The organism is Hydrogenophaga sp., from assembly GCF_011390835.1.
Classification (GTDB): Bacteria; Pseudomonadota; Gammaproteobacteria; order Burkholderiales; family Burkholderiaceae_C; genus Hydrogenophaga.
The window spans coordinates 79,179-124,624 of record NZ_JAABRQ010000006.1 but is presented as its reverse complement, the minus strand read 5'-3'; the positions used below and the strand labels follow the sequence as shown (position 1 = coordinate 124,624).

Below are 45,446 nucleotides of genomic sequence, written 5' to 3'. Positions count from 1 at the left end.
ACCGTCAACTGCATCAAGCTCGGCAAAGAGGCCGAAGGCCTGGACTTTCCACCCTACCCCGGCGAACTCGGCAAGCGTATTTTCGAGGGCGTGAGCAAACAGGCCTGGGCCGACTGGCTCAAGCACCAGACCATGTTGCTCAACGAAAACCGGCTCAATCTGGCCGACGCGCGCGCGCGCCAGTACCTCGCCCGCCAGATGGAAAAGCACTTCTTCGGCGAAGGCGCCGACGCGGCTGCGGGCTACGTGCCCCCTCCCGCCCAGGGTTGAGTCCTGGCGCCCGCCGCAACGACGGCGCGCGATGATCTTGCCCTCCCCGTGATCTCGCCAGCAGATTCACGCGCGCTGGTGATCGGCGCGGGGCTGGCGGGCGCTGCAGCGAGCGTGGCGCTCGCCCGGCGCGGCTGGCGCATCACCCTGATCGATGCCGCGAGCGGTCCGGCCCAGGCTGCGTCCGCTCTGCCAGTGGGCATGCTCAGCCCCCACGTCACCCGCGCGCCCACCCCTCTTTCGCGCCTGAGCGCGCTCGGCGTGGCCGACACGCGGCGCGAGCTGGCGCGTCTCATACCGCCCGGTGCCGGCTGGGGGCCCTGCGAGGTGGACAACCTTGATCACGACCGCGGTCGCTGGCCGGCCGCGCTGGTGCGGCCCGGGGCGCTGGTGAATGCCTGGCTGCATGAGGCCCAGGCGCTGGGACGACTTGACACGGTGTGGAACGCGACAGTGGCTCGATTGCAGCGTGCCGACAGCGACACGTCGGGCTGGCGGGTGCTCGATGAGCAAGGGCAGCTGCTGGGCTCAGCACCAGTGGTGGTGATGGCTTCGGCCCACGGCAGCAGGGAGTTGCTCTTGTCTTTGGCACCACAAGCCGACCCGGCTGGGTGGCCGCTGCGTCCTGTCAAAGGGCAGATGAGTCTGGGCGCGCTGGTGGGTAGCGAATGGGCACCTCGTCCTCAGCGCCAGTCGGGCGTGTTTGTTCCGCGCTATGAGGACAGCGGTTTGCCGCCGCACTGGCCGTCAACCCTCTGGGCCATGGGCTCCACCTACGTGCGAGGGGCCGACGACACTGTCGTCACCGAACAAGGCCACCTGGACAACGCACGCAGTCTGGCGGCCATGCTGCCCAAGGCCGCCGAGCAGTTTCAAGCCGCCATGGTCGCTGACCAATTGTTGGGTTGGGCTGGCGTGCGATGCGCTTCGCTGGACCGCCTGCCGCTGGTGGGCTCTGTGCCCGACCAAGTCGCGCTGCAGGCCTGGATGCAAGCGGCCGGCTCGCGCCGGGGTCGGCTGTCGGTGTCCGAAGCGCCGCGCCTGCCTGGGCTCTACCTGTTCACGGCGCTGGGATCACGCGGCCTGAGCCTGGCGCACTGGTGTGCCGAGCGGCTGGCCCGCCAGATCGATGGCGCGGCGGATGACACTGAGCCCGATCTGGTGCGCGCGCTGGACCCAGCGCGGTTTGCCTGGAAGCTGTCCAAACGACAGGCGAGCTAAGAATGGTGTTCAAAGCGCCCGCCAAGCGCATTCGGATCCCAAACGGGAGGGCTGGCGTGCCGCGGTTTTGCGGGTGATGCGCTTCGTTGTGAATTCGGGTGAGCCGTCCAGGCTCACCCTGGAATTCGCCCCTCGCCCCTCGCCCCTCGCCCCTCATCCCGCAAAAGCCAAGCCGAGCACCGCGCGCCGTGAACACCATGTCTAAAGCAGATCCATCCACTGCGAAAGTTCTCGCGGCTGCAGCGGGCGGGCCAGCAGCGCCGAGATGCCGGCGCGCTGGGTGTTGCGCCGGATGCGCCGGCGATTCCACCAGTCACCCAGGGGGCCAGCCGTCTCGCTGAGGGCAATCGTGATGGCCTGGGGAAAACGATCGCGAAACAGGCGCGCCAGCGACCAGGCATCCACCTGGTGGTCGTCCAGGTTGAACACGCCACAGCAATAGCGGTTGCGCCCGATCAGGGCCAGTGCGGCGTCGGTGTCCTGCGTGTCGTCGACCTCGACCACATCGGACAGGGCCAGCCGCGACCGCAGGTACATCGCTTCCTGCACATCCAGACCCACCAGCAAGGCCCGCTTGCGCAGGTCGGGCGAATCGAAGTCCAGGCCCTCCAGCGGGGACGGCGAAGTAATGTCGAGATCCAGCAGCCCCGAATCCACCTGCCGGGCCGCGTACACCGCGTCCAGATCGGTGAGCACGTCGGACCACTGGATCGGCCGCTGCATCACCCGCCAGGCTTGTTCAGGCGCATCGGGGCCGACCCAGATCAGGCGCTGCCCCTGTGGCAATTCACGGGCATGCACCAGCACCGCCTCGGCACTCTCGCCGTCCACCAGCGCCACATGCGCGGCCGCCACCGGCACATCCGCGCCTGGCGCAAGCATCGGCGCCCAGGGGGCATAGGCAAGGTCGCGATCTTCGGACAGGCGGAAAACGGTGTTCAGCGCATGGCGTTCCACGTCGGAGAAACCGACCACGCTGACAAAGATCCGCTGTTTGTGCATGGGCGGCATGTTAAGCCCCGCAGGCCAAGGCGCCAATTGGCGGCGACTGTCGAGGTCCACCGCAAGTCGCGGTGGCGTGTGCTGCGTCACGGAGCTCTTTATTCATCCTGGCTATATGTGAATGAAAAACATGTCGTTTACAGAATAAGTCTGGCTTCGTAGAGTCCGGGCATGCCTGATTTCGCCATCATCATCGCCGGTTTCGCCGTGGGCCTCATCGTGGGCCTCACCGGTGTGGGCGGTGGGTCGCTCATGACCCCCATTCTGATTTTCTTCTTTGGGGTCAAGCCCTACCTGGCGGTGGGCACCGACCTGTTGTTCGCCGCTTTCACCAAGCTCGGCGGCACGGTGAACCTGGCGCGCCAGCACCTTGTCCCTTGGCGGGTGGTGGGCCTGCTGAGTGTGGGCAGCCTGCCGGCGGCGATCGCCACCTTGATGGTGCTGCGCTGGATAGGGCCGGCGAGCGACGCGGTGCAATCGGTCATGACGCACACGCTGGGCTTGGCGCTGCTGCTCACCGCCGCAGCCATGTTCTACAAAGCCGCACGAGGCTCGCAATTGCCCCGCACCCTCAACGGATCCGAACTCGCAGCCGCCAGCCAGCCGCGCCACTGGAGCCTGCCGGTGCTGTTTGGCCTGGTCATCGGCACCCTGGTCACGCTGACTTCAGTCGGCGCGGGTGCCATCGGTGTGTCGGCCTTGATGCTGTTGTTTCCTCTGCTGCCCTTGCCGCGCATCGTGGCCGCCGACATCGCCTACGCCGTGCCGCTGACCCTGGTCGCCGGCCTGGGCCACGCCAGCCTGGGTTCGGTCGACTGGTCGCTGCTGGGCAAGCTGCTCATCGGTTCCCTACCCGGCATCTGGTTGGGCACCCGCCTCATGCACCACACCCCCGAGCGTCTGGTGCGCTCCCTGCTCTCGCTGCTGCTGGCCTATGCCGGCACCAAGCTGATCACCCTCTGATTGATGGCCCACCATGTACCAGTACACCGATTTCGACCGCCAGTTGGTCCACCAGCGCGCGGCGCAATACCGAGACCAGCTGGAGCGCCGCCTGGACGGCCGCCTGCTGGAAGACGAGTTCAAGCCGCTGCGTCTGCAGAACGGCTGGTATGTGCAGCGCTTCGCCCCCATGCTGCGGGTGGCCGTGCCATACGGCGAGGTCTCGAGCCAGCAGCTGCGCGTGCTGGCTCGCATCGCCCGCGAGTTCGACCACAAGGAGGACCACGACACGACCCATGCGGTGGCGGGCCTGGCCGAGATCGGCACCCTGCCCGACCGCTGCGCCCACTTCACCACGCGGCAAAACCTTCAGTTCAACTGGATTCCCCTGCAACGATCGGCCGATGTGATGGACCTGCTCGCGACGGTGGACATGCACGGTATTCAAACCAGCGGCAATTGCATCCGCAACATCACCAGTGACGCGCTCGCCGGCATCGCGGTCGACGAGGTGGCCGACCCACGCCCGTTCGCCGAAATCCTGCGCCAGTGGAGCACGCTGCACCCTGAGTTCGCCTTCTTGCCGCGCAAGTTCAAGATCGCCATCACCGGCGCCCGGGAAGACCGGGCCGCAACGGCCTGGCACGATCTGGGCCTGCGGCTGCTGCGCAATGTCGACGGCGACCTGGGCTTTCAGGTCCGTGTGGGCGGTGGCATGGGCCGCACACCCATCATTGGCAGCGTGATTCGCGAGTTCCTGCCCTGGCACCAGGTGCTGAACTACCTGGAGGCCGTGGTCCGCGCCTACAACCGGTTTGGCCGGCGCGACAACAAGTACAAAGCCCGCATCAAGATCCTCGTGAAAGCCGAGGGACAGGCGTTCACCGATCAGGTCGAGGTTGAGTACCGCGCCATCGTCGAGCAGGACGGCGCGCCCCACACCATCACTCAGGCTGAGCTCGACCGCGTGAGCGCCTCGTTCGTGCCGCCCGCACTCAACTGCGACCGCAAGAGCGCCGACGCCAAGATCGCCCACATCCTCAAAGCCGCCGCCGAGGACGACCTGGAGTTCGGCCGCTGGCTGACGCAAAACGTCAAGCCACACCAGAACCCCGACCTGCGTGCCGTCACGCTCTCGTTCAAGCGCCTGGGCTCGGCGCCGGGCGACGCCACGGCTGACCAGCTCGACCGCGCGGCCGACCTGGCCGAACAGTTCTCGGCCGGCGAAGCCCGCGTGACCCACGAACAGAACCTGCTACTGCCCTGGGTGCGCTGCGACCAGCTGCCCGAGCTCTGGCGCGAAGCGCGCCGCCTGAGCCTGGCCAAGCCCAACATCGGGCTGCTCACCGACATGATCGCCTGCCCGGGTGGCGATTTTTGCGACCTGGCCAACGCGCGGTCGCTGCCAATCGCACAGGCCTTGATCGCTCGCTACCAGGATCTGGACGAGCTGCACGACCTGGGCGAGATCGACCTGCACATCAGCGGCTGCATCAACTCCTGCGGCCACCACCACAGTGGTCACATCGGCATCCTCGGTGTCGACAAGGATGGCCAGGAGTGGTACCAGGTCACGCTGGGCGGGTCTGACGGCACGCGCCTGTCGGGCGAAGCCGTGCCGGGCAAAGTCATCGGTCCCTCATTTGCAGCCGCTGAGGTGGCCGACGTGGTCGAAGCGCTGCTCGACACCTACCGCCTCCAGCGCACCGAACACGAAACCTTCACCACCACGCTGCAGCGCGTGGGACTGGATCCCTTCAAACAGGCCGCTAACTCGGTGCGCGTGGTCACCGCCCGCACGCCCGCTGTCGTGTGATCGCCATGACTCAATCCCTCCAACTTCTCTCTGTTGGCGCCCCGTCCGCCGAGGCACCAGGCACCCTGGTGCTGTCCAACGACGCTGACCCGCGTCTGGCCGATCTGACCTGCGTGCACACCGTGGAGCTGCACTTTCCGGTGTTCAGCGACGGTCGTGCCTTCAGCCAGGCCTTTTTGCTGCGCCGCCGCCTCGGCTTTGCCGGTGAGATCCGCGCCACCGGTGACGTACTGATCGACCAGTTGCCGCAAATGCGGCGCAGTGGATTCAGCCAGGCCGTGTTGCGCGCCGACCAGGATGCAGCACATGGAAGGCGCTTGCTGAGCACCAATGCTGGCCACTACCAGGGCGACGCCACCCAGGTTCTTCCACGCTTTGCTCAAGCGACTGCGTAAGGCATACGCATGTCCGCCCTCTTGCTCTACAACCAGCCTTCGCCGCAGTTCGATGCGCGTCAAGCCCAGGCGATCGCGCTGCTCAAGCGCGTGGCCGAGGCCCATGGTCCGCTCACCCAGGCCTCCAGCCTGGGTGCCGAAGACATGGTGGTGACCCACCTGGTCCACCTGGCGGGCATCGAGTCGGGTGTGTTTGTGCTCGACACCGGCAAGCTGCACACCGAAACCCTGGCCCTGATCGGGAAGATCGAGCAGCGCTACAGCCGCAGCGTGGAGGTGTACCGGCCTCGCAACGAGTCGGTGATCAAGTTTGTGCGCCAGCATGGCGAAGAAGCGATGTACCAGAACGTGGCGCTTCGCAAACAGTGCTGCGACATCCGCAAGATGGAGCCGCTGGCGCGCGCGTTGGCGGGCAAAGGCGGCTGGATCACGGGTTTGCGCCGAGAGCAGTCCAGCGACCGTGCCGCAGTGCCCGACGTCGTGCAGGAAGCCGAGCGGATCAAGGTCAACCCGCTGGCGGACTGGACCTGGGGCGACGTCTGGCATTTCATCGCCCGCCACCAGCTCGACCACAACGCCTTGCACGACCGCTTTTTCCCCAGCATCGGCTGCGTGCCCTGCACCCGCGCGATCGCCGTCGGTGAAGACTTCCGCGCTGGCCGCTGGTGGTGGGAGAGCAGCGACCTCAAAGAGTGTGGACTGCATGTCCAGCCCGCCACGACCTCCCTGCCGCCATCCGAGACCTCCCCCGCATGAACGCCCGCACCGACACCGCACTGCTGCAAACCGCCGACCACCACTTGAGCAGCGGTCACCTGGATGCGCTGGAAGAAGAAACCATCTTCATCCTGCGCGAAGTGGCTGCCGCTTTTGAGCGCCCCGCCCTGCTGTTCTCCGGCGGTAAGGATTCGCTGGTGATGCTGCGCTGCGCCGAAAAAGCGTTCGGCGCGGGCCGCATCCCCTATCCGCTGCTGATGATCGACACCGGCCACAACTTCGCCGAGGTGACGGACTTCCGCGACCAGCGCGCCGCCGAGCTGCAGGCCCAGCTCATCGTGCGCCACGTCGAAGACTCCATGCAACGCGGCACTGTGCGACTGGCCCATACGGGCGAGAGCCGCAATGTGCACCAGTCGGTGACCCTGCTCGAAGCGATCGAGGAATTCGGCTTTGACGCCCTGATCGGCGGCGCGCGTCGCGACGAGGAAAAGGCACGAGCCAAAGAGCGTATGTTTTCGCACCGAGACAACTTCGGCCAATGGCAGCCCAAGGCGCAGCGCCCGGAACTGTGGACGCTGTTCAACACGCGCCTGGCGAGCGGCGAACACTTCCGCGTGTTTCCCATCAGCAACTGGACCGAGCTCGACGTGTGGCAATACATTGCGCGCGAAAACATCGCCCTGCCCTCGATCTACTACTCTCACCCGCGTGAAGTGGTCGACCGCCGCGGCCTGCTGGTGCCCGTCACCGAACTCACCCCGGCCCAAGACGGCGAAACGGTGCAGGTGCGCCAGGTGCGCTTTCGCACTGTGGGAGATATCACCTGCACCTGCCCGGTCGAAAGCCTGGCCACCACCGCAAGCGACATTGTCATCGAGACTCTGGCCACCGATGTGAGCGAGCGCGGCGCCACGCGCATGGACGACAAGACGTCGGACGCTTCGATGGAAAAGCGGAAGAAGGATGGCTATTTCTGAGGAAATAGCCCACCCCCGCGCCGCCCTCTACGCCCCCCGCCAAGGAGGCGGCGCTGGCGAACCAGCACAGCCGGATCTGCGGCGCCCTGGCTTCAGACAACTCACTCGGACCATCTTTCATGAGCACACTCCCATCCGTTCAGGCTGAGCCTGTCGATGCCCTCGGTCCTGTCGCCACCCGCCCGGCCCTGAAGTTCATCACCTGCGGTTCGGTGGACGACGGCAAGAGCACCCTGATCGGTCGCTTGCTGGTCGACAGCAAGGCGGTGCTGCAAGACCACCTCGCGGGCGTGCAGCGCCAGGGAGAAACCGATCTCGCCTTGTTGACCGACGGTTTGTCGGCCGAGCGCGAGCAAGGTATCACCATCGATGTGGCGTACCGCTACTTCAACACCCAAACCCGCAAGTTCATCATCGGTGACGCGCCCGGCCATGAGCAATACACCCGCAACATGGTCACCGCTGCATCCAGCGCCGACGCGGCCGTGGTGCTGGTCGATGCCACCAAGCTCGACTGGCGCGATGCCGGCCTGCAACTGCTGAGCCAGACAAGGCGCCACAGCCTGTTGCTGCAGCTGCTCCGTGTGCCCTCCATCGTGTTTGCGGTGAACAAGCTCGACGCGGTCGACGACCCGACGGTGGCCTTCACCCACATCCGGGCTGCCATCACTGCCTTCGCGCTGGCGGCCGGCCTGCAGGTCACGGCCACCGTGCCGGTGTCAGCTCTCAAGGGATCGAACGTGGTGGATCCGGCGCATGAAGCCAATTGGTGCGGCTACGGCGGCCCTACCCTGTTGGCCATCCTGGAACACCTGCCTGTGACCCCGGCCGATGTGGAGCTACCCCTGACATTTCCAGTGCAATGGGTAGAAAAACCTGGTGCCCAGACGCTCCCCAAGGGAGCGCAAGCCGACTTGGGGCGGCCCGGCGGCGGCTTGGGTGCCCCCTCGCTCCCCGCTGCGCAGGGTCCGCTGCCGCCCGAGAGGGCTGATGCGTCTTGGGGCGGGCTGGCGGCGCATCGTTCCTTTTCATCCGGCACCAGCCAAAGCCGGCGCGTGTTCTGGGGCCGGGTAGCCACCGGCAGCGCGAGCCCTGGGCAAATGGTTCAGGTCATGCCGAGTGGGCAGAGCGCCATCGTAGCCCAGGTGCTCGACCACGTGCGCCAACCGGGCGATCGCCAGGCCGGGTTGAGTGCGGGCATCGTGCTGGACCGCGAAGTGGATGTGTCGCGCGGCGACTGGCTGCTCGCCCAAGATGCGGTCGGTGGCGAGCTGGTGCCCACCCGAGAAATTCGCGCCACCGTGGCCTGGCTCGACGACGAGCCGCTGCTGCCCTCGCGGGTGTACTGGGCCCTGCACGGGCACCGTTGGGTCAAGGCGCGGGTGAGCCGCATCGAATACCAAATCGACATCCAGACGCTGAGCCAGCAAACCACCGCTGAACTGGCACCCAACGCCATCGGCCACGTGGTGCTTTCGTTGCAGCAACCGCTGATCACGTTGCCTTTCGTGAGATCGCGAGCACTGGGTTCGATGGTGCTGGTGGATGCCGCCAGTCACCGCACCTCGGGAGCGGTTCTGGTGCGCTGATCGGGCGCCATCACCCTTAACTTATGTCAAGGCAAGGGGCTTGACCCGGCCTTAACCTCACGAAAACCCTAAAATCTGGTCTTTTGCCTCTCCCACTGCTCACCATGACCCACGTCGTCACCGAATCCTGCATCCGCTGCAAATACACCGATTGTGTGGATGTCTGCCCCGTGGACTGTTTTCGCGAAGGCCCCAATTTCCTCACCATCGATCCGGACGAGTGCATCGACTGTGCCGTGTGCATCCCCGAGTGCCCGGTGAGTGCGATCTACGCCGAAGAAGACCTGCCGAAAGACCAGCTGCACATGACGGCACTCAACGAAGAGTTGTCGCGCCTGCCCACCTGGAAGAGCATCACGAAGCGCAAAGAGCCCTTACCCGACGCCGACGACTGGAAAGACCGCACGGGCAAGTTGTCTGAAATGATCCGCTGAATTCGCCATGGAACCGAAATTGAATCAAGAGGTGATGGACACGGCCTGCGCGCACGATGGTCCGATCGAGACCGATGCCGTGATCGTTGGCGCAGGCCCGGTGGGCCTGTTTCAGGTGTTTGAGCTCGGCCTGCTGGAAATCAAGGCTCACGTCATCGACTCGCTGGCCTACCCCGGTGGCCAGCCGGTGGAGCTGTACCCGGACAAGCCGATTTACGACATCCCGGCTATCCCGGTGTGCACCGGCCAGGAACTGACCGACAGCCTGCTCAAGCAGATCGAGCCCTTTGGCGCGACTTTCCATCTTGGGCAGGAAGTGGTGAAGGTCGACAAGCAGGGCGACGGTCGCTTCTACGTCGAAACGTCCAAGGGCACGCGCTTTCTCACCAAGACCATCTTCATCGCCGCGGGCGTCGGCGCCTTCCAGCCGCGCTTGCTCAAGGTCGATGGTCTGGATCAGTTCGACGCCTCGCAGCTTTTTTACCGCGTCAAGAACCCGGCCGACTTTGCTGGCAAGAATCTGGTGATCGTGGGCGGCGGCGACTCGGCACTGGACTGGACGCTGAACTTCGTCGCCGAAGGCCCCAACAAGGCCGAGAGCGTGATCCTCATCCACCGCCGCGACGGCTTCAAGGCAGCGCCGGCCAGCGTGGCCAAGATGCGCGAGCTGTGCGAACAGTACGAGATGCAGTTCATTGTGGGCCAGATCACCGGCTACGAGGAAAAAGGCGGCAAGCTGGTCGGCGTGAAGGTCACCGGCTCCGACGGCGTAACGCGCGTGGTGCCGCTGGACGTATTGCTGGTGTTCTTCGGCCTCTCGCCCAAACTCGGGCCCATTGCCGAGTGGGGCCTTGAAATCGAACGCAAGCAGCTGGTGGTGGACACCGAGAAGTTCTCCACCAGTGTGCCCGGCATCTTCGCCGTGGGCGACATCAACACCTACCCCGGCAAGAAAAAGCTCATCCTCTCGGGTTTTCACGAGTGCGCACTGGCGGCCTTTGGCGCCATGCCCATCATCTTCCCCGACAAGAAGGTGTTTCTTCAGTACACCACCACCAGCCCGAAGCTGCACAAGGTGCTCGGCGTGGAATCGCCCGTATTCGACTGAGCGGTTTCACCGCCACCACGCGCAGGCCCTCCCAGCGAGGGCCTTGTGCTTTCCGGCTACCGCACGATATCCTGGCGGTGAAAATGCAGCTTCTGCCTGAATCGACGCAAAATCGCACTATAATTTGAGGCTGTTCCCTGATAGCTCAGTTGGTAGAGCGACGGACTGTTAATCCGCAGGTCCCTGGTTCGAGTCCAGGTCGGGGAGCCACCCACACACGCAAAAAGCACTTGAGCGGCACGGTTCAGGTGCTTTTTTCATGGGCGCCTGCTCGGGCAGGCTGACCCCACCACCCTTACATGAACCTCTTTTCTCTCGCAGTCCGCCGCACGGCCTTCTGGGCCTGTCTGCTTGCGATCGTGGTGCTGTCGCTGCTGCCTGGCGACCGCCTGCCTACGGTCTTCGCCTGGTGGGACAAGGCCCAGCACGCTCTCGGCTTTGCCGTGCTGACCGGAATCGGTCTGTTCGCCTACGCCCAGGCCCGATGGCGCCTGCCCGTGGGCTTGCTGCTGTTCGGGGCGGCGATTGAACTCGCGCAGGGTGCTTCAGGCTGGCGAACCGGCGACTGGCTGGACCTGCTCGCTGACGCCGTGGGCATCCTGGGCGCACTGCTGCTCTGGTGGCTGGTGATGCCTCGGCGCCCAGGGAAAGCTTGAGCCTCGTCCACCGTCCGGAGGTTGAAGGGGACGCAAGCAGCCCTTCACAATAGGCGCATGTCGCAGTCACCGCCCTCCGCCGTCCTGCCCTGGCTGGAACCCGGTCAAGCCTTTCCCCCTGTCGAGCAGGCCTGGGGCGAACACGATCCCGCGCCCGGCTTGCTGGCCGCCGGAGGCGTGCTGGATGTGCCGACCCTGATCGCAGCGTATTCGCAAGGCATCTTCCCCTGGTACAGCGCCGGTCAACCCATCCTGTGGTGGAGCACCCATCCCCGTATGGTGCTGAGCGTGAGCGATTTCCGGCTGCACCGTTCGTTGCGCAAGACGATCAGCAAGCTGCTGCGCGAACAGCGGCTGGAGATCCGCATGGACCGCCATTTTTCGCGGGTGATCCAGGCCTGTGCCCACGCGCCGCGCGACGGTCAGGTCGGCACCTGGATCCTGCCTGCGATGGCGCAGGCCTACACCCGCCTGGCGGCTGCGGGCGTTGCCCACAGCGTGGAAACCTGGATCGACGGTGAGCTGGCGGGTGGCCTGTATGGGGTTAACCTGGGCCGCATGGTCTATGGAGAGTCGATGTTCAGCCGGCAGAGCGACGCGTCCAAGATCGCGCTGGCGGCCCTGATCGCGTTCTGCCTGGCGCACGACATGCCGCTGATCGATTGCCAGCAGGAGACACCGCACCTGGCCTCGCTTGGGGCGCGCCCGATGCCACGAGACCAGTTCTGCCGACACCTTCGAATGGGCTTGCAGCACCCGGCTCCCCGGTGGGAATTCCAGCCTCTATACTGGAATTCTCTCTTGGGTGAAGGCCAGTTTTCCGCGTGACGCACCTCAAAGAACTTCCGCTTCAGGCGCTGCAGTTTTATGCCACGGCGCCCTACCCCTGCAGTTACCTGCAAGGCCGACAGGCCCGCTCGCAGGTGGCCACGCCCAGCCACCTGATCCACAACGACGCCTATTCCGACCTCGTCACCCATGGCTTTCGGCGCAGTGGCATGTTCACCTACCGGCCGTATTGCGACGGTTGTCAGGCTTGCGTGCCGTTGCGGGTGCCGGTGGAACGCTTTGCACCCAGCCGCAGCCAGCGCCGCTGCCTGGCCCAGCATCACGGCTTGCAGACGCGCGTGCTCAAGCTCTGTTTTGTGCCCGAACACTACCAGCTCTACCTGCGTTACCAGAACAGCCGGCACGCCGGCGGCGGCATGGACCACGACAGCATCGACCAGTACACTCAGTTTCTGCTGCAGAGTCGGGTCAATTCGCGTCTGGTCGAGTTTTTTGTACCAGCCACAGACCAGCGGCCTGAGCAGCTGAAGATGGTGTCCATCGTCGACGTTCTCAATGACGGCCTGTCAGCGGTCTACACCTTCTACGAGCCCGATGCAGGTGCCAGCTACGGAACCTACAGCGTCCTGTGGCAGATAGAGCAGGCGCGCTCCCTGCAGCTGCCCCATGTTTATCTGGGCTACTGGATCGAGCAGAGCGGCAAGATGAACTACAAGGCCAGTTTCCGACCCCATGAGCTGCTGCAGGACGGCCACTGGCAGGCATCGGGCTGACCGGCAATGGTCTCGCCTAGGCGAGTTGCTGCCTGCGACGCAGACAGCGAGATTTCATCTTGTAAAATACGGTCAACCTGATTTGCCTATGACCAAACGCTCCGACCACCTCCCCGCGACCCCCACCGTTCAGGTAATGGAGCGCATGTTCAACTTGCTGGAGGTCCTGGCTTCGCGGGAAGATTCGGTCTCGCTGAAGGAAATCAGCGAAAAGACGGGCTTGCATCCGTCCACTGCCCACCGCATCCTGAACGACCTCACCATCGGGCGATTCGTCGATCGCCCCGAAGCCGGCAGCTACCGCTTAGGCATGAGGCTGCTTGAGCTGGGCAATCTGGTCAAGGCGCGCCTGAGCGTGCGCGATGCCGCGCTGCAACCCATGCGTGAACTGCACAAGCTGATTCAGCAACCGGTGAACCTCAGCGTGCGCCAGGGGGACGAGATTGTTTACGTTGAGCGGGCCTACAGCGAACGCTCCGGCATGCAGGTGGTGCGCGCCATTGGCGGGCGCGCGCCACTGCACCTGACCTCGGTGGGCAAGCTATTTCTCTCGGTTGAAGACCCACAACGGGTCAGGGCCTATGCCGCGCGCACCGGCCTCGCCGGCAATACACGCAACAGCCTCACCCAGCTCAGCAGCCTGGAGCGCGAGCTGCTCCAGTGCCGGCAAGCCGGCGTCGCCCGGGACAACGAAGAACTGGAGCTGGGCGTGCGCTGCATGGCTGCCGGCATCTACGACGATCAGAACAAGCTGGTGGCGGGCCTTTCGATCTCGGCGCCAGCCGACCGACTGGACGACAGCTGGCTGCCCAAGCTGCGCACCACTGCGGCCGACATCTCGACCGCTCTGGGCTGCCCCCAGGCGATCAGGGGCATGAGCCCGGGCTCCTGAACGGCGCAAGCTGCGGCCGCCCAACAAAAACGGTCCCGAAGGACCGTTTTTTTGATTTGATGGCTGAGTTGAGATCGGTCAGCCTTGCGGGCGGGCAAAGAGCGCCTGAATGCTTTGGGCCTCGACCCAACGGCGCACCCGCTCGGCGTCCTGTGAACGGCTGAGCTTGCCAGTGGAGTCCAGGAACACCATGATCAGTTTGCGCCCGGAGATCTTTGCCTGCATCACCAAGCAGCGACCGGCCTCAGAGATGTAGCCGGTCTTTTGCAGGCCGATGTCCCAGTCCGCGTTGCGAATCAGGCGGTTGGAGTTGTTGTACTGCAGCGTGCGCTGGCCCACGTCGAGTTGGTGGCTGGGTGAGGTGGACAACTGGCGCAGGATAGGGCGCTCGTAAGCGACCGACACCAGCAGGGCCAGATCGCGCGCGCTGGACTGGTTCCAGCTGAGCAGGCCGGTGGGCTCCACGTAGCGCGTGTCCTTCATGCCGAGTTCGCGTGCCTTGTCGTTCATCAGGCGCACAAACTCCTGCATACCGCCCGGGTAGGTGCGCCCCAGAGCATGCGCAGCCCGGTTCTCGCTGGACATGAGGGACAGGTGCATGAGCTCGCCCCGGCTCAGCGTGGTCCCCACCGCCAGGCGCGAACGGCTGCCCTTGTAGGTATCCACATCGTCCTGGGTTATGGTGATCATCTCGTCCATCGGCAGGTTGGCGTCGGCGATCACCAGGCCAGTCATGAGCTTGGTGAGTGATGCGATCGGCAGCACCGCCGACTCGTTCTTGCTGAACAGCACTTCACCGGTGTCCTGGTCCACCACCAGCGCGACGCTGGAGTTGAGGTCGAGCGGATCGTCGGAGCTGCGCAGGCCAAGCCGCTCGCCATTCGTCAGACGGGCTGGCGCCGACACCTTCATCACCGAAGTCGACACCGCGCGCTTGCTGGCCACGGTCTTCATCGCCGTGCCTTGTTTGCTCTTGGCAACGCGCGTGTTCTGCCCACGCTGGGCGGCCTTTTTTGCCTGTTGACGGCTCTCAGCTTTGCGAAGGCTCGCGCCTTTCTTGCTGCCGCTGGAAGCCTTCGCCGTGGTGGCCTGGTCGCGCTTGGCCGTTTTGCTGGTGGGGGCCTTGGTGGCCTTTTTGGTGGTGACCACCTTGGCTGCCACCTGCTTCTTGGCCGCCACCTTTTTATTTGCGGTTGCCGCCTGTCCCAACAACGGAACACTCAGGGCCAGACCCAGAACCGCGCAGGCGGTAACTTTCAATGCTTTTTGTAAGCGAGAAGCGCGAAAGATCATGGGTCCACTCCAGCCAACAGGGTTGTGCTGGTGTGGAGTATAGGAGATCAAGAAAAAACTAGCAATATCAATCGCTTGTGAAATTTTGCTCAATTAAAGCTGGAATTGCGCTGCCTTTGGCAAGCAATTCCAGTGATCAATCAAGCTCCTCACGCTAAACGCTTGATTTGTAACAACTTATCCCTGTGCTGCGACCCGGTCGGCCTTACTTTGCAGCTTGTTCAAAGCGCTCAGATATGCCTTGGCGGAGGCGACCACGATGTCCGGATCGGCCCCCACGCCGTTCACCACCCGCCCGCTGTGTTGCAGGCGCACGGTCACCTCGCCTTGGCTCTCGGTCGAGCCACTGGTGATGGCGTTGACCGAATAAAGCACCAGCTCGGCACCGCTCTTGACGTGGTGCTCGATCGCTTTGAGCGAGGCGTCCACCGGGCCGTTGCCGTCCGAAGCGCCCATGTACTCCTTGCCAGCGATCGTGAACACCACTTCGGCATGGGGCCGTTCGCCGGTTTCACTGTGTTGAGACAGCGACACCAGGCCGTACTGCTCTTTTTCGGCGGTCACGCTCTCGTCACTGCACAGGGCCAGGATGTCTTCGTCAAAGATCTCGCTCTTGCGATCGGCAAGCTCCTTGAACGCCGCAAACGCGGTGTTGATTTCGCTCTCCGATGCCATCTCGATGCCCAGGTCCTGCAGGCGCTGCTTGAACGCATTGCGCCCGCTCAGCTTGCCCAGCACGATCTTGTTCGCAGCCCAGCCCACGTCTTCGGCGCGCATGATTTCGTAGGTGTCGCGGGCCTTGAGCACACCGTCCTGGTGGATGCCGCTGGCGTGGGCAAAGGCATTGGCGCCGACCACCGCCTTGTTGGGCTGCACCACAAAGCCGGTGGTCTGGCTGACCATGCGGCTGGCTGGCACGATCTGCGTGGCATCCACTCCCACGTCGAGCTGGAAATAGTCGCGGCGCGTGCGCACCGCCATCACGATCTCTTCCAGCGAGCAGTTGCCCGCCCGCTCGCCCAGGCCGTTGATGGTGCACTCCACCTGCCGCGCACCACCGATCTTCACGCCGGCCAGCGAATTGGCCACCGCCATGCCCAGATCGTTGTGGCAATGCACCGACCAGATCGCTTTGTCTGAGTTGGGCACGCGCTCGCGCAGGCTGCGGATGAACTCGCCGTAAAGCTCGGGAATCGCGTAGCCCACGGTATCGGGGATGTTGAGGGTGGTCGCGCCCTCTTTGATCACCGCTTCCAGCACCTGGCAGAGGAAGTCCGGATCACTGCGGTAGCCGTCCTCCGGGCTGAACTCGATGTCATCGACCAGATTGCGAGCGAAACGCACCGACTGGATGGCCTGCTCCAGCACCTGCTGGCGCGTCATGCGCAGCTTCTTCTCCATATGGAGTTCGCTGGTGGCGATGAAGGTGTGGATGCGGGCGCGGTTGGCGCCCTTGAGCGCTTCAGCCGCGCGCGAAATGTCGCGGTCATTGGCGCGCGCCAGCGAACACACGGTGGAGTCCTTGATGGTGTTGGCAATCGCCTGCACACAATCAAAATCGCCGTTGGAGCTGGCGGCAAATCCGGCCTCGATCACGTCCACCTTGAGGCGCTCGAGCTGGCGTGCTATGCGCAGCTTCTCGTCCTTGGTCATGGAGGCGCCAGGCGACTGCTCGCCATCGCGCAAGGTGGTGTCAAAAATGATGAGCTTGTCGGTCATGGGACTCTCCGGTGGCTGCCTCGAAGGGCTGGGAACAATCCGCAGCCCAAAACAGAACGGCCCGCTGCGGATGCAAACGGGCCGTTGTGGAAATTCGCTCGCGCGTTACCAGACATGCCCGTGATGGACACCCAGTAGTAGCGAGAACGAAACACGATTCATGTGATGCAATGTATCACAAAGGCCTGTGCGGGTACGGTTGGAAAACCCCATGGAGCCGATCGCCACACGCTATTCGTGCAGACCGCGCTCTTCAGGCTCGTCGGTGGACGTGCTGATCACGCTGGTGGGCCTGCCCTTGGCCTTGCGCCAGCCGTAGATGGCGTAGCCCGACAGGCCATAGATCACGAACAGGACAAACACCACCGTTGGCGGGTGGATGTTGATGACCGCAATGCCCAGTGCGACCAACACGATGGAGGCGAACGGAACGCTCTTCTTCAGGCTCAGGTCCTTGAAGCTGTAGAAGGGCACGTTGGTGACCATGGTCAAGCCGGCAAACAGGGTGATGGCGAACATCGCCCAACGCACATCGGCTGCCGGGTACTCGAGGTCCGTCATGAGCCAGATGAAGCCGGCCACCAGGGCCGCAGCCGCTGGCGACGGCAGGCCCTGGAAATAGCGCTTGTCCACGACGGCGGTGTTCACGTTGAAACGGGCCAGCCGCAGCGCGGCGCAGGCGCAATACACAAACGCGGCGATCCATCCCCAGCGACCCAGGGTACTGAGCGCCCAGATGTAGGCCACCAGGGCCGGCGCGGCGCCGAACGAGACCATGTCGGAAAGCGAATCCATCTGTTCGCCGAAGGCGCTCTGGGTGTTGGTCATGCGCGCCACCCGCCCATCCAGGCTGTCGAGCACCATGGACACAAAGATGGCGACCGTGGCCAGCTCGAAGCGCCCGTTCATCGCCATGACGATGGCATAAAAGCCTCCAAACAAGGCCGCCAGCGTGATCATGTTGGGCACCATGTAGATGCCCTTGACGCGCCTGCGGGGCTCGTGTTGCGTGTCGTGGTCGGGTTCGGTTCCGTCGTGCATGGCTGTCCTGTGAGGCGCTACCCAGAAGCCGGGTGCGTGCGCCTTGAATCGTCGACCCAGTGTAAGCCAGCCACCGGGAGATGAAAACGCGACAGGCCACCGGAGTGGCCTGTCGCATCCGTCCGCCTGGGCGGCGGATCGTGAAGGTCAGTTGCGCGTCTGGTCGACCAGCTTGTTCTTGGCGATCCAGGGCATCATCGCGCGCAGCTGAGCACCCACCACCTCGATCTGGTGCTCGGCGGTGTTGCGGCGGCGAGCAGTCATGCTCGGGTAATTCAACTGGCCTTCCTGAATGAACATCTTGGCGTAGTCACCGTTCTGGATGCGCTTCAGGGCGTTGCGCATGGCCTGGCGCGACTCTTCGTTGATGACTTCCGGACCAGTCACGTACTCGCCAAACTCGGCGTTGTTCGAGATCGAGTAGTTCATGTTGGCGATGCCACCTTCGTAGATCAGGTCGACGATCAGCTTGAGCTCGTGAAGGCATTCGAAGTACGCCATTTCAGGTGCGTAACCGGCTTCCACAAGCGTCTCGTAACCCATCTTGATCAGCTCAACTGCACCACCGCACAACACGGCCTGCTCACCAAACAGGTCGGTCTCGGTCTCTTCCTTGAAGTTGGTCTCGATGATGCCGGCCTTGCCGCCACCGTTGGCCATGGCATAGGAGAGGGCCAGGTCACGCGCCTTGCCGCTCTTGTCCTGATGCACCGCCACCAGGTGGGGCACGCCGCCACCCTGGGTGTAGGTGTTACGCACGGTGTGGCCCGGGGCCTTGGGCGCGACCATCCACACATCCAGGTCGGCGCGAGGCATGACCTGGTTGTAATGCACGTTGAAGCCGTGGGCAAACGCCAGCGAAGCGCCTTGCTTGATGTTCGGCGCGACGTTGTTGTTGTAGACCGAAGCGATGTTCTCGTCGGGCAACAGAATCATGACCACGTCCGCGGCCTTCACGGCGTCGTTGACTTCCATCACTGTCAAACCGGCTTTGGCGACTTTGTCCCACGAAGCGCCGCCTTTGCGCAGACCGACCACGACTTTGACGCCGCTGTCGTTCAGGTTTTGAGCATGTGCGTGGCCCTGCGAGCCGTAGCCGAGGATGGCCACGGTCTTGCCTTTGATCAGGCTCAGGTCACAGTCTTTGTCGTAGAAAACTTTCATGTTTACTCCAGTGGATTTGAATGGTGTTGCCGTTCACTGCGAGCCTGTCGAAGGGCTCATCACAGTCCCTGCATGCGCAGGGGCTTCGACAGGCTCAGCCCGAACGGTCGGATGGCTGAGCCTTGGAAAATCAGACGCGGAGAATTCTCTCACCCCTGCCAATGCCGCAGGAGCCGGTGCGCACCGTCTCCAGAATCGCGCCGCGATCGATCGCCTCCAGGAAGGCATCGTTCTTGGTTTGGTCGCCGGTGAGTTCAATGGTGTAGCTCTTCTCTGTCACGTCGATCACGCGACCGCGGAAGATGTCAGCCATGCGCTTCATCTCCTCGCGCTCCTTGCCCACCGCGCGCACCTTGACGAGCATGAGTTCACGCTCGGTATAGGCGCCTTCGGTGAGGTCAACCACCTTGACCACCTCGATCAGGCGGTTGAGGTGCTTGGTGATCTGCTCGATGACGTCATCCGACCCAGTGGTCTGGATCGTCATGCGCGAGAGCGATGCGTCTTCCGTGGGCGCCACGGTGAGCGACTCGATGTTGTAGCCACGGGCAGAGAACAGGCCCACCACGCGCGACAGCGCACCAGGCTCGTTTTCGAGCAGGACAGCAATGATGTGTTTCATGAAAAAGATTCCTCTTTTCTGAGCCCTCCCCTGCGCACGGTAATGCGCAGGCTTGGCTGCAAATAGATTCGTCGGGGGCCACCCGCAGCAGCGTGCCGCGGGTGGAAGGAGAAGGATCAGAGGTCTTCGGAGCCCAGTAGCATTTCCGTGATGCCCTTACCTGCCTTGACCATGGGAAAGACGTTTTCGGTCGGGTCGGTGCGGAAGTCCATGAACACGGTGCGGTCCTTGAGCTTGCGCGCTTCGCGCAGCGCCGGCTCCACGTCCTCCGGTCGCTCGATGAGCATGCCCACATGCCCATAGGCCTCGGCCAGCTTGACGAAGTTGGGCAGCGCGTCCATGTAGCTGTGGCTGTAACGGCCTTCGTAGTCAATTTCTTGCCACTGCCGCACCATGCCGAGGAATCGGTTGTTGAGCGCGCAGATCTTGATCGGGGTGTTGTACTGCAGGCAGGTCGAGAGCTCCTGGATGCACATCTGCACCGAGCCTTCGCCCGTAACGCAGAACACCTCGGCCTCGGGCTTGGCCAGCTTGATGCCCATGGCATAGGGAATGCCCACGCCCATAGTGCCCAGCCCGCCGGAGTTGATCCAGCGGCGCGGCTCGTCGAAGCGGTAGTACTGGGCGGCCCACATCTGGTGCTGGCCGACGTCGGACGTGATGTAGGCCTCGACGTCCTTGGTCATGTTCCACAGCGTCTCTACCACGTACTGCGGCTTAATCACGTCGCCCTTGCCGTGGTCGTACTTCAGGCAGTCCTTGCTGCGCCAGGCCTCGATGGTCGACCACCAGCCCGCAAGCGCCTGACCGTCCATGCGGGTCTTGGTTTCGCGCACCATGTTGATCAGCTCGGTCAGCACGTCTTTCACGTCGCCGACGATGGGCACATCCACCTTGACGCGCTTGGAGATGCTCGAAGGGTCGATGTCGATGTGGATGATCTTGCGTTCGTTCTGCGCAAAGTGCTTGGGGTTGCCGATCACCCGGTCATCAAACCGCGCGCCCACCGCCAGCAGCACGTCGCAGTTCTGCATCGCATTGTTGGCCTCGACCGTGCCGTGCATGCCGAGCATGCCCAGGAACTTCTTGTCCGAAGCCGGGTAGGCGCCCAGACCCATCAGGGTGTTGGTGACCGGGTAGCCGAGCAGGTCGACCAGCGTGCGCAGTTCCTGCACTGCATTGCCCAGTAACACGCCACCGCCGGTATAGATGTAGGGTCGCTTGGCAGTCAGCAGCAGCTGCAAGGCCTTGCGAATCTGGCCGCCGTGGCCTTTGCGCACCGGGTTGTAGGAGCGCATCTCCACCGACTCGGGGTAGCCGGTGTAGGGCACCTTGTTGAACGACACGTCTTTGGGAATGTCCACCACCACCGGGCCGGGACGGCCGCTGCGCGCGATGTGAAAAGCTTTTTTCATCACCATCGCCATGTCGCGCGCATCCTTCACCAGGAAGTTGTGCTTGACGATGGGGCGGGTGATGCCCACGGTGTCGCATTCCTGGAAGGCGTCCAGGCCGATCGCGGCCGTGGGCACCTGGCCGGTGATGATCACCATGGGAATGCTGTCCATGTAGGCCGTGGCGATGCCGGTGACCGCATTGGTCACGCCCGGGCCGGAAGTGACCAGGGCTACGCCCACTTCGCCCGTGGCGCGGGCATAGCCGTCAGCCGCGTGCACTGCCGCCTGCTCGTGGCGCACCAGCACGTGCTGAATGGTGTCCTGCTTGTAGAACGCGTCGTAGATGTGGAGCACCGCGCCGCCGGGATAGCCCCAGATGTACTTGACACCTTCGGCCTGCAGCGCTTTGACGAGGATTTCTCCACCGCGGAGTTCTAAGGGAGGCGTGCCGCTCGCAGCGGCCGCAGAGGCCAGTTCGGCCTTGTTGATTTCCATGATGAACCTTTCGAGAATTTCTCTGACGAAATACCTTGGGTGCCCCTGCGCCAGCTCTTGTGAAGCGGTGTCGGGACTTGAGGCCAAGGACATGGGCGGACGCATACTCCACCGGACCTTGACCCGTTTGCCTTGTTGAATTGCAGCCTTTCATTATCGCACTGCAACGAACGATTTTTTCGCCCAGCGGCATCTTTAGGCAGTTTGCAGCCTCCTCAGCGGCCTTGGGCGAGGCGGGTTTTGGCCTCGATGCGACAATTCCAGGGCTTTTGCAGCTTCCTCAACATGTCCCAGATCGCATCCCCCACTCCTGCGTCCAGTCCGCTGATGGCGCCCTCGCTCACCCGCCGCATGGCTTGCTGGCTGTACGAAGGCATGTTGATGTTTGGCGTGGTGTTCATTGCCGGCTATTTGTTTTCTACCCTCACCCAGACCCGCAATGCGCTGGACAACCGGCATCTGCAGCAGGCTTTCCTGTTTGTCGTATTCGGCATCTATTTCACCTGGTTCTGGGCCAAGGGCCAGACGCTGGCGATGAAAACCTGGGACATCCGGGTGGTCGACGCCCAGGGTAAAGCGCTGACCCAGGCGCGAGCGCTGTGGCGCTATGTGCTCTCCTGGCTCTGGCTGCTGCCGCCACTGGCGCTGGGCGGGTTGTATGGCCTGCCCGGTGGCGAGCTCACCGTGATCGTGATGGGCTGGGTGCTGGTCTGGGCGCTGCTGTCTCGCTTCCACACCCAGCGCCAGTTCCTGCACGACGCCCTGGCTGGCACCCGCCTGGTGCACCACAAGCAACCCGAAGGCCCCAAGCGCCGCCGCTCGGCCGTGAGCGCACCCACCCCATGACCGCTGCCGACCGCCGCGAAGCCGTGGACGCGCAAAAGCGGCGCACTGGGCTCACCCGCATGCGCCACGCCTTCGGCTACTCGCTCGCGGGTCTGAAGGCGGGCTGGGGCGAGACCGCGTTTCGGCAGGAGGCTCTGGCGGCCCTGCTGCTGCTGCCTGCTGCTTTTTGGCTGGGGCGGACCTGGGTCGAGGTGGCGCTGCTGGCCGGCACGGTGGTGCTGGTGATGGTGGTCGAACTGCTCAACACCGGCATCGAGACCGCCATCGACCGCATCGGCCCGGAATGGAATGACCTGTCCAAGCGCGCCAAGGACATGGGCAGTGCCGCCGTGTTGCTCAGTTTGCTACTGTGTGGCGCTACCTGGGCTGCGGCCTTGTGGGCGCGCTTCACCTGACTCACCCTCCACCCACCATGAGCACCCCTGCCTTCTCCCTCTGTGTCTACTGCGGCTCCCGTCCAGGCGCCGATGACGCGTATTTGCAGCTGGCCACAGAGGTCGGGCATTGGATCGGTCGCCATCAGGGGCAGCTGGTCTATGGCGGCGGTCGCAACGGGCTGATGGGTCGGGTCGCGCAGGCCACGCTGGATGCGGGCGGCACGGTGGTCGGCGTGATCCCCCAGGCTTTGGTGGAAAAGGAATGGGCCAACCACGCCTGTACTGAGTTGCATGTGGTGGACAACATGCATGAGCGCAAACGGCTGATGGCCGAGAGGGCGGACGCGTTTCTGGCCCTGCCCGGCGGCATCGGCACTTTCGAGGAATTTTTCGAGGTCTGGACCTGGCGCCAGCTGGGCTACCACGACAAACCGGTGGGTCTGCTCAACGTGTCAGGCTATTACGACGGCTTGCTGCAATTCCTCTCGCACACCGTGGAACAGGAATTCATGAGCGAATGGCAGATGGAGCTGATCCGCGTCGGCACCGATCTGGAATCGCTGCTGCCTGCGCTGGTGCAAGCCGCCGGGCTCGCGCCCGAGCCGCGGCTGGACGCGATCTGAAGCCGGTCAGACCGCGGTTTCGTCTTCTTCGCCGGTGCGGATGCGCACCACCCGGTCCACCGAAGTAACGAAGATCTTGCCGTCGCCGATCTTGCCGGTGCGCGCAGCGCGCACGATGGCATCGACACATCGCTCGACATCGTCGGTCTTGACGACCACCTCGACCTTGACCTTGGGCAGAAAGTCCACCACATACTCCGCACCGCGATACAGCTCGGTGTGGCCCTTCTGACGGCCAAAACCCTTCACCTCGGTCACGGTCAGGCCGGTCACGCCCTGCTCGGCCAAGGCTTCGCGAACCTCTTCGAGTTTGAATGGCTTGATGACGGCGGTGATCTGCTTCATGCGCGTAACTCCTGGGTGCCCTGAGGGCGTGGGGGGAGACAAAACTGTATCACGCAGCTCCATGGCTGGGTGTCACCGCGCCCCGGTACACGAAGCCCAGCAAGCCAGTGACAATGCTGGCCATGCCCCATGCACTGCCTCACCATGTACCCATCGCCGTCACCGACCGGGGCGATCATCCCGAAAACGTTCACTTCGGTTCGATCGCGGTGGTGGACGCGAACGGCATCCTGCTTGCAAGCGCGGGCGATGTGAACTACCCCGTGTTTACCCGGTCAGCGCTCAAGCCTTTCCAGGTGATGCCGCTGATGGCGCGCCTAGGCCACGGCGATGTGCTGTCGGACGCCGACATTGCCCTGCTCTGCGCCAGCCACAGCGGCGAGCCCATGCACGTAGAGGGCGTCGCCGCCCTGCTCGCGCGCATCGGTGCAGACGAAACCGCGCTGGCCTGCGGCTGCCACACGCCGTATTTCTACGCCGCCCTGGGTCAGACGCCACCACCCGACGCCACCTATTCGCGCCTGCAACACAACTGCTCGGGCAAACACGCTGGCATGTTGCTGCTGGCGCACGCGCTCGGGGCACCGCTGAGCGGCTACCTGGACTGCGATCACCCGGTGCAAGCGGAAATCATTCGCAGCGTGAGCCACTTTTCCGGAATACCAGCGGACCAGCTCGTGCGGGGCATCGACGGCTGCGGCGCCCCCAACTTCGCCTTGCCGCTGCGCGCGCTGGCGCAAGCCTTCGCCCGCCTCACCCTGGCCGGAGAAGACGCGCGCTATGGCGCTGCGCCGCACAGAGTGGCCCGGGCCATGGTCACGCACCCGGAGCTGGTCAGCGGAGCCGCCCGCAGGGACCTGATCCTGATGCAGGCTGGCCGAGGTGACTGGGTGAGCAAGGAGGGTGCCGACGGCGTTCGGGCCATCGCCAGCTTCAGCCGCGGCATCGGTATCGCCGCCAAGTGCAGCGACGGGCAGATGGCGCCCTTGATGGTGGCGCTGGTGGATGCGCTGGAGCAGCTCGGCTGGACTGACGAAACCAGCCGAGTAGCGCTGGCCGCGCTACTGCCTCCCCCGATAAGGAGCGCAGCGGGGGATGATGTGGGACAGATGCGCTCGGTGCTAACGCTCACCTCCCCCGCCCTCATGGGCACCTAAGCCCGGTACTTGCTTGTGATCGGGTAGCGCCAGTCGCGGCCAAAGCCTCGGTGCGTCACGCGGATGCCCACTGGGGACTGGCGTCGCTTGTACTCGTTGATGCGTATCAGGCGCACCACCTGGTCGACCGCAGCGGCATCAAAGCCCTCGGCCACGATCTGCGCCGGGCTTTCATCGTTTTCCATGTAGCGCTCGATGATGGCATCGAGCACGTCGTAGGGCGGCAGGCTGTCCTGGTCTTGCTGGTCCGGCCGCAACTCGGCACTGGGCGGGCGGGTGATGATGCGTTCCGGGATGGGGTTGGCTCCGGTGCCAAACGGGTCGTGCTGGTTGCGCCACTTCGCAAGGCGGAACACCAGCGTCTTGACCACATCCTTGATCACCGCAAAGCCCCCCGCCATGTCGCCGTACAGCGTGCAATAGCCGGTGGCCATTTCGCTCTTGTTGCCAGTGGTCAGCACGATACCGCCAAACTTGTTGGACAGCGCCATGAGCAGCGTGCCGCGGATGCGGGCTTGCAGGTTTTCTTCGGTGGCGTCGGCCGCCAGGCCGGCAAACTCCTGAGCGAGGCTGGCCTGAAACGCCTCGAAGTGCGGCGCGATGTCGATTTCGTCGTAACGCACGCCCAGGCGCTGTGCCATGTCGCGCGCGTCGATCCAGGAGATGTCTGCCGTGTAGGGCGACGGCATCATGACCGTGCGCACGCGGTCTTTGCCCAGCGCATCGACCGCGATGGCCAGCACCAGCGCCGAATCGATGCCGCCGGACAGGCCCAGCAAAACGCTGGGAAACCCGTTTTTCCCCACGTAGTCGCGAACGCCGAGCACCAGCGCGTGCCAGAGATCGGCCTCGGTGCTGTGTGCGCGGTCGGTTTCAGCGTCAATGTGCCAGCCGGTGGCCGTGTGGGTGAACGCCAGGTCGAACAAGGTTTCTTCGAAGCTGATGGCTCGTCCCCGCAACGCGCCTTCGGCATCCAGTACAAACGAGCGGCCCTCAAACACGATTTCGTCCTGCCCGCCGATCAGGTGGGCATAGACCAGCGGCAAGCCCACTGCCTGAGCGCGGTGCCGCATGGTGTCTTCGCGCTCACCGCCTTTGCCGGTATGGAACGGCGAGGCGTTGATGACCACCAGGCAGTCGGCGCCGGCCGCCTTTGCCTGCGCCGCTGGTTCGTCGAACCAGGCATCTTCACAGATCAGCAGCCCACAACGCAGGAGCGCGCCGTCGGCACCGGTGACGTCGAACACGCATGTGTCCTGCCCGGGCACAAAATACCGCCTTTCGTCAAACACCTGGTAGTTCGGCAGCTCGCGCTTGGCGTAGGTGTTCACCACCTGGCCCTCAAAGAGCACGCTCGCCGCGTTGTAGAGCCCTGCCACCGACACGCTTCGCTCGCGTCGCGCATCCCAACCCGCCAGCAGCGTGGCAGGGCGCACCGGATGACCCACCACCACCGTCAGGCCTTTGAGTGAGGCCGTCTCACGCGCCACCGCTTTCAGGGCATCATCACAGGCGTCGATGAAGGCCGGGCGCAGAAACAGGTCTTCGGCCGCGTAGCCACACAGAGAGAGTTCTGGCGTGAGCAGCAGGCGCGCGCCGCGGGCGTGTGCCGTCTGCGCCGCATCGATGATTTTTCGGGCATTGCCCGCCATGTCGCCCACCACGAAGTTGAGCTGGGCGATGCAAATTGGGATGGTCATGAGATGTGAAAAATGGGCCTGGTCGGCTGCCCCCAGAAGGTACAGCTCGCATGGCCAGGCGTCGCCATCGGCGGCGTTCGCCCGAACCGCCGGTGGGTGCTGAAGTGGCCGCTGCGAATTATGTCACCCGGGTTTTCTCCTCGCCGGCCCAGGTCGACGCAACTCAGTGGAACGCTCTGCTGGCGCTGGAGCCCGATGCCAGCCCTTTTCTCCAACACGCCTACCTGCTGGCAATGCACGAGAGCGGCTGCGCCCGCCATCCAGCAGGATGGCAGGCCCAGTTCCTGACCTTGTGGCACGGCGACACGCTGCAAGCGGCCTGCCCCCTGTACCTGAAAAACCACTCGTATGGTGAGTACGTGTTCGACTGGGCCTGGGCCAACGCCTACGCCCAGCACGGCCTGGACTACTACCCCAAGGCGCTGGTGGCCGTGCCGTTCACACCGGTGCCCGGCGCCCGCCTGCTCGCGCGGGATGCACCAGCGCGCACAGCCCTGGTCGAAGCCCTGATCCAGCACACGCGAGACGAGCAGTTGTCGTCTCTGCATCTGCTCTTTGTGCAGCCGCATGACGTGAAGGCCTGTGAAGAAGCTGGCATGTTGCTGCGCCACACGGTGCAGTTTCACTGGAAGAACGTGGTCCCCACGCTCCCCGAGGGGGATGGCCCCGCCTTGGGGCGGCCCGGGGGCGAGTCCGCACCAAGGCCTTTCACCGACTTCGACGACTTTCTCGCCAGCCTGGTACAGGAAAAGCGAAAGAAAATTCGGCAAGAACGGCGTAAGGTAACCGAGGCGGGTGTGAGCTTCCGGCATGCAGAAGGTGCTTGTATCACCGAGGCCGACTGGGCGTTTTTCTACCGCTGCTACGAGCGCACCTACCTGGAGCACGGCAATGCGCCCTACCTGAACTGGGTGTTTTTCCAGCGCATGGCGCGCGACATGCCACAGAACTGGCTGATGTTCATTGCCGAGCGCGACGGCCAGCCCATCGCCAGCAGCCTGATCGCCCTCGACGTTTCGCGCCAGGTGGCCTACGGGCGGTACTGGGGCGCTCTGGAGCGAGTGGACTGTCTGCACTTCGAGGCATGCTATTACCAGCCCCTGGCGTGGTGCATCGCCAACGGCGTCACCCGCTTCGAAGGGGGCGCCCAGGGCGAGCAGAAGATGGCCAGGGCATTGCTGCCGGTCCGCACCACCAGCGCCCACTGGCTGGCGCACCCGTCGTTCGCCGATGCCGTGGAGCGCTTTCTGGAGCGCGAAGGCCAGGGCATTGATCAGTACCTGACCCACCTGTCCAGCCGGTCGCCGCTCAAGAGCCCCCAGCCCGGCGGGACCGCCTGAACACTTTCTCATGACACGGCGGTATCTCTGCTGCCACGCCCGTGCGCGTGGCGGTGAGCCGGCAGGCAGTGGGTAAACTCAGGCCTTGATGACCGAAGCAGACGCCTTTTTCACCCAGACCATCGTCGGCGCGCCGCTGTCGGTGCTATTGGGGCGCCGGGTCGCCAGACCGGTGGCCGCTGGCGAGGGCCTGCGGGCCACGATGGACAGTGGCGATGTGTCCCTCAGCCCGAGCTGGCGCGAGTGGGTCATCAACACCCGGGCCTGCGCTCCGGTGGGTGAGCCACGCCTGCGCCCAAGCTCCTGGCGCTGCCGACTGGAGCGTCACGCTTTCTGGATCGCCGCACTCGGGCTGAGCAGCCTGGCCGTATCGGCCCTGGCCTGGGGTCTATTGCGATGGGTCTGAAGACGCCTCAGGACACGCTGACCATCGACCCGATCGCCATGAATGTGGTGAACCGGGTGGCCGCCGGATCAGCGCTTGGCGGCGATCTCACCTTCGAGGGCGGTTTGCTGGTACAGGGCGAGGTCTCGGGACACCTGCGCGTCAACGGCCGCCTCATCATCTGGACCGGCGGCTCGGTGCGAGGCCGCATCCAGGTGTTTGGCGATCTCTACCTGTTCGGGCGACTGGGTGACCCGAACGCCGATGCACACGCGACCAGTCTCGAATGTCACGGCATGGCCTATGTGTCCAAAACCGGCGTGTCCACCGGCACCCTGCTCGCGCGGCGCCTGCAGCTGTACGAAGGCGCCGACTTGCAAGGACCCTTCAAGACACTCAAACTAGGCGCCACATTGCCCGAGCTGCAAGACGCCTTGCCCGGACAACCCTGAACGCCAGTAGCGCCGCAAGCCATGAAATCCACCCGTTACCAGCAACCCGACCGCCACTTGGATGAGGCCATGGACCAACAAGACAACAACGACATCACCAACCCCTCGGACGCCAACGATGGCATGAACAACCAGACCGACTCCAACACAGGTGGTGGGCTGTCGGTTGACGTGGGCACGGCCATGCCAACGTCGCTCGCAGCGCAGATGCCGGTGCTCGGCAGCCCGCAGCTCAACGTGGACGGTGAGAGCGGACAGCCCCGCAGCCTGCTGGCCGACGGCATGCATTTCGTGGGCAACGCCATCCTGCGCGGCCCGTTCAGTGTCGCGGGTCAGGTGGACGGCAACCTCCAGCAGGCCAACGACACGCTGACCAGCGTCGTGGTGACCGAAACCGGCCGCGTAAAAGGTGACATCACGGCCCACAAGATTTCCGTCATGGGTCACACCGAAGGCATTCTGGATTCGGGACAAGGCGAGGTGTCGCTGCACGACACGGCCGATGTGCACGGGCTGGTGCGCTACGGCCGCATCCAGGTCAATGGTGCCAGCCTGAACGCCACGCTAGAGCGTGTGGCGCCCAGTCAAAAGTCCAACGTCTGACGCCTCTGACGGACATCCATGCTGTGGCCACAAGCCGCCTCTTCCACCCAATCGCAGCCGGCGCCTTCTGCCGAAGCGTTGCGCGTGGCCACGCTGCAGGCCAGCTGGGTGCGCGATCGCCAGGTCGCACGCCGTCGCCTCGCCTGGCGCTGGCTGGTGTGGGCATGGTGGCGCTACCTGCTTCCCTCTGCCGTGGTGCTGGGCAGCGCGGCGTGGCTGGTTACCTGGCTGATGCCCGAGGCCAACCGTTTGCTTGCTCGCCAGCTGGCGCCAGCCGCCTCGCAGACCGCGTCGCCTGCACCACTTCAGCCCACCCGCCCGGCGCCCATGGCGCCCGATCCTCAACTCACGGCCGAAGGCGAGCCGCTCGAGCTGGGACGACCCGACCAGGACGCCCTGGTGCTGCGCTTGGACAGCCGCTGGGCGGCGCCGCAGATAGCGCCACCAGCCAGCCCATTGCCCTCCGAGGAAGACGTCCTGCTCGTCCCAATCCTCATGCCCGAAAACTGGTTACACAGCAAGGAGCCTTGAACCCATGAGCCACCCCCCCGCCAGCACACGCCTCGTGCCCGCCGAGCGCCTGAGCGCCGTCACCAGCCTGATCGCCGAAGGCGCGGTGTTCGACGGCAATTTCCACACCACGCGGGACCAGGGCATCAAGGTCGATGGCCAGCTCAAGGGCAACATCACCTTCGAGACCGGCGGCACCATCCATGTTGGAGCAACCGGCGTGATCGAAAACACCCGGCTGGAAGCCGACCATGTATTCATCGAGGGCAAGGTGATCGGTACCGTGATCGCGCGCAAAGCGCTGGAGATCACTGGCTCGGCCACGCTGATCGGCGACGCCAGCTACGACGAGCTGATCGACATGCATCCACGCGCCCGCGTGCGCGGCAAGATCGAGTACCGCGGCGACATTGACGCACCCTCGAACTGAGCCATCATCTCAAAGCAAAAGGCCTGTGCGGTTGCCCGCACAGGCCTTTTTATGTTTTTGCCTCAACGGCTTGCGCCGAAGAGAACTCGGCTCGGTTACTGGGCTTCTTTTTGGTAGTTCGCCACGCCGTCCAGGATTTCCTTGTGCGCCGCCTCAGGGCCTTCCCAGCCCAGGATCTTGACCCATTTGCCAGGCTCCAGGTCTTTGTAATGTTCAAAGAAATGCTGGATGGTGTTGAGCCGCATCGGGTTGAGGTCGGCGGGCTTCTGCCACTGGGTGTAGAGGGACAGGATCTTGTCGATCGGCACGGCCAGCACCTTGCCGTCCACGCCGGCTTCGTCTTCCATCATCAGGATGCCGATGGCACGGCATGGCACAACCACGCCAGGGATCAGCGGCACGGGCGTGATCACCAGCACATCCACCGGATCGCCATCACCTGACAGCGTCTTGGGCACATAGCCGTAGTTGGTCGGGTAGTGCATGGCCGTGCTCATGAAGCGGTCGACAAAGATGGCGCCGGTTTCCTTGTCCACCTCGTACTTGATCGGATCGGCGTTCATCGGGATTTCGATGACCACATTGAACGAATCGGGGACATTCTTGCCAGGGGTCACGTTGTCGAGAGACATGCTGTTTTCGGAGGTTGGTTGGAAACGAAGGCTGCGCCCGCGCATGGCGCGCGAGCCCGACGGGTCGATCAGCTGCTGCGCACAGCCTAGGATTTACCCTGATTTTACTGATTCCTGCCTTACTTCTTTCGCCAGAGCATTGCGGGGCGCGTGCGAATGCAGCTAAATTCGCTGTGTTGGCCAATCGCCCTGCTCAGCTGCTATCAAAAGTGCTGCAAACGGAGACGAGGAAGCAACGCAGCGGGGGCAGCCCCGGAGGCGTTGCCCCCTCCAAGTCCAAACGAGCAGGAGAAAAATATGGTTGGTCAAAGTGCGCTGATATTTGCGCTGGTGTGTGGTCTGGTGGCGGTGATCTACGGCTTCTGGTCCCGCAGCTGGATCCTTTCCCAGGACGCGGGCAACGCCCGGATGCAGGAAATCGCCGGAGCGATTCAAACCGGTGCCGCGGCCTACCTGGCTCGACAGTACAAGACCATCTCGCTGGTGGGCGTGATCCTTGCCGTATTGATCGGGGCATTCCTCGACACCGTGACCGCCATCGGCTTCGTGCTCGGCGCAGTGCTCTCGGGCGCCTGTGGCTTCATCGGCATGAACATCTCGGTGCGCGCCAACGTGCGCACCGCTCAGGCCGCGACCAAAGGCATCGGCCCGGCGCTCGATGTGGCGTTCCGCGGCGGCGCCATCACCGGCATGCTGGTGGTCGGTCTGGGCCTGTTGGGCGTGGCCGGCTTCTTCTGGTTCCTGGTGGGCAACGGCAATTTCACCCCCGACCAGAACCTCGCCAAACTGCTGAATCCGTTGATCGGCTTCGCCTTCGGCTCTTCGCTGATCTCCATCTTTGCGCGTCTGGGCGGCGGCATCTTCACCAAGGGCGCCGACGTCGGAGCCGATCTCGTGGGCAAGGTAGAAGCTGGCATTCCCGAAGACGACCCCCGCAACCCGGCGGTGATCGCCGACAACGTGGGCGACAACGTGGGTGACTGCGCGGGCATGGCCGCCGACCTGTTCGAGACCTACGCCGTGACGCTGATCGCCACCATGGTGCTGGGCGCCCTGATGGTCGCCGCCGCACCGATGAACGCGGTGCTGTATCCGCTGGTGCTGGGTGCTGTGTCGATCCTGGCCTCCATCGTCGGCTGTACCTTCGTCAAGGCCAGCCCGGGCATGAAGAACGTGATGCCGGCGCTCTACAAAGGCCTGGCCATTGCTGGCGTGTTGTCGCTCATCGCCTTCTGGTTCGTCACCGCCTGGATCATGCCGGACAACGCGATCACCGCCACCGGCAGCCAGCTGCGCCTTTGGGGTTCGTGCGCCGTGGGCCTGGTGCTGACCGCTGCCCTGGTCTGGATCACCGAGTTCTACACCGGCACCCAGTACTCCCCGGTGAAGCACATCGCCCAGGCCTCCACCACCGGCCACGGCACCAACATCATTGCCGGCCTCGGCGTGTCCATGCGCTCGACCGCCTGGCCCGTGCTGTTCGTCTGCGTGGCCATCATCGCCGCCTACACTTTGGCCGGTCTGTACGGCATCGCCGTGGCCGCCACGGCCATGTTGAGCATGGCGGGCATCGTGGTAGCGCTTGACGCTTATGGCCCCATCACCGACAACGCCGGTGGCATCGCTGAAATGGCCGAACTGCCCAGCAGCGTGCGCGACATTACCGATCCGCTAGACGCGGTAGGCAACACCACCAAGGCGGTGACCAAGGGCTATGCCATCGGCTCGGCTGGCCTCGCTGCGCTGGTCCTCTTTGCCGACTACACCCACAAGCTGGAAACCTACGGTCACCAGGTGCGTTTCGACCTGAGCGACCCGATGGTCATCATCGGCCTCTTCATCGGTGGCCTGATTCCTTACCTGTTCGGTGCCATGGCGATGGAGGCCGTGGGTCGCGCTGCGGGCGCGGTGGTGGTGGAGGTGCGCCGCCAGTTCAAGGAGATCCCCGGCATCATGGAAGGCACGGCCAAGCCCGAGTACGGCCGCGCGGTTGACATGCTGACCACAGCTGCCATCAAGGAAATGGTGATCCCCAGTCTGCTGCCGGTGGTGGTGCCGATCCTGGTCGGCGTTTTCCTGGGCCCCAAGGCCCTCGGCGGCCTGCTCATGGGCACGATCGTGACCGGCCTGTTCGTGGCGATCTCGATGTGCACAGGTGGCGGCGCCTGGGACAACGCGAAGAAGTACATTGAGGACGGCCACCACGGCGGCAAGGGCAGCGAAGCTCACAAGGCCGCGGTGACCGGTGACACGGTAGGCGACCCCTACAAGGACACGGCTGGTCCAGCCATCAACCCGCTGATCAAGATCATCAACATCGTGGCCCTGCTCATCGTGCCCATCCTGCCGCTGGCAGCCTGACAGCATGGGATCCGTCGCGCAGACGACAGAAGAGGCCCGCAAATGCGGGCCTTTTTGCTGGGCGAGTGCTTGATCTAGGCGCGTGCTGTGCGAACATGTTTCCTATGAGTGAACTTGTCGTGCGCCGCCTGCTGATCGATCTGGAGCAACCTGTGGGCCGCCACTGGTGCGGCGGAGATGCCTTTCTTACCGCTTGGTTCAACGCGCTGTCCATGAGTTTTCCGCTCGGTGAACAGTTTTTCATCGACGCGGTACGCAACGGCTTTAAAGCCCTGCCGGCCGATCAGCAGCCACGCTGGCAGGCTGAAATGCAGGGGTTTGTCGGCCAGGAGGCCACGCACCGACGCATCCACAGCCTGTTCAACGCACAAATCGAGCAGCATGGCCTGGTCAATGCCTGGGAACCGCGAGCCCGCGAGCGCTTAAAGCTGGTCGAAGGCAGCGACGCGCGTCACGCCCTGGCCATCACGGCCGCCAACGAACACTTCACGGCTCTGTTTGCCGAATGGCTGTTGTCCCATACCGAGGTACTGGATGGCTGCGAACCGCGCCTCAAAGCCTTGTGGCTGTGGCACAGCGCCGAAGAGTCCGAGCACAAATGCACCGCCTTCGACCTTTACCAAGCGCTGGGCGGCAGTCACTCGTGGCGAAAGACCTGGATGCGCCGGGTTACCCTGATTTTCCTGACCGATACCCTGCGCCAGACGGTCGACAACCTTCGGCGCGACGGCACGCTCTGGCAATGGGGCACCTGGTCGAGCGCGGTGCGGCACATGATGGGTAGCAAAGGGCTCCTGCGTCTCAGCTTCCAGCCCTGGCGCGCCTATTTCCGCCCGGACTTCCACCCTAGCCAGCAGCACAGTAACCTGTCGGCCGAGTGGCTGGCGCAGAACACCGCCCTGTTCACCCGCGTCGGCACCGCATGACCCCAAGGTCCGAAGGGCTCGCCAGCGAGCAGAGAGCACGCCGTCGCCCATAATCGGGTCATGTCCGAACGCGTGATTCCCCTGGTCGACCAGCGCAGCCGCTCGCGCGCCATCAACTTGCCCACCCAAGTCGTCCCGGCCACCGGCCTACTGGGCGATGCCTTGGGCCGGCCGTTGCGCGATCTGCGTATCAGCGTGACCGACCGCTGCAATTTCCGCTGCAGCTACTGCATGCCAAAAGAGGTGTTCGACAAGGACTACCCCTACCTGCCTCACAGCGCGCTGCTGAGCTTCGAGGAAATCACCCGCGTTGCGCGCCAGTTCGTCGCTCACGGCGTGCAAAAAATCCGCCTCACCGGCGGCGAGCCCCTGCTGCGCAAGCACATCGAAGTGCTGATTGGCCAGCTCGCCGATCTGCGCACGGTAGAGGGCCAGCCGCTGGACATCACGCTCACCACGAACGGTTCGCTGCTGGAGCGCAAGGCGCAGGCACTCAAAGATGCCGGTCTGCAACGCGTGACAGTCAGCCTGGACGGCCTGGACGACACGGTTTTTCGCGCCATGAACGACGTCGACTTCCCGGTTCAGGACGTGCTGCGCGGGATCGAGGCTGCGCAGGCGGCAGGTTTGGGACCGATCAAGGTCAACATGGTCGTCAAGCGCGGCACCAACGACCACGAAATTTTGCCCATGGCGAGGCACTTCAAGGGTACGGGTGTGGTGCTGCGCTTCATCGAATACATGGACGTGGGCGCCACCAACGGGTGGCGCATGGACGAGGTGCTGCCGAGCGCCGAGGTCGTGGCGCACATCCAGCGCGAGCTGCCGCTGGTGCAGCTTGACGCGGCAGCGCCAGGTGAAACCGCCGAGCGCTGGGGCTATGCCGACGGATCGGGTGAAATCGGCGTGATCAGCAGCGTGACCCAGGCGTTCTGCCGCGACTGCAACCGCGCACGCCTGTCCACCGAAGGCAAACTCTATCTGTGCTTGTTCGCCAGCGAGGGGCACGACCTCAAGCCACTGGTGCGCGGCAACACTACCGACGAACAACTGGCCAGCGCCATCGCCGGCATCTGGCAAGGCCGAAGCGACCGCTACTCCGAATTGCGCGCCAGCCTACCGCCCGATGCGGCCAGTGACGGCAAGCGGCGGGTCGAGATGAGCTACATCGGGGGGTGAACAAGCGCCCCCCCCTGCGCCGGCTTCGCCATCACCCCCCAGGGGGCCAAGCCTGTGGCACGGCAAAGCCGGTTCCACGGCTTGTGCTGAGCAGGACACTTCACTTTGAGGAAATCACTTTTGATCCAACCATCTGAAATCACAGCCATGGTGCTGGCCGGCGGTCGGGGCTCGCGCATGGGCGGTGTCGACAAAGGCCTGCAGAACTTCAACGGCACGCCGCTGGCGCTGCACACCGTGTTGCGCCTGCAGATGCAGGAAGGCAGGCACATCGGTGAGCTGATGCTCAACGCCAACCGCAACCTGGCCGCCTATGAGGCCTTTGGTGCGCCGGTTTGGCCGGACACGCTGAGCGACTACGCCGGCCCGCTGGCCGGCTTTATGACCGGGCTGGAGCGCTGCGAAACGCCTTACCTGCTCACGGTGCCTTGTGACACTCCCTTGTTCCCCATGGACCTGGCCAGTCGCCTGGCCGCCGCGTTCGATGACGACACCACCGAGATCGCCATGGCAGCGGCGCGGGAGGAAGACGGACAGCTGCGGGCGCAACCGGTGTTCTGCCTGATGCGCGTGCACCTGCTGGAAAGCCTGGTGGCGTTCACACAAAGCGGCGGACGCAAGATCGATCGCTGGACCGAGCAACACAAGACAGTGCTGGTGCCCTTCGATCGCCCAGGCGACGATCCGCGCGCCTTTTGCAACACCAACACCCTGGCCGAGCTGCACGCGCTGGAGAAGTCTTAAGAGGCTGAGCCCATGAAGACCATCGAGCAAATCGCGGCCGAACTGCAGGGCTATGACCCCAAGGCCTTGCCGGCCGACCGGGTAAATGAGTTTCTGGCGCGCCTGGTCGAGCCGGTCACCAAGGCCGAGACCGTGGGCCTGTTCGATGCGCTCGATCGGGTGCTCGCGCAGGACGTGGTTTCGCCCATCAGCGTGCCGCCACACGACAACTCGGCCATGGACGGCTTTGCGTTTGACAGTGCGGCCCTGTCGCCCGATCAGCCGCTGACCCTGCGCGTGGCTGGCACTGCATACGCCGGCAAGGCCTGGGCCGGCACGGTGGGCGCGGGTGAGTGCCTGAAGATCATGACCGGCGCGATCATGCCGCCAGGCCTGGACACGGTGGTGCCGCTGGAGTTCGTGAAGACCGTGGGTGAGGATGTGGTGGTGCCGCCCGGAGTGGTCAAAGCCGGTGACAACCGCCGATTTGCGGGCGAAGACCTGATGGCCGGTGAACCGGCGCTGCGCCGCGGGCAGCGGCTGGGCCCGGCGGCTTTGGGTCTGATCGCCAGCCTGGGCCTGCCCGGGGTGCAGGTCTTTCGGCGCATCCGCGTGGCGTACTTTTCCACCGGCGACGAGATTCTCAGCCTGGGCGATGTGCCACGCGAGGGCGCCGTGTTCGACAGCAACCGCTATACGGTGTTTGGCCTGCTACGTCGCCTCGGCGCCGAGGTGATCGATCTGGGTGTGGTCAAGGACGAGCCGGTGGCGCTGGAGGCCGCGTTTCGCGATGCGGCCGCCCAGGCCGACGCCATCATCACCAGCGGCGGCGTGAGCATGGGCGAAGCCGACCACACAAAGGCCATGATGAAACAACTCGGCGACGTGGTGTTCTGGCGCATCGCCATGCGGCCAGGCCGCCCCATGGCTGTCGGCAGCATCACAGAAAACCAGAGGTCTGCCGTCTTGTTTGGTCTGCCCGGCAACCCGGTCGCGGTCATGGTCACCTTCCTGGCCTTTGTGCGCCCGGCCCTGCTGCGGCTGATGGGTGCTACCAGCAGCGAGCCGCTGCTGCTGCAGGCGCTCAGCAGCGAACCACTGCGCAAGAAACCTGGACGCACCGAATACCAGCGCGGCATCGTCACCCGCGACGCACAAGGACAGCTGCAGGTGCGCACCACCGGCAACCAGGGCTCAGGCGTGCTGCGGTCCATGGTCGAGGCCAACGGCTTGATCGTGCTGCACCATGAGCAAGGAAATGTGGCGGCGGGCGGTGTGGTCGACGTGATGATGTTCGATGGCGCGATCTGATCAGCTGCGGCGCACCTCAACCCGACACGCCTTTCCACTGCGCCCCCGCGGCACCGCCTGACCCAGCTCGCCCACCACGGTTATGGGCACTGCGCCCTGCTCGCGCGTAAACGCCTGCAGCGCGCGCCTGCAGCGCGCCAGGGTCGCCCGCCCTGCAGCACCCTGCTCCGGCAGTCGCACCAGCAACGTATGGTCGTTGCGTTGCACGATCTGGAAGTCGAACACACCTGCTTCTTCTTCCATCACGGTCGACAGCGCCAGCGGCAGCAACGCCACCACCGGTCCCGAGCGAGCACGCAGCCGCAGGATGTCGTCATGCCGTCCCACCACCTCAATCGTCGGCAGCGAGCTCCCGCAGGCGCAGGGCGCAGTCTGCACGCTGACGCGATCCCCCAGCGCATAGCGGATGAGGGGTTGCACATGATTGGCGAGGTTGGTGAGCAGCACCGAGTGCGACACCTGACCGGGCGGCACGGCGCGACCTTGTTCGTCCACTGGCTCCAGCAACAACCAGTCGGTGTTGAGGTGCAGCCGGCCTTCGGCACACTCCCATCCCATGGCCAGAAACTCCGAGGCGCCGTAGCTGTTGCGCAGCTCAGCACCAAAGGCCTGCTCAATGCGCTGGCGAGCACCTTGGCCCAGAGTTTCGCCACCAGTCCAGATTTCTCTGAGGGGAACGCCCAGCGCGCCGCACTGCGCCTGTTCAGCGAGCACCAGCGCGGCGGTGGGGTAGCTGGCGATGATGGTGGGCGCAAACGTATTCAATGCCTCGACCAATTTGTCCATAGGCTGAAGGATGGAAAAGCTGCGGATGCTCGATGCCCGCCAGGGCTGCAGCCGGGCCAGGCGTTCGATGGTGACCTGGCTGGCGAAGTGGCCGTTGGTGGCCCCCACAAAGGCCAGCCGTTCACCCAGGCCCATGGGGTCCAGCAGGCGGCGCCACCCGGTTTCGGGTCGCCGCCGAAACGTCTCCAGCGCGTCGTACACGGCCAGCGACGCTGCGTCCTGCACAAAGATGCCCGGTTCACCGCTGGTGCCTGAGCTCTCCCACACCAAGTAACGCCCGAGAAAAGGGTCGCCGATGCGGCTCGGATCGGCGGTGAAGGCCTTTAGCGCCGACAGGGAGATTTCCGGGTCGGTCACCCAGTCGGCGAAGCGGTGCATCAGCTCATCGCGGTGCACCGGCGCCAGCGCCAGCAGCGCAGACGCGTCGTCGGGCAGGCCCTGCAGCCGCTCGCGGTACAGGCGGGAGCCTGCCCGAGCGTGGGCGAGCAAGGCGCTCAAGCGCTCTTGCTGCACCGCCTGCAGTTGCGCAGCGCTGCCTTGACCAAGCGCCAGCACACTGCTGGACGCCTGGGCCAGTCGCACCGGGTCCAGCACGGTGGTCATGTGGCCTCCTCTCCAGGGCCCAAGAAACCAGCGCGCCGCGCACGCCAGCATCAGACCCACAGTTCATCCTAGACCGCTCACGCGGCACCACCTTGTCCTGGGTCAAGGTGGGCGGCGGGTGTCGGATCAGAGGCCTGAGGTTGCAGGCGGTGTTCTGGCGCGGGCACCACCAGCTTTCGCCCGCAGGCTAGCCGCAGCAACGACACCCTCACCAACGGCTCGGCGGGGGTGGTGAAATGCCAACCCTAGCTGCGATGCATCAGCGTTGGCCGGCTGGCAGCGGCTCCTTTTGTCTGGCTTCGAGCCTCAGACTGGTACACCGCGGTTGGCCAGCGCATCGGCTCGTTCGTTGCCCGGGTCACCCGCATGGCCCTTCACCCAGTGCCATTCAATGTGATGCACGCCGTCGTGAGTCAAGGCGTCGAGCCTCTGCCACAGGTCGGCGTTCTTCACCGGCTGCCTGGCAGCGGTTTTCCAGCCCTTGACTTTCCAGCCATGGATCCACTCGGTGATGCCCTTGCGCACGTACTCGCTGTCCAGGTAGACGGCCACGCGACACGGCCGCTTGAGCGCCGCCAGGCCTTCGATCACCGCGGTGAGCTCCATGCGGTTGTTGGTGGTGTTGCGCTCGCCCCCCCAGAGCTCTTTCTCATGTCCGCCCGCCTTCAGGTACACGCCCCAGCCACCCGGCCCAGGGTTACCCTTGCAGGCGCCGTCGGTGTAGAGGATCACATGGTCAAGGCTCATGGCTTCAATGTTTCCAGAATGGCGAAGGCGCCCGAAGGCGCCAGAGATGTTGCTCAGTGGCGGTTCGCGACCGGCACCGGGCTGGCGGTGGCGCCGGCGCGACGCGGTTTCCAGGCCGGGCCGAGCAGGCGCACACCGCGTACCCGCTTGACCGCCACCACGAAGTAGACGGCGCCAAATATGGGCCACCAGCGGGCGCCGGCGCGGTCCATCCAGGCGGTGCGCTGCAACCATTTTTCGGTGCTCACCGCGGGCCGGTAGCAGCCATAGCGATCCGACTCTACTTCAAAACTCAGCAGCCTCAGCCAGTCGCGCAGCCGCCAGGGCCCGATGAAATCGCCCGCTTCGGGCAGGTAGAGCTTGGGTGGTGTGGCGCCCGGCAGGCGCAGCCGCGACCAAAGGTGGCCGCGCCCCTGGCGAAAGCCCCAAAGGCTGGCCGGGTTCAGACCGGAGATCACCACCCGGCCTTCGGGCACCAGCACCCGCTCCACCTCGCGCAACACGTGGTGCGGGTCGGCGCTGAGCTCCAGTGTGTGCGGCAGCACCAGCAGATCCAGGCTGGCGGCGGGAAACGGCAAGGCCGCGGCGTTGGTCACCAGGTGCACACGCGCCACCCTGGGGCGGGCCGCCTCGCCGTTCAGATCTTTGTCGGGCGCCACCGGCAGGGCGACCTCGGCCTGCGGGACGCCCGAGCGCGATGCTTCCTCGGGCAAGGCCTGCCAGCGGTGGGGCATGCGGTTGGCGCGCAAGGTGTCGAGCTCGGGCAGGCCGAGCTGCAAGGCGTTGTAGCCAAACAGATCGGCCACCGTCAAGTCGAACTGGGCCTGCTCCCAGCCGAGCAGGTATTGCCCAGGCGCGGTCTGCAGCCACTCGGTCAAGCCTATAATTGGATCGCTCATTGCTTGTGTCTGACAGGCGGTTCGGGTTCCTGTTCCACACGGGCTACCGATAGGATCAGGCGGTTCCTCCGGACTCTACACGTCCCGCGCAATCCCCCGACGCCATGCACCTGTTTCCCATTCCGGCTTTCAACGACAACTACATCTGGATCCTGCACGACGGCGCGCGCGCGCTGGTGGTCGATCCGGGTGAGGCCAGCGGCGTTGCCGCGTATGTGCGCGAGCACCAGTTGGTACTCGACACCATCCTCATCACCCACCACCATGGCGACCACACCGGCGGCGTGGCCGAGCTGCGTGAAGCAACTGGCGCGCAAGTGGTCGGCCCCGCAAGCGAGCCCATGCCCGAGCCGCTGCAGCGGGTGCACGATGGCGACGCCATCGACGTGCTCGGTCTGCGATTTGAGGTCATCAGCGTGCCCGGCCACACCCTGGGCCATATCGCTTACCACTGCCCAGCGGTGGACAATGCGCCGCTGCTGTTTTGCGGCGACACGCTGTTTTCTGCGGGCTGCGGTCGCCTCTTTGAAGGCACACCGGCGCAAATGCTGCGGTCGCTCTCCCGCCTGGCCGCCTTGCCCGGTAACACCCGCGTCTGCTGCACCCACGAATACACCCTGGCCAACCTGCGGTTTGCGCTCGCAGTGGAGCCCGGCAACAGCGATCTGGTGCGGCACGCCGATCACTGTCGACAACTGCGAGCACAGCATCAGCCCACGCTGCCCAGCAGCATCGACTTGGAGCGGCGAATCAACCCTTTTCTGCGTGCCGACGTGGGTGCCGTGGCTGCATCTGCCCGCGCGTACAACCCCGCTTGCGGATCCGATGTCACCGAGGTGTTTGCCACCTTGCGCGAATGGAAGAACCACTTCTGATGAATCTCACCCTCCGGTTTTCTGCGTCCAACCAACCGCTGCGCCATCGCGCTGGCGGCGTGTTGCTGGCGCTCGGCGCTCTGGTACTCGGCGGCTGCGCCACGACCACGCTGCCTGAGGTCAACCCGTCGGCGCCCACGGTTCAGGTCCAGACGCCGCAAGCCGTCCCGCCCGCCACCCGGCCAGCCTCTCCGCCCATGATTGTGCAGGGGCCGCTAAGCGAAATTGGAACCGCTCCCGCTGCGCGGGCACCGGTGGCCACGCTCGCTGCGCCGACCGACCTGTGGGATCGCATCCGCCGCGGCTTTGCCATGACCGACCTGGACAACGACCTGGTGCGCGATCGTGAGCAGTGGTACGCCACGCGGCCCGACTACATCCAGCGCATGACCGAGCGCTCCAGTCGCTACCTGTTCCACATCGTCGAAGAGATCGAGCGTCGCAACATGCCGATGGAGCTGGCCTTGCTGCCCTTCATCGAAAGCGCCTTCAACCCGCAGGCGGTATCAAGCGCACGCGCCGCCGGCATGTGGCAGTTCATGCCCGCCACCGGCCAGTCCTTCGACCTCAAGCAGAACATGTTTCGCGATGACCGGCGAGATGTACTCGCCTCCACCCGGGCCGCGCTCGACTACCTGCAGCAGCTGCACAGCCGCTTCGGCGACTGGCACCTCGCCCTGGCGGCCTACAACTGGGGCCAGGGCAGCGTGAACCGAGCCATCACGCGCAACCTGCGCGAAGGTCTGCCCACCGGCTACACCGACCTCACCATGCCGATGGAAACGCGCATGTACGTGCCCAAGCTGCAAGCGGTAAAAAACATCATCGCGCGGCCCGAAGCCTTCAGCGCCGCGCTGCCCCTGATCGGCAACCACCCGTTCTTCGACACGGTGGTGATCGAGCGCGACATGGACGTGGCCCTCATCGCGCGCCTGTCGGAAATCAGCGAGGCCGATTTCCGTGCGCTCAACCCATCCATCAACCAGCCGATCGTGATGGCGGCGGGCACGCCCAACATCCTGCTGCCCTGGGACAGTGCCACAGTGTTCCAGCGCAACCTGCAGGCCCATGATGGTCGCCTGGCCAGCTGGACCGCGTGGGTCGTGCCCAGCACCATGACCGTTGCCCAGGCGGCCAAGCAGGCGGGTCTGAGCGAATCCGAGCTGCGCCGCCTCAACAACATCCCGCCGCGCATGAAGCTGCGTGCAGGCTCCAGTCTGCTGGTGCCGCGCACCGGGCAACACAACCGGGATGTGGCCGAGCACGTGGCGGACAACGGCCACCTCAGCCTGCAGCCCGAGGTGATCCTCAAGCGCGTGAGCGTCAAGGCTCGCAAAGGTGAAAACCTCACCAAGCTGGCCAACCGCTACGGCGTCAGCCCTGTGAGTGCCGCTGGCTGGAACAAGCTGGCGGTGAACGCGGCGCTCAAGCCTGGTCAGCGCATCACCCTGATGTTGCCGCGCAAGCCTGCCCTCGCCTCTGGCAGCAGCGCGAAACGCCCTGTGGCCAAGAGCAACGGCAAGAAACGCACCCAGTCGGCGGCTCGCAGCAATGGCAAAGACAACAAGCGGGCAGTGGCCAACTCCAGCGCCAAGACCGCGGCAAGCCAAAAATCGAGCAACCGGGTAGCGGCCAAGAAAGCGCCCACCAAAGTAGCGGCCAGCAACGGCAAGTGAGCAACGGGTCTCGCGGGTACTGCAGCGACTGGCGGCCTCAAGCCTTGAACTTGGCCTTAGCGCGCAGCGCAAAGTCATTGGTAAAGGTCTGGGCCAGCTCCACGCGCGGCAGGCCACCGCCCGACTCCGCCAGCCTGCTCAGTGCGCGCACCACCGTCTGAGGCCCGTCAGCGGGCATCAGGCCATCGCTGGTCCACGCTTCCCGCGCCCGGCCAAACGCCGCGATGTAGAGCGCCCGATCACCCTGGAAATAGGCTTCCGGTACCGCCCTGATCAGGTCCGAGGGACCGGCTGTCTGCAACCATTTCAGTGCGTGCACCAGCGCGTGCGCCAGGGCCTGGGTCTGAGGCGCTTTGGCCGAGGCGAAGTCCGGTGGAATGCTCAGGCAAGCCGACGGCCACGGGCCTCCAAACAGGTCGGCGTTGCCACGCACCGTGCGCAGGTCGGCCACCACCCGCATGTCCCCACCCTGCTCCAGCTCGGTGATCGCCAGGTCGGCGTGGCACAGGGCATCGATCTGGCCAGAGCGCAACGCCGCCACTGCCGCATCGCCTTGCGGCAACGGCAGGTACTGAACCTCCTGATCAGGCACCCGGCCTCGCGCCACCATCATGCGTGCCACCCGATGCGAGGACGAGCCCAGCGCCATCACACCGATCTTGCGCCCTCGCAAATCAAACGGCCCGCGGTAGCTGGCCAGGGTCCGCTGGGAGATGCCCATCACCACCTGCGGCGCTCGCCCCAGCAGCACCAGTGAGCGCAGGCTGTGGCCGCGCGACTGCAGGTCGAGCAAGGCGCTGTAGGGACCACATAGAACCTGGGCTTCGTTGCCCAGCACCGCCTGCTGTGCTTGCGCCAGGCTCGGGTACTCGCGCACCTGCACGTCCAAGCCTTCGATGGTGAAGTAAGACAGCCGCTCGGCAATGGTCAGGGGCAGGTAGCACAGCGCCGACCTGCGGTCGATTGCCACGGTGAGGCGCGCCCGCTCTGACACCCGCCTGGGCTGCGCGCGCACGACCGGCGCGCCCGCTGCCCAGCAGGCAGTGGCCAGAGCCACGCCCCATTCGCGCCGGTTCCACATGTCACGTCCCTTGATGCTTCGATGTTCTTGATCTGCCCTTGAGCCTAGGGCAGAGCTCGATTCATCGCATCGGGACCTCTCCCGAGCGGGTTTTCACCGAGGGACACGAAAACAAAAGCGAGGGGTACGTTACCCCTGGGCGGGAGACCGAACCGTTCAGATGAAAAGGATGGCGATGTTGACCGTCAAGGCCAGCGTCCAAACCAGGCTGCGCGCGCTGGCCAGATCAGCCACGTAGAGCAAGATGTAGGTCAGGCGCAGCACCACCCAGACAAAGGCCATCACATCCAGCCGCAGCTGCATGGCACCGGTCTGGTGGGCGATGATGACCGCGCCAATGAAGAATGGCAGGGCCTCAAAGCTGTTGGCCTGGGCTCCGTTGGCGCGCGCCCGCCAGTCGCTCTGGCGTGCCAGCCAGGCGCGCGGGTCGTGGTTGTCGTAACCGCCATCTCGCCGCGATCGCCCGAACGCGCCCCATTTGGCAATACCGGCACACACGATGGGCAACAAAGCGGCCACCAGCACAGCCCAATAGGCCACGGTCAATCCCGCGAGTTTCATCCAATGCTTTCGGAAAAAATATGAAACGCCAGCTCAGCGCCGGTCCACCAGGGCGTGCGCAATGGTGCCCAGGTCCACGTACTCAAGCTCGCTGCCCACCGGTACGCCGCGCGCCAGCCGCGTCACCGCCAGCCCACGCTGCTTGAGTCCTTGCGAAATCACATGGGCCGTAGTTTCGCCCTCGGCGGTGAAGTTGGTGGCCAGAATCACTTCGCGCACCTCGCGCGAGCCATCCACCTCTGCATCGACCCGGTCAAACAGCTTTTGCAGACCGATGTCGCGTGGGCCCACGCCGTCCAGAGGGCTGAGTTTGCCCATCAACACAAAGTACAAGCCCTTGTAGGCCCCGGTGCGCTCCAGCGCCGACTGGTCGGCCGGCGTTTCCACCACACAAAGCTGGCTGCGGTCGCGCCGCGCGTCGGCGCAGGTGGTGCAGATCTCGCCTTCGGTGAAGGTGTGACACAGGGTGCAGTGCCGCACCGAGGTGGTGGCGTTCTGCAAGGCCTGGGCGAGCTGCAGCGCACCGTCGCGGTCATGCTGCAGCAAGTGAAAGGCCATGCGCTGCGCCGATTTCACGCCCACGCCCGGCAGCCGTTTGAGCGCCTGCACCAGCAGTTCAAGGGAGTGGTTGTCGGCCATGGCAGTTTCGCCACACAGCGCGGCGCTTTGCGATCAAACGCGCTGTCAAAACGGCATTTTCATGCCACCAGGCAGACCGGGCATGCCGGCGGTGAGCTTGCCCATCTTTTCGGTGGTGGTCTCTTCGGCCTTGCGCACCGCAGCGTTGAAGGCGGCGGCCACCAGGTCTTCCAGCATGTCCTTGTCGTCGGTCAGCAAGCTGGGATCGATGGTGACGCGCTTGACGTCGTGCTTGCAGGTCATGAGCACGGTGACCAGACCGGCACCGGACTCACCGGTGACCTCGATGAAGGCGAGCTCGTCCTGAGCCTTTTTTAGATTGTCCTGCATAGCCTGAGCCTGCTTCATCAATCCGGCGAGTTGT

48 protein-coding genes and 1 tRNA gene (1 of these 49 only partly in view) are annotated in these 45,446 nt (G+C 64.5%); 32 read left to right on the top strand and 17 right to left on the bottom strand.

All coding sequences use genetic code 11. The features are described from left to right. Together GPT34_RS05875 and GPT34_RS05870 are read left to right on the top strand one after the other, a co-directional pair. Positions 1 to 270: oxidative damage protection protein (locus GPT34_RS05875; protein ID WP_291010320.1), on the top strand; the 270-nt coding region annotated here is incomplete at its 5' end. A 48-nt stretch (positions 271 to 318) separates the two neighbouring features. Further along, positions 319 to 1,491, top strand: coding sequence for an FAD-dependent oxidoreductase (locus GPT34_RS05870; RefSeq protein WP_291010319.1), 1,173 nt, complete (start codon positions 319 to 321; stop codon positions 1,489 to 1,491). A 201-nt stretch (positions 1,492 to 1,692) separates the two neighbouring features. On the opposite strand, the gene GPT34_RS05865 is transcribed toward GPT34_RS05870, so the two are convergent. Then, positions 1,693 to 2,493, bottom strand: a complete 801-nt coding sequence (locus tag GPT34_RS05865) for a hypothetical protein (protein ID WP_291010318.1) — start codon at positions 2,491 to 2,493, stop codon at positions 1,693 to 1,695. A 171-nt stretch (positions 2,494 to 2,664) separates the two neighbouring features. Between GPT34_RS05865 and GPT34_RS05860 the strand changes: the two genes are divergently transcribed. The 13 genes from GPT34_RS05860 to GPT34_RS05800 all read left to right on the top strand — a co-directional run bounded on the left by GPT34_RS05860 (position 2,665) and on the right by GPT34_RS05800 (position 13,584). After that, the gene (locus GPT34_RS05860; protein WP_291010317.1) at positions 2,665 to 3,456 is read left to right on the top strand and encodes a sulfite exporter TauE/SafE family protein; all 792 of its coding nucleotides are present in this window, start codon (positions 2,665 to 2,667) and stop codon (positions 3,454 to 3,456) included. Positions 3,457 to 3,469: 13 nt separating this feature from the next. After that, positions 3,470 to 5,251 carry a nitrite/sulfite reductase gene (locus GPT34_RS05855; protein ID WP_291010316.1) on the top strand — a complete coding sequence of 594 codons (1,782 nt, stop codon included), beginning with the start codon at positions 3,470 to 3,472 and terminating at the stop codon, positions 5,249 to 5,251. Positions 5,252 to 5,256: 5 nt separating this feature from the next. Beyond that, complete coding sequence (locus GPT34_RS05850; protein ID WP_291010315.1) at positions 5,257 to 5,646, top strand: DUF934 domain-containing protein; 390 nt, start codon at positions 5,257 to 5,259, stop codon at positions 5,644 to 5,646. A gap of 9 nt (positions 5,647 to 5,655) precedes the next feature. After that, positions 5,656 to 6,402 carry a phosphoadenylyl-sulfate reductase gene (locus GPT34_RS05845; RefSeq protein WP_291010314.1) on the top strand — a complete coding sequence of 249 codons (747 nt, stop codon included), beginning with the start codon at positions 5,656 to 5,658 and terminating at the stop codon, positions 6,400 to 6,402. Further along, the gene (gene cysD, locus GPT34_RS05840) at positions 6,399 to 7,343 is read left to right on the top strand and encodes a sulfate adenylyltransferase subunit CysD (RefSeq protein ID WP_291010313.1); all 945 of its coding nucleotides are present in this window, start codon (positions 6,399 to 6,401) and stop codon (positions 7,341 to 7,343) included. The genes GPT34_RS05845 and cysD overlap by 4 nt, the downstream gene beginning before the upstream one ends. Positions 7,344 to 7,462: 119 nt before the next feature. Then, positions 7,463 to 8,932: a GTP-binding protein gene (locus GPT34_RS05835; protein WP_291010312.1), complete on the top strand. Its 1,470-nt coding sequence runs from the start codon at positions 7,463 to 7,465 to the stop codon at positions 8,930 to 8,932. Between the two features lie 104 nt (positions 8,933 to 9,036). Further along, positions 9,037 to 9,366, top strand: a complete 330-nt coding sequence (fdxA, locus tag GPT34_RS05830) for a ferredoxin FdxA (RefSeq protein ID WP_291010311.1) — start codon at positions 9,037 to 9,039, stop codon at positions 9,364 to 9,366. 7 nt (positions 9,367 to 9,373) lie between these two features. Further along, positions 9,374 to 10,474, top strand: coding sequence for an NAD(P)/FAD-dependent oxidoreductase (locus GPT34_RS05825; protein WP_291010310.1), 1,101 nt, complete (start codon positions 9,374 to 9,376; stop codon positions 10,472 to 10,474). A 134-nt stretch (positions 10,475 to 10,608) separates the two neighbouring features. Continuing rightward, positions 10,609 to 10,684 (top strand) — tRNA-Asn (locus GPT34_RS05820). A gap of 89 nt (positions 10,685 to 10,773) precedes the next feature. Then, positions 10,774 to 11,130 carry a VanZ family protein gene (locus GPT34_RS05815; protein WP_291010309.1) on the top strand — a complete coding sequence of 119 codons (357 nt, stop codon included), beginning with the start codon at positions 10,774 to 10,776 and terminating at the stop codon, positions 11,128 to 11,130. 57 nt (positions 11,131 to 11,187) lie between these two features. Then, the gene (aat, locus tag GPT34_RS05810) at positions 11,188 to 11,958 is read left to right on the top strand and encodes a leucyl/phenylalanyl-tRNA--protein transferase (RefSeq protein WP_291010308.1); all 771 of its coding nucleotides are present in this window, start codon (positions 11,188 to 11,190) and stop codon (positions 11,956 to 11,958) included. Next, positions 11,955 to 12,692, top strand: a complete 738-nt coding sequence (locus GPT34_RS05805) for an arginyltransferase (RefSeq protein ID WP_291010307.1) — start codon at positions 11,955 to 11,957, stop codon at positions 12,690 to 12,692. Before aat ends, GPT34_RS05805 begins: the two co-directional genes overlap by 4 nt. A gap of 88 nt (positions 12,693 to 12,780) precedes the next feature. After that, entirely contained in the window at positions 12,781 to 13,584 is an 804-nt protein-coding gene (locus GPT34_RS05800; RefSeq protein ID WP_291010306.1) for an IclR family transcriptional regulator, read from the top strand. A gap of 78 nt (positions 13,585 to 13,662) precedes the next feature. On the opposite strand, the gene GPT34_RS05795 is transcribed toward GPT34_RS05800, so the two are convergent. The 6 genes from GPT34_RS05795 to GPT34_RS05770 form a co-directional block, all read right to left on the bottom strand. Beyond that, entirely contained in the window at positions 13,663 to 14,877 is a 1,215-nt protein-coding gene (locus tag GPT34_RS05795) for a serine hydrolase (RefSeq protein WP_291010305.1), read from the bottom strand. Positions 14,878 to 15,054: 177 nt separating this feature from the next. Next, a complete protein-coding gene (locus GPT34_RS05790; protein WP_291010304.1) occupies positions 15,055 to 16,596 on the bottom strand; it encodes a 2-isopropylmalate synthase in 1,542 nt (513 codons plus the stop codon). 231 nt (positions 16,597 to 16,827) lie between these two features. Continuing rightward, positions 16,828 to 17,637: a CDP-diacylglycerol--serine O-phosphatidyltransferase gene (gene pssA / locus GPT34_RS05785; protein WP_291010303.1), complete on the bottom strand. Its 810-nt coding sequence runs from the start codon at positions 17,635 to 17,637 to the stop codon at positions 16,828 to 16,830. A 147-nt stretch (positions 17,638 to 17,784) separates the two neighbouring features. Then, complete coding sequence (ilvC, locus tag GPT34_RS05780; protein WP_291010302.1) at positions 17,785 to 18,801, bottom strand: ketol-acid reductoisomerase; 1,017 nt, start codon at positions 18,799 to 18,801, stop codon at positions 17,785 to 17,787. 130 nt (positions 18,802 to 18,931) lie between these two features. Then, a complete protein-coding gene (gene ilvN, locus GPT34_RS05775; RefSeq protein WP_291010301.1) occupies positions 18,932 to 19,423 on the bottom strand; it encodes an acetolactate synthase small subunit in 492 nt (163 codons plus the stop codon). 116 nt (positions 19,424 to 19,539) lie between these two features. After that, complete coding sequence (locus GPT34_RS05770) at positions 19,540 to 21,315, bottom strand: acetolactate synthase 3 catalytic subunit (protein ID WP_291010300.1); 1,776 nt, start codon at positions 21,313 to 21,315, stop codon at positions 19,540 to 19,542. A gap of 285 nt (positions 21,316 to 21,600) precedes the next feature. Here GPT34_RS05770 and GPT34_RS05765 point away from each other — a divergent pair, with 285 nt between their 5' ends. The 3 genes from GPT34_RS05765 to GPT34_RS05755 are packed head-to-tail and all read left to right on the top strand — an operon-like array spanning position 21,601 to position 23,161. Further along, positions 21,601 to 22,161 (top strand): RDD family protein, encoded by a 561-nt coding sequence (locus GPT34_RS05765; RefSeq protein ID WP_291010299.1) that lies wholly within the window; start codon positions 21,601 to 21,603, stop codon positions 22,159 to 22,161. Beyond that, complete coding sequence (locus GPT34_RS05760) at positions 22,158 to 22,556, top strand: diacylglycerol kinase (protein ID WP_291010298.1); 399 nt, start codon at positions 22,158 to 22,160, stop codon at positions 22,554 to 22,556. Before GPT34_RS05765 ends, GPT34_RS05760 begins: the two co-directional genes overlap by 4 nt. Before the next feature lie 17 nt (positions 22,557 to 22,573). Beyond that, positions 22,574 to 23,161 carry a TIGR00730 family Rossman fold protein gene (locus GPT34_RS05755; RefSeq protein WP_291010297.1) on the top strand — a complete coding sequence of 196 codons (588 nt, stop codon included), beginning with the start codon at positions 22,574 to 22,576 and terminating at the stop codon, positions 23,159 to 23,161. A 6-nt stretch (positions 23,162 to 23,167) separates the two neighbouring features. On the opposite strand, the gene GPT34_RS05750 is transcribed toward GPT34_RS05755, so the two are convergent. Further along, positions 23,168 to 23,506, bottom strand: coding sequence for a P-II family nitrogen regulator (locus GPT34_RS05750; protein WP_291010296.1), 339 nt, complete (start codon positions 23,504 to 23,506; stop codon positions 23,168 to 23,170). A 113-nt stretch (positions 23,507 to 23,619) separates the two neighbouring features. On the opposite strand from GPT34_RS05750, the gene GPT34_RS05745 reads away from it, so the two are divergent. Further along, positions 23,620 to 24,663: an asparaginase gene (locus GPT34_RS05745; protein ID WP_291010295.1), complete on the top strand. Its 1,044-nt coding sequence runs from the start codon at positions 23,620 to 23,622 to the stop codon at positions 24,661 to 24,663. Here the strand turns inward: GPT34_RS05745 and GPT34_RS05740 are convergent. Next, positions 24,660 to 26,363, bottom strand: a complete 1,704-nt coding sequence (locus GPT34_RS05740; RefSeq protein ID WP_291010294.1) for an NAD+ synthase — start codon at positions 26,361 to 26,363, stop codon at positions 24,660 to 24,662. The two genes, GPT34_RS05745 and GPT34_RS05740, sit on opposite strands and share 4 nt — an antisense overlap. A 104-nt stretch (positions 26,364 to 26,467) precedes the next feature. Between GPT34_RS05740 and GPT34_RS05735 the strand changes: the two genes are divergently transcribed. The 6 genes from GPT34_RS05735 (at position 26,468) to GPT34_RS05710 (ending at position 30,083) form a co-directional block, all read left to right on the top strand. Next, positions 26,468 to 27,703, top strand: a complete 1,236-nt coding sequence (locus GPT34_RS05735; protein WP_291010325.1) for a GNAT family N-acetyltransferase — start codon at positions 26,468 to 26,470, stop codon at positions 27,701 to 27,703. Positions 27,704 to 27,791: 88 nt separating this feature from the next. Further along, positions 27,792 to 28,109, top strand: a complete 318-nt coding sequence (locus GPT34_RS05730; protein WP_291010293.1) for a hypothetical protein — start codon at positions 27,792 to 27,794, stop codon at positions 28,107 to 28,109. Beyond that, positions 28,100 to 28,540, top strand: coding sequence for a polymer-forming cytoskeletal protein (locus GPT34_RS05725; protein WP_291010292.1), 441 nt, complete (start codon positions 28,100 to 28,102; stop codon positions 28,538 to 28,540). The genes GPT34_RS05730 and GPT34_RS05725 overlap by 10 nt, the downstream gene beginning before the upstream one ends. Positions 28,541 to 28,561: 21 nt before the next feature. Further along, positions 28,562 to 29,143, top strand: a complete 582-nt coding sequence (locus tag GPT34_RS05720; protein ID WP_291010291.1) for a polymer-forming cytoskeletal protein — start codon at positions 28,562 to 28,564, stop codon at positions 29,141 to 29,143. A gap of 18 nt (positions 29,144 to 29,161) precedes the next feature. Next, the gene (locus tag GPT34_RS05715) at positions 29,162 to 29,674 is read left to right on the top strand and encodes a hypothetical protein (RefSeq protein ID WP_291010290.1); all 513 of its coding nucleotides are present in this window, start codon (positions 29,162 to 29,164) and stop codon (positions 29,672 to 29,674) included. 4 nt (positions 29,675 to 29,678) lie between these two features. Then, positions 29,679 to 30,083 carry a polymer-forming cytoskeletal protein gene (locus tag GPT34_RS05710; RefSeq protein WP_291010289.1) on the top strand — a complete coding sequence of 135 codons (405 nt, stop codon included), beginning with the start codon at positions 29,679 to 29,681 and terminating at the stop codon, positions 30,081 to 30,083. 95 nt (positions 30,084 to 30,178) lie between these two features. Here GPT34_RS05710 and ppa read toward each other — a convergent pair whose 3' ends face one another. After that, positions 30,179 to 30,715: an inorganic diphosphatase gene (ppa, locus tag GPT34_RS05705; RefSeq protein ID WP_291010288.1), complete on the bottom strand. Its 537-nt coding sequence runs from the start codon at positions 30,713 to 30,715 to the stop codon at positions 30,179 to 30,181. 297 nt (positions 30,716 to 31,012) lie between these two features. On the opposite strand from ppa, the gene GPT34_RS05700 reads away from it, so the two are divergent. The 5 genes from GPT34_RS05700 (at position 31,013) to glp (ending at position 37,215) form a co-directional block, all read left to right on the top strand. Continuing rightward, the gene (locus GPT34_RS05700) at positions 31,013 to 33,076 is read left to right on the top strand and encodes a sodium-translocating pyrophosphatase (RefSeq protein WP_291010287.1); all 2,064 of its coding nucleotides are present in this window, start codon (positions 31,013 to 31,015) and stop codon (positions 33,074 to 33,076) included. Between the two features lie 104 nt (positions 33,077 to 33,180). Continuing rightward, complete coding sequence (locus GPT34_RS05695) at positions 33,181 to 34,002, top strand: metal-dependent hydrolase (protein ID WP_291010286.1); 822 nt, start codon at positions 33,181 to 33,183, stop codon at positions 34,000 to 34,002. Positions 34,003 to 34,062: 60 nt separating this feature from the next. Beyond that, a complete protein-coding gene (gene moaA, locus GPT34_RS05690) occupies positions 34,063 to 35,181 on the top strand; it encodes a GTP 3',8-cyclase MoaA (protein WP_291010285.1) in 1,119 nt (372 codons plus the stop codon). Positions 35,182 to 35,301: 120 nt separating this feature from the next. Then, the gene (mobA, locus tag GPT34_RS05685; protein WP_291010284.1) at positions 35,302 to 35,925 is read left to right on the top strand and encodes a molybdenum cofactor guanylyltransferase MobA; all 624 of its coding nucleotides are present in this window, start codon (positions 35,302 to 35,304) and stop codon (positions 35,923 to 35,925) included. Positions 35,926 to 35,937: 12 nt separating this feature from the next. After that, positions 35,938 to 37,215 (top strand): gephyrin-like molybdotransferase Glp, encoded by a 1,278-nt coding sequence (glp, locus tag GPT34_RS05680; protein ID WP_291010283.1) that lies wholly within the window; start codon positions 35,938 to 35,940, stop codon positions 37,213 to 37,215. Here the strand turns inward: glp and GPT34_RS05675 are convergent, their stop codons facing one another. From GPT34_RS05675 to GPT34_RS05665, 3 genes are all read right to left on the bottom strand, one after another. Then, entirely contained in the window at positions 37,216 to 38,604 is a 1,389-nt protein-coding gene (locus GPT34_RS05675) for a phenylacetate--CoA ligase family protein (RefSeq protein WP_291010282.1), read from the bottom strand. A gap of 306 nt (positions 38,605 to 38,910) precedes the next feature. Then, positions 38,911 to 39,351 (bottom strand): ribonuclease HI, encoded by a 441-nt coding sequence (gene rnhA / locus GPT34_RS05670; protein WP_291010281.1) that lies wholly within the window; start codon positions 39,349 to 39,351, stop codon positions 38,911 to 38,913. A 53-nt stretch (positions 39,352 to 39,404) separates the two neighbouring features. Beyond that, positions 39,405 to 40,250 carry a methyltransferase domain-containing protein gene (locus tag GPT34_RS05665; protein WP_291010280.1) on the bottom strand — a complete coding sequence of 282 codons (846 nt, stop codon included), beginning with the start codon at positions 40,248 to 40,250 and terminating at the stop codon, positions 39,405 to 39,407. Positions 40,251 to 40,354: 104 nt separating this feature from the next. On the opposite strand from GPT34_RS05665, the gene gloB reads away from it, so the two are divergent. Beyond that, positions 40,355 to 41,125: a hydroxyacylglutathione hydrolase gene (gene gloB / locus GPT34_RS05660; RefSeq protein WP_291010279.1), complete on the top strand. Its 771-nt coding sequence runs from the start codon at positions 40,355 to 40,357 to the stop codon at positions 41,123 to 41,125. Beyond that, positions 41,125 to 42,801, top strand: coding sequence for a transglycosylase SLT domain-containing protein (locus tag GPT34_RS05655; protein WP_291010278.1), 1,677 nt, complete (start codon positions 41,125 to 41,127; stop codon positions 42,799 to 42,801). Before gloB ends, GPT34_RS05655 begins: the two co-directional genes overlap by 1 nt. 37 nt (positions 42,802 to 42,838) lie before the next feature. Here the strand turns inward: GPT34_RS05655 and GPT34_RS05650 are convergent, their stop codons facing one another. The 4 genes from GPT34_RS05650 to GPT34_RS05635 all read right to left on the bottom strand — a co-directional run. Beyond that, positions 42,839 to 43,882 (bottom strand): ABC transporter substrate-binding protein, encoded by a 1,044-nt coding sequence (locus GPT34_RS05650; protein WP_291010277.1) that lies wholly within the window; start codon positions 43,880 to 43,882, stop codon positions 42,839 to 42,841. Positions 43,883 to 44,038: 156 nt separating this feature from the next. Further along, positions 44,039 to 44,443: an MAPEG family protein gene (locus tag GPT34_RS05645; RefSeq protein ID WP_291010276.1), complete on the bottom strand. Its 405-nt coding sequence runs from the start codon at positions 44,441 to 44,443 to the stop codon at positions 44,039 to 44,041. A 33-nt stretch (positions 44,444 to 44,476) separates the two neighbouring features. Beyond that, positions 44,477 to 45,082, bottom strand: coding sequence for a recombination mediator RecR (recR, locus tag GPT34_RS05640; protein ID WP_291010275.1), 606 nt, complete (start codon positions 45,080 to 45,082; stop codon positions 44,477 to 44,479). A 45-nt stretch (positions 45,083 to 45,127) separates the two neighbouring features. Next, positions 45,128 to 45,446: the 3' portion of a YbaB/EbfC family nucleoid-associated protein gene (locus GPT34_RS05635; protein ID WP_291010274.1), read on the bottom strand. Its footprint extends 14 nt past the window's final position; the window shows 319 of its 333 coding nt (coding positions 15-333); its start codon lies beyond the right edge, outside the window; the stop codon is at positions 45,128 to 45,130.

What these genes read in the sequence shown, in the direction of transcription:
- moaA (WP_291010285.1), top strand. Translation starts at nt 34,063, where the DNA reads ATGTCCGAACGCGTGATTCCCCTGGTCGACCAGCGCAGCCGCTCGCGC.
- GPT34_RS05825 (WP_291010310.1), top strand. Translation starts at nt 9,374, where the DNA reads ATGGAACCGAAATTGAATCAAGAGGTGATGGACACGGCCTGCGCGCAC.
- glp (WP_291010283.1), top strand. Translation starts at nt 35,938, where the DNA reads ATGAAGACCATCGAGCAAATCGCGGCCGAACTGCAGGGCTATGACCCC.
- GPT34_RS05695 (WP_291010286.1), top strand. Translation starts at nt 33,181, where the DNA reads ATGAGTGAACTTGTCGTGCGCCGCCTGCTGATCGATCTGGAGCAACCT.
- GPT34_RS05845 (WP_291010314.1), top strand. Translation starts at nt 5,656, where the DNA reads ATGTCCGCCCTCTTGCTCTACAACCAGCCTTCGCCGCAGTTCGATGCG.
- GPT34_RS05700 (WP_291010287.1), top strand. Translation starts at nt 31,013, where the DNA reads ATGGTTGGTCAAAGTGCGCTGATATTTGCGCTGGTGTGTGGTCTGGTG.
- GPT34_RS05770 (WP_291010300.1), bottom strand. Translation starts at nt 21,315, where the DNA reads ATGGAAATCAACAAGGCCGAACTGGCCTCTGCGGCCGCTGCGAGCGGC.
- GPT34_RS05675 (WP_291010282.1), bottom strand. Translation starts at nt 38,604, where the DNA reads ATGACCACCGTGCTGGACCCGGTGCGACTGGCCCAGGCGTCCAGCAGT.
- GPT34_RS05665 (WP_291010280.1), bottom strand. Translation starts at nt 40,250, where the DNA reads ATGAGCGATCCAATTATAGGCTTGACCGAGTGGCTGCAGACCGCGCCT.
- GPT34_RS05745 (WP_291010295.1), top strand. Translation starts at nt 23,620, where the DNA reads ATGCTGGCCATGCCCCATGCACTGCCTCACCATGTACCCATCGCCGTC.
- GPT34_RS05765 (WP_291010299.1), top strand. Translation starts at nt 21,601, where the DNA reads ATGTCCCAGATCGCATCCCCCACTCCTGCGTCCAGTCCGCTGATGGCG.
- GPT34_RS05815 (WP_291010309.1), top strand. Translation starts at nt 10,774, where the DNA reads ATGAACCTCTTTTCTCTCGCAGTCCGCCGCACGGCCTTCTGGGCCTGT.
- fdxA (WP_291010311.1), top strand. Translation starts at nt 9,037, where the DNA reads ATGACCCACGTCGTCACCGAATCCTGCATCCGCTGCAAATACACCGAT.
- recR (WP_291010275.1), bottom strand. Translation starts at nt 45,082, where the DNA reads ATGGCCGACAACCACTCCCTTGAACTGCTGGTGCAGGCGCTCAAACGG.
- GPT34_RS05740 (WP_291010294.1), bottom strand. Translation starts at nt 26,363, where the DNA reads ATGACCATCCCAATTTGCATCGCCCAGCTCAACTTCGTGGTGGGCGAC.
- GPT34_RS05655 (WP_291010278.1), top strand. Translation starts at nt 41,125, where the DNA reads ATGAATCTCACCCTCCGGTTTTCTGCGTCCAACCAACCGCTGCGCCAT.
- GPT34_RS05850 (WP_291010315.1), top strand. Translation starts at nt 5,257, where the DNA reads ATGACTCAATCCCTCCAACTTCTCTCTGTTGGCGCCCCGTCCGCCGAG.
- GPT34_RS05710 (WP_291010289.1), top strand. Translation starts at nt 29,679, where the DNA reads ATGAGCCACCCCCCCGCCAGCACACGCCTCGTGCCCGCCGAGCGCCTG.
- GPT34_RS05835 (WP_291010312.1), top strand. Translation starts at nt 7,463, where the DNA reads ATGAGCACACTCCCATCCGTTCAGGCTGAGCCTGTCGATGCCCTCGGT.
- gloB (WP_291010279.1), top strand. Translation starts at nt 40,355, where the DNA reads ATGCACCTGTTTCCCATTCCGGCTTTCAACGACAACTACATCTGGATC.
- GPT34_RS05650 (WP_291010277.1), bottom strand. Translation starts at nt 43,882, where the DNA reads ATGTGGAACCGGCGCGAATGGGGCGTGGCTCTGGCCACTGCCTGCTGG.
- pssA (WP_291010303.1), bottom strand. Translation starts at nt 17,637, where the DNA reads ATGCACGACGGAACCGAACCCGACCACGACACGCAACACGAGCCCCGC.
- GPT34_RS05795 (WP_291010305.1), bottom strand. Translation starts at nt 14,877, where the DNA reads ATGATCTTTCGCGCTTCTCGCTTACAAAAAGCATTGAAAGTTACCGCC.
- GPT34_RS05790 (WP_291010304.1), bottom strand. Translation starts at nt 16,596, where the DNA reads ATGACCGACAAGCTCATCATTTTTGACACCACCTTGCGCGATGGCGAG.
- GPT34_RS05855 (WP_291010316.1), top strand. Translation starts at nt 3,470, where the DNA reads ATGTACCAGTACACCGATTTCGACCGCCAGTTGGTCCACCAGCGCGCG.
- ilvN (WP_291010301.1), bottom strand. Translation starts at nt 19,423, where the DNA reads ATGAAACACATCATTGCTGTCCTGCTCGAAAACGAGCCTGGTGCGCTG.
- GPT34_RS05860 (WP_291010317.1), top strand. Translation starts at nt 2,665, where the DNA reads ATGCCTGATTTCGCCATCATCATCGCCGGTTTCGCCGTGGGCCTCATC.
- ilvC (WP_291010302.1), bottom strand. Translation starts at nt 18,801, where the DNA reads ATGAAAGTTTTCTACGACAAAGACTGTGACCTGAGCCTGATCAAAGGC.
- cysD (WP_291010313.1), top strand. Translation starts at nt 6,399, where the DNA reads ATGAACGCCCGCACCGACACCGCACTGCTGCAAACCGCCGACCACCAC.
- GPT34_RS05715 (WP_291010290.1), top strand. Translation starts at nt 29,162, where the DNA reads ATGCTGTGGCCACAAGCCGCCTCTTCCACCCAATCGCAGCCGGCGCCT.
- GPT34_RS05750 (WP_291010296.1), bottom strand. Translation starts at nt 23,506, where the DNA reads ATGAAGCAGATCACCGCCGTCATCAAGCCATTCAAACTCGAAGAGGTT.
- GPT34_RS05800 (WP_291010306.1), top strand. Translation starts at nt 12,781, where the DNA reads ATGACCAAACGCTCCGACCACCTCCCCGCGACCCCCACCGTTCAGGTA.
- GPT34_RS05760 (WP_291010298.1), top strand. Translation starts at nt 22,158, where the DNA reads ATGACCGCTGCCGACCGCCGCGAAGCCGTGGACGCGCAAAAGCGGCGC.
- GPT34_RS05730 (WP_291010293.1), top strand. Translation starts at nt 27,792, where the DNA reads ATGACCGAAGCAGACGCCTTTTTCACCCAGACCATCGTCGGCGCGCCG.
- GPT34_RS05865 (WP_291010318.1), bottom strand. Translation starts at nt 2,493, where the DNA reads ATGCACAAACAGCGGATCTTTGTCAGCGTGGTCGGTTTCTCCGACGTG.
- GPT34_RS05645 (WP_291010276.1), bottom strand. Translation starts at nt 44,443, where the DNA reads ATGAAACTCGCGGGATTGACCGTGGCCTATTGGGCTGTGCTGGTGGCC.
- ppa (WP_291010288.1), bottom strand. Translation starts at nt 30,715, where the DNA reads ATGTCTCTCGACAACGTGACCCCTGGCAAGAATGTCCCCGATTCGTTC.
- rnhA (WP_291010281.1), bottom strand. Translation starts at nt 39,351, where the DNA reads ATGAGCCTTGACCATGTGATCCTCTACACCGACGGCGCCTGCAAGGGT.
- GPT34_RS05755 (WP_291010297.1), top strand. Translation starts at nt 22,574, where the DNA reads ATGAGCACCCCTGCCTTCTCCCTCTGTGTCTACTGCGGCTCCCGTCCA.
- GPT34_RS05725 (WP_291010292.1), top strand. Translation starts at nt 28,100, where the DNA reads ATGGGTCTGAAGACGCCTCAGGACACGCTGACCATCGACCCGATCGCC.
- GPT34_RS05720 (WP_291010291.1), top strand. Translation starts at nt 28,562, where the DNA reads ATGAAATCCACCCGTTACCAGCAACCCGACCGCCACTTGGATGAGGCC.
- aat (WP_291010308.1), top strand. Translation starts at nt 11,188, where the DNA reads ATGTCGCAGTCACCGCCCTCCGCCGTCCTGCCCTGGCTGGAACCCGGT.